Below are 57,671 nucleotides of genomic sequence, written 5' to 3'. Positions count from 1 at the left end.
TGGGGTTCAGCAGGAATCGGGCGCCGTTCGACTCGCACCAGTCCGCCGCGCGGTACACCGCCTCGAGCGGAACCTCTAACTGGGAGAGGACGACGCGTGGGCGCTTACGCTCGAGCGAGGCGAAGACTCGATCGGCCGTGAGGTCGGCGTTGGCCATCGGGACGACGACGATGCTGTTCTCCCCGTCGGGCGTGACGGTGATGTACGCCCGCCCCGTGGGAAGGGCGGACACGTCCAGCGCGTCGAGCATGACGCCCGCCTGTTCCAGCGCGGTCCGCGCCGCTTGGGCTGCCGCGTCGTTGCCCACGGCGGCGATGAGAGCGCACCGCGCGGCGGAGGCTGCGGCGATGGCCTGGTTAGCGCCCTTGCCGCCGATGACTTCGTCGACCGTTCGCCCCGCGACGGTCTCCCCTGGCCCGGGTCGCCGATCACAACTGATCACGATGTCGAGGTTCACCGACCCCACCACCGCCACTTCCACGGGGGAGTCGCCTCGCCCCGCGTTCACTCCTTGCTCCCGGTGCTCGCGACCGACGTGACGAAGTAGCGCTGCAGTGCCAGCAGGATCACTGCGGGGATCACCGCCAGAATCGCGGTCTCGGCGAAGACGCGCCCGTAGTCGGTGGAGAAAGCCCCGAAGGATTTGGCGATCGCCACCGGCGCCAGATCCATTGCCTGCGTGGAGGTGATCAGGATCGGCCAGAGGTAGGCCTGCCACTGGAACAGGAACAGGATGAGTCCCGCCCCGATCAGCGCCGGTCGCGTCAGCGGGAGATAGATGGACCGGTAGATCCGGAACCATCCCGCTCCGTCGAGGTGTGCAGCCTCCGACAGGGAGCGGGGGATGCCCAAGAAGAACTGTCGCAGCGTGAAGACGGCCAGACCGTTGCCCAACCCCGGCAGGATCAGGGCGATGAGAGTGTTGGCCAGACCCCAGTCCGAGACCGTGCGCGACAGAGGGATCGCGATCGCCTCGAAGGGGATGAGGAAGCTGAGCACGACCACGGTGAAAACGGCACCACGACCACGGAACGGGATCACCGCCAGCGCGAATGCGGCCGCTGAGCTCACGAGAAGTCCGAGAGCGACCGTGGCCGCCGCCACGACCAGACTGTTGCCGAGTGCGGTGAGGAACCCGCTGTCGACGGCCGAGCGGAGATTGTCCAGAGTCCACTCCTGTGGCCAGAGCACGTGCCAGCTCAAGGGGGAACTCGAGGCGAAGGTCTCTGTCGCCGAGCGGAACGTGCTCGCGAGGAGCCAGAGCACGGGCGCGAGGAAAGCGAGGGAGATCATCACCGCCAGGGCTGTGAGGATTGCCCGGGACAGCGGGCGGGCATGTGCGTTCATTCTTCGGTCGCTCCGTTCCCCAGCAACCGGAACTGGACCGCGACGATGGCGATCATGAGCAGGAGGAGCACGACGAGCTGGGCCGACGCCTGATAGGGGTCGCTCAGCTCGAAGCTGCGATGGAAGATGTCGTACATCAAGAAGTTGCTCCGACCCTCGGGCCCTCCCCCGGTGAGGATCTGTACGGGCGCGAACAGCACGAAATTCGACACGGTGTCGGCCACCAGGACGAATAGCAACGGGCGCTTCAGCATCGGCAGCGTGACCGAGAAGAAGGTGCGCAGCGGGCCGGCCCCGTCGATGCGCGCCGCCTCGTAGTAGACGGGCGGGATGTCGTTGAGTCCCGCGATGAGGAACATCATCCAGTACCCGATGCCGATCCAACTGGCGAGCACGATGATGGACAGCAGCACCTGATCGGGGCTGGTGAACCACGGCTGCGCCGGCAGGCCGAACAGCTCCAGCAGTCCGTTGACCGGACCGTCCGGGCGCAGCGCGATGCCCCACACGATCGTGCTGCCGGCGAGCGGAACCGCGGCGGGAAGGAAGATCAGCGTGCGCCAGAGCCCAGAACCGGGCAGGTTCTGCGTCAAGAGCACCGCCAGGAGCAGCGCGAGGAGGATCTGCAGCGGATTGACGATGACGTTGAAGATCAATGTCTGGACGACACTGTTCCAGAAGGCGGGGCTGGAGAACATCTGGGCGAACAGGTCGAGGCCGACGAACTCCGGTTCGGCGAGACTGCCGGGAAGACCGCTGCGCGTCGCGTTGACCAGGGCCACGATCGTCGGCCAGATGCGCAGGACCAGGATGAGGACCACGGTCGGCAGGAGGAAGCACACCGCCGCGAGCAGGTCGCGACGCACGGTCCGGTGACGTCCGCGCCGAACGGGTGGGGGGTCGGCCGTGGGGGCGGCGACTCGATCGGCGTGATCGAGCTGATGTGTAGCCAAGGTCATCGTGTGTCTCCAGACGGCCGGCACCGGGGGCGAGCCCCGGTACCGGCGGGGCGGACTACTGGCGGTACTTCGCCCAGGCGTCGTCGAGTTGGGTAGTCGCCGAAGCGAGAGCCGTCTTGGCATCCGTGCCGTTGATGATGTCGTCGAACGTCTTCGTCATGATGTCCTCGAACTCGACGTACCCGACGGTCTGCAGGCGCAACGTGGCTGTGGTGGCCAGCTCGCTCTCCATGAGATCGACCACCCCCGTGAACCGCGGGTCCGTGAACACCTCGGCGTCGTAGAACTTCGCCGAGCCCTCGAGGTTCGACGGGGGGACCGCCAGCGCGGAGAGGTACTGCGCGTAGCCTCCGTCGTCGATGCCCATGAACTTCAGGAAGATCGCGCTGGCGTTGGCTTTGTCCGCGGTCGCCTGGGGGTTCATCCCGAGGGACCAGCCCCCCGTGGGCGTCGCCGCCTCACCACCCGCGAACGCGGGGAAGGGCGCGATGCCGAAGTCGAGCCCAGCCTCGCCGACGAACTGCGTTCCCCACCACGGTCCACCCACGTAGTACGCGACCTTGCCCGCGGCGAACAGGTTGGGCGTGTCCGCGACGGCAACCCCGCGCGGCGAGAGCCCGTCGGCGAAGATCGAGCCGTACCAGCTGAACGCCTTCTCCCAGCCGTCGTTGGTCACGTCCGGCGTCAGGTTTCCCTCTCCGGTCCCACCGGGGCCGCCGCCGGCGCTCTCCGCCAATGGCTGCAGCTGGTAATAGCGGTCGATCTGATCGAACAGCAGACCGTACTGCGCACCGGCGTCCTGCGCCTTCTTGGCGTTCTCGGTGATCTGCTCCCACGTCTCGCGGTCGTCGGGGGTGGCGCCGGGCGCGCTGATCCCCGCGGCGGCAAGGAGCGCCTTGTTGTAGTACATGATGTTGGTCGAGGTCTGGTACGGCATCGTCACGACCTTGCCGTCCACGGTCGCCGCCTCCAGGCTCCCCGGGTCGACGGCGGAGGCGAGGTCGGGGAATGTGTCCGTCAGGTCGGTCAGCCAGCCCCGGGCCGCGTACGCGGCGGTTCGCGGCATGTCGACGTCGAAGACGTCGATGGCGTCCTGCGACGACGTCAAGCGTGCCGCCAGCACGCTGTTGAAGTCATCGAACGGCACGGCCTCGTAGTTGACGGTGATGTTGGGGTGCGCCGCCTGGAACGCGTCCAGCACCGGCTGAATCTGCTTGGCGTCGTAGGCGGCGCCCGCGTACGTGATCGTGATCGGCTCCGTCGGCTCGGTCAGACTCGACGGCGCCACGCCGTCGATCGTTCCCGGGCCCCCTGATCCGCTGCACGCCGTCAGCGCCGCGAGCGCGAGGGCGGCTCCGGCACCGGCGGCAAGCCAGCGGGTCACGTCGTTGTGAGTTCGCATGTCGGGTTACTCCTTGCTGTTTCTTTCAGATGCCCGGATCGGGCGCCGATGTGAGGGCGATACGGTCGAGGAACAGTCGGCGGAAGGCGTCGACGTCGGTGTCCACGGCGACCGTTGCGTTCGACGGTGCGGGGACGGTGAGCGAGAGGCCGCGGTCTGCGACGACCAGGCCGCGAGCCAAGTCGCTGATCAGTTCGACCTCCACGTGCGCGGTGTCCCACTGGCAGATACCGGGGTCGAGGTGCGCGGCGATGACGAGGGGGTCGTGCAGGAAGCAGCCGAACTCGTGTTCCGCACGCTTCGGGAAGGCACGTGCGAGGTAGTCGATCCACGCGTGAGTGCACTCCCCGACCCATTTCGAGAAGGGATCCACGGACGCCAGCATCTGATCCGCGTCGTCGCGCGTGAGCAGGACCCGCGACGTCTGGTCGAGGCCGACCATGGTGATGCGGCCCCCGCTACGCAGGACGACGTCGAGCGCCTCGGGGTCGACGTACGCGTTGAAGTCGCCGACGACGGTGATGTTCTGGGCGTAGGTGGTGGCGCTTCCCGCCATGAGGACGAACTCCCGCACGTTCGCCGCGAATGCGGGCGAGCGACGGATCGCCACGGCGAGGTTGGTCATGGGACCGATGGCCAACACGGTGATCTCGCCCGGGTAGCGCTCTGCCTGCTCGATCATCCAGTCGGCGGCATCCGACTCGACTGTCGGACCGCGCAACTCTCCCGGGTCGCGCGGCCCGCCGTGCCCGGGGACGGCGTCGAACAGAGCCCGAACGGAGGCCATGTCACGGGTCAAGGGCGCGTCGGCTCCCGCGAGGACGGGAAGGTCGGTCACTCCCAGGCGATCGACGAGGTTGCGGGCCACATGCACCCCGGTGGAGAGGGTCACGTTGCCGTTCACGATGGTCAGGCCGAGCACCTCGAGCTCCGGCGCGCGGATGGCGAGGGCGATGGCGAGACCGTCATCGATATCGCTGCCGGGCTCGCCGAGTCCCGGGTCGGTATCGATGATGACTTTCCGCCGGCTCATCACAGAACCGCCTTGCATGCGGTCGGCAGCGCCACGTGCGCCACGGCGAGAGTTCGCGCGGCGAGCTCGTCGATCGTGACCCGGTCGAAGTCGCGTATGCTGCTGCGCACGTGGTGGTGGGTCGTGCCGACGAGCTCCGCCGGGATCGCCTCGTCGCCGTGCAGCGCTCCGTACACGCTCCCCGTCGTCGCGGCGGACGAATCCGTGTCGCGTCCCGCCGCGATGGTGAGGGCGACGGAATCGGTGAAGCCCTTCCCCCAGAGGAGGCCCGCAGCGATTGCGGCGGCGTTGTGGAGGGTGTGCACCCAGTTGTAATGGCCCAGCTCGCGGTCGATCCAGTCGAGCGCATCGACCTCGTTCGCGCCGCTCCGGTGGAGCTCCCGGATGCCGTCGAGGGTAGCCGCGAGGCGGGAGCCGTCGGGCACGAACCGACGCGCGACGGCGAGCGCTTCCTCCGCACTGTCGGTGGAGAACGCCGTCGCCACCAGCGCGGCGGCCCACATCTCTCCGTAGATGCCATTCTTGACGTGCGTGAGGCGGGCGTCGATGAGGGCGAGCCGAACGGCCGCAGCGGGATCGCCCGGCTGAACGTACCCGAAGATGTCGGCCCGGATGAGCGCGCCGATCCATTCGCGATACGGATTGTCCACGACCGCCGTCTGGGGCGCGTGCAAGCCGTGGATGAGATTGCGGTAGGCGGCCCGCTCGGCTGTGAACGTCTGGGTGAACGGGATCCTGTCGAGCCACTCCGTGGCGATGTCGTCGGTCGTGAGGTCACGGCCGTACCGCTCGATGAGGTGCAGACCGAGGATGGTCCAGTCGATGTCGTCGTCCCGGGGCACGTCCGTGAACAGTCCGGCCGAGGCGACCGGCGCGGATTCGTGCAGGTGCGAGACCCCGTTCGGGAGCGGCTCCAGCAGCGCGACGTATCCGGTTTGCGGCCACTGTCCCGCGGCGCGCAGGTAGGCTTCCACTTCGCCGCGCGACAACCCCTCGATCGGCTTCCCGAGCGTGTTTCCGACGGTCCGCCCGAGCCAGGCGCCGCGAAGGCGCCCGGGCAGCTCGTCGGGGTCGACCGCCCGGGCGGCGACGTCCGAACCCAGCAGCCCCAGCGTCACCGGGTCGCTCGGCTCGTCGAAGGACCAGTCCGCTCGCATCGGAGCGCCAGCGAGCTCTTCTCGGATGCGCGCGAGTGCATCCAGATCCGATGCGGCCGCCGCGGCACGCGCTCGCGTCGTCAGATCGCCGGTGACGTACCCGGAATGGGCGAGCTGTTCCGCTTCGTCGGGGACGAGGTCGCGGGGGTCGAGCGCTGAGTGCACGGGGACTTCCTTCTCCCGGGAGGGCGTGGTCGTGACGGCCGGGGGCGCGTCAGGATGTTTCGCGGGTCATGAGCACGTGCTGAACCAACACGTGACGGTGGGTGGTGGTCATCCCCTCGGCGATGCGGTGGAGCAGGAGCTCTCCGGCCGCGCGGCCAATCTCCTCGGCCGGGATGCGCACCGTCGTCAGGGCCGGGCGGACGAGGGAGGCGGCGTCGATGTCGTCGACGCCGATGAGGGCCACATCCTCCGGGACGGCCAGGCCGCTGCGTCGCGCGGCATCCAGCGCCCCGATGGCCATCATGTCGTTGGCGCAGAAGACCGCGCTCGGCCGGTCGTGCCGGGCGGCGAGCCTGGCCATGGCGTCGAATCCGCTCTCACGCGTCCATTCGCCGTGCTCGATCATCTCCGGCTCGACCGGGAGGTCGAGGTCCTGCATGGCGCGCAGATACCCCAGGTATCGCGGCTTCCCGGGTGTGTGGTTGAGGGGCCCCGTGATGGTCGCGATCCGGCGGTGTCCGAGCAGGTGGAGGTGCATCACGGCGTCCGCCGCGATCCGCTCGTCGTCGGCGGTGACCCAATCGATCGGGAGCTTCGACGCGCCCGACCCCACCGCGACGACCGGGATGCCGGCTTCGCGGAGGCGCGCGATGTCGTCATCGACATCGCTGACGGCGATCACCACGCCATCGGCGCGCCTTTGAATCGCGTCGGCCACGAAGGCGTGCGTGAGCGCCCCTTCACCCGCGCCCGCGTCGAAGAGCATGACGACCTGATCCTGGTTCGAGACCGCGGCCTGCAGACCCCTCGCCAGAGCCGGGTAGAACGGGTTGGTGATGTCCTGTGCGATCAGGGCGATCGTGTTGCTCCGGTTGCGGTTCAGTGCCTGCGCGAAGAAGTTCGGGCTGAAGCCGAGGTCGTCCATGACCTTCTCGACGCGCCGGCGGGTCTCAGCAGAGACCGGCCGATTGCCCGAGAGCACGTGCGACACCGTGGTCTTGCTCACACCCGCAGCCGCGGCGACCGCCTGGATGGTGACCGGGGCGGCGGCGGGCCGCGCATCTCCCGTCGCGTCCAAACCGGTTTTACGCGCGCTCATTCATAACCTCCGCATGACGACTTCACAAGATCGTGGAATCAGTGCAAACTGTTTGCAAACTAGTTTGCGTAATGCGAGAGTATACGTGCGGGGATGGAGCGTCAAGATCCCGTGCAGAATCAACCGGCCGGCGTAGCCCCGGGTACGCAGGACGGCGCCCCCGGGATCTTTCCGGGGGCGCCGTCCGCGCTCCTCAGCCCCCGAAGTCGAAGACCGGAGCCCCGGCTACCCCGACGGGCACCGCCACCACGCGACCGGCGAGGGGCTCCTCCCCCGCGGCGACGCCCTGACGCGAGGTCGTGACGTAGAGGACCGGGTCGTCACCGCCGAACGCGCATGAGGTGGGATTCGTGACCGGCAGCGGAATGACGTGGTCGAGCCGCCCCTCGGCGTCGTAGCGGTGCACCGCGGCACCACCCCACATCGCGACCCACACACCACCTTCGGCGTCGAGGGCCATGCCGTCGGGTGACCCCGCGTCGTCGGCGCTCGCGCGCGCGAACACCCGCGAGGCGCCGAACTCGCCGCGATCGGGGCCGTAGTCGTAGGCGCGGATCTCGCGGGTCAGGGTGTCGGCGTGCAGCGCCGTGGTGCCGGCATCCGTCCACACGAGTCCATTCGGGATCGACACCCCCTCGAGCGCGACGTGGACGGAGAGATCGGGGTCGAGACGGTACAGGCGCCCGCCGCCCGGTCGCACGTCGTAGGCCATCGAGCCGCAGAAGAAACGTCCCGCCGCGTCGCACGCGCCCTCGTTCATGCGCACCGCGGGGTCATCGAACACCGGGATCCGCCCCACGACGGCGAGGTCGTCGTCGAGCAGTGCGAACCCGCGCTCGACCGCGGCGACGAAGCCCCCACCGCGGCGACGCCGGATCACGCTCAGCACGTCCGCGACGTGAGCTCGGTCGACGGATGCCGGCTCCCCGGCGACGGTGATGAGGTCGCCGGCGAGCATGTCGACGTGGCGCAGGGTCCGGGTCACGGGGTCCCAGAAGGCTCCCTCGCCGTGGTCGACCGCGGGATCGCCGATCCAGCGGGCCGCAGACGTCGTCGGGGGCTCAGAGCCAGCCACCGTCGACCACCCACTTCTGCGCGGTGCACATCGCCGAGTCATCGGCGGCCAGCCACAGCACCATCCGCGCGACATCCGCCGGGTACACCTTGTCGGCCAGGCTCTGACTCCGGCGAATGTGCTCCTCCGCTTCGGGCGTCACCCAGTCGCGCATCTGGCGCGCCGTCATCACCCACCCGGGGATGACGCAGTTGACGCGAATCCGGTCGGGACCGAGCTCGCGGGCGAGCGTGCGCGTGAGACCCTCGATCCCCGCCTTGGCCGTGATGTAGCCGACGAGATCCTGCAGATCGATGTGCGCGCTGATCGAGCCCATGTTGATGATCGAGCCCCCGCCCGCGGCCCGCATCATCGGGGCGACAGCGCGCGCGGCGAAGAAGTGGTGGCGGAGGTTCACCGCCTGGCGATCGTCCCAGTACGCCACGTCGAGCTCGTCGATCGTGTGGCGCAGGTCGTGCGCGGCGTTGTTGACGAGGATCCGCACGGGACCCAGCTCGGCACCGAAACGCGCGATGGCGTCCTCGAGCGCGGGAATGTCGCGCACATCGCACGGAAGGAAGCGCGCGGCCTCGCCGAGCTCGGCGGCGAGCGCCTCCGCTGCGGGGACGTCGATGTCGACGAACCCCACGCGAGCGCCCTGCGCGACGAGGTGGCGGACGATCTCTTCACCGAGGCCGGTCGCGCCGCCGCTCACGACGGCGACGCGTCCCGCCAGGCTCGGATAGTTCGCGTACGTCATGCCGGCACACCTCCCGGGACGATCACCGCGCGCCCGACGGCGCCGGCGGCGAGAGCGGCGAACGCCTCGTTGACGCCGTCGAGCCGGTAGCGGGTGCCGATGAGCTCGTCGAGCGGCAGGAGTCCGGCCCGGTAGAGCTCGAAGATCGCGGGGAGGTCGAGCGCCGGGACCGAGGACCCGTACAGCGACCCGACGATCTTCTTCTGCCGCTGCACCAGCTCGTTGATGGGGACGTCGAACGTCTGCCCGACGGCACCGAGACCGACCGCGACCGCGGTGCCCAGGGGCCGCAGCATCCGGACCGCGGTGGTGAGGGTCTGCGGGCGCCCGACGGCTTCGACGACCCATGCCGCGCCGCCCGGCGCCAGCGCGAGCACGTCGTCGACCGGGTCGCCGTCCCCGGCGAGCACGGTGTGCGTCGCTCCGAGACGGCGGGCGAGGGCGAGCTTGTCCTCGTCGACATCGACCGCGATGAGCGGGTGGGCCCCGGAGAGCTTCGCCCCCATGACCGCCGCAAGGCCCACACCGCCCGCGCCGATCACGACGACGGGCTCGCCGAGGCAGCGGCCGATGACGTTGCGCGCGACGCCGACCCCGGTGATCACGGCGCAGCCGGCGATCGCGGCGATCTCGGCGGGAATGTCGTCGGGCACGGGCACAACGCTGCGCTCGTGGACCACGACCCGCTCGGCGAAGCTCGACGCTCCGAGCAGGTGGTGCACGGGCCCGTCGGTGTCGCGCATGCGCGTCGTTCCGTCCAACAGCCCACCGGACTGGGCCTGGACGGCGCCCATCTCACACAGGATCGGGGCCCCGACCATGCACTGGCGGCATCGCCCGCAGTTGGGGCGCCACAACAGGGCCACCCGGTCGCCGACGCGGATCGCACCGCTCGTGCGTTCGCCGACCGCTCGCACGCGGCCGGCACCTTCATGACCCGGAACGACGGGGAGGGGGCACCGCAACTCTCCCCGGAGGTAGTGCAGGTCGGAGTGGCAGACCCCCGCCGCCTCGATCTCGACGAGGATCTCCTCGGGGCCGGGGTCGGCGAGTTCGATCTGCTCGATCCGCGGGGGCTCACCGGTCTGCCGCAGCACGGCGGCGTGGATCAGGGACGGCATGGAAGCTCCTTCACGGTCAATGCGACTCCCGCATCACGGCCGGTCCCGTCGCCCCGACCAGGAAGTCGAGGTCGGCGCCGGTGTCGGCCTGTTGGACGTGCTGGACGTAGAGCTGCTCCCACCCGCGCCGCGGCGAGGCGTACGCAGCGGTGGCGGCCGGCGCCGGCTTCCGGGCGCGCAGCTCCTCGTCGGGGACGAGCATGGTCAGGCTCCGGCTGGCCACGTCGAGCTCGATCAGGTCGCCGTCGCGCACGAGGGCGAGCGGTCCGCCCGCGGCAGCCTCGGGCGCGACGTGCAGCACGACGGTGCCGTACGCGGTTCCGCTCATGCGTCCGTCGCAGATGCGGACCATGTCGCGCACCCCCCGCTCGAGGAGCTTCCGCGGAAGAGGCATGTTCGCCACCTCGGGCATGCCGGGATAACCCCGCGGCCCGCACCCGCGCAGCACGAGCACGGAGTTCTCGTCGACGTCGAGGTCGGGGTCGTCGATGCGTGCCCGCAGGTCCTCGACGGAGTCGAAGACGACAGCCGGTCCGCGGTGCCGCAGCAGCGCGGGCGTCGCCGCGGCGGGTTTGATGATCGCTCCCGACGGAGCGAGGTTTCCCCGCAGCACGACGATTCCGGCATCCGGGAGCAGCGGTTCGTCCGCCGTGCGGATCACCGCACGATCCCAGACCTCGTGCGCGTCGAGCTCGTCGACCAGCGGCCGTCCCGCGACGGTGATCGCCGTGGGATCGAGCCGCTCGCGCACTTCGCGCAGCACCGCGAGGTAGCCTCCAGCGCGGAACAGGTCTTCCATGAGGAACGCGCCCGCGGGCTGGAGATTGACCAGCAGCGGCACGCCGTCCCCGATCGCGTCGAAGTCGTCGAGCGTGAGGTCGACGCCCACGCGTCCCGCGATCGCGAGCAGGTGCACGACGGCGTTGGTCGAGCCGCCGATCGCGGCGAGCGCGACGATCGCGTTGTGGAACGACGCCTTCGTCAGGACATCCGCGGGAGTCAGTCCCTCGCGGGCGAGCTCGACGATGCGCCGGCCGGTCGCGTGCGAGTACTCCAGCAACCGGCTGTCGGGCGCCGGGATGCCGGCGATCCCGGGCAGCGTCATGCCGAGGGCCTCGGCCATGAAGGCCATCGTCGAGGCGGTGCCCATCGTGTTGCAGTGCCCCCGGCTGCGGATCATCGACGACTCGGTCGAGCGGAAGACGTCGCTCGCGAGGCCTCCCGCGCGCACCTCCTCGCTGAGCTTCCAGACGTCGGTTCCGCAGCCGAGGGGCTGTCCACGGAAGGTGCCGTTGAGCATCGGCCCGCCGGGAACGACGATCGCCGGGATGCCGACGGAGGCGGCGGCCATGAGGAGGGCGGGGATGGTCTTGTCGCATCCGCCGAGCAGCACCACGGCATCCACCGGGTTGGCGCGGAGGAGTTCCTCCGCCGCCATCGCGGCCATGTTCCGCCACAGCATCGCGGTCGTGCGGACGGTCGTCTCGCCGATGGAGACCATCGGCAGATTGTGAGGGATGCCGCCGGCCTCGTAGACCCCGTTCTTCACGCTCTGCGCCACCTCGTCGAGATGGGAGTTGCACGGGGTGAGCTCGGACGCGGTGTTGGCGATTGCGATGTGGGGCCGTCCGTCGAACGCGTGATCGGGCATGCCCCGGCGCATCCACGCGCGGTGAAGATAGGCGTTGCGGTCCTCGCCGCCGTAGAACTGGGCGCTGCGTGCGCCGCCCTCCGGGCCGGTCATGACGTTCCTTCCGTCTTCGACGGGAGCACGAGCTCGCCGTCGCGGCGATGCGGGATGCCGGCGAGAGCCTCGTCGCGCAGGTCGGCGGGGAGCGCCGCGGCGGGTGCCTGCTGGTAGGCGACGGGGCGTAGGAAGCGGCGGATCGAGGTCGCGCCCACCGAGGTGAACGCGCTCGTGGTCGCGGGCCACGGTCCGCCGTGGTGTTGGCTCCACGTCACGGCGACGCCGGTGGGCCACCCGTCGAACACGACGCGTCCGACGCGCTCCTCGAGAGCCGCCACGATGTCGTCGATCGCTTCGTCCGGCTGCGCGTGCAGTGTTCCGGTGAGCGATCCGGCGACGCGGGACAGCGCCGCGGGCACCTCGGCGACGCTGTCGTACTCCACGAGCACCGTGACGGGCCCGAAGCACTCCTCCAGGAGCACGTCGGAGCGTCCGAGGAACGTGCCGATGTCGGTGGCGACGACCATCGCGCGGACGGGACCGGATGCCTCGGAGGCGTGCCCCGCGACGACCCGTGCCGCTCCGTCGTCGCGCAAACGCGCGACCCCGGGCGCGAACGCCTCGGTGATGCGATCGGTGAGCAGAGTGAACGCGGGGCGCTCGGCCACGCGCTCGTGCAGGCGTCGGTCGTCCGCGACCCCGCGCGGCACGAAGACCAGTCCCGGCTTGGTGCAGAACTGTCCCCCGCCGAGGGTGAAGGAGGCGACGAGCCCGTCGAGGATCGCGTCGCCCCGGGCGGCGATCGCGCCGGGGGTGACGACGACCGGGTTCGTGCTCCCGAGCTCGCCGAAGAACGGGATCGGGTCGGGACGCCGGGCGATCTCGTCCATCAGGCCCTGCGCCCCGGCGAGCGACCCGGTGAAGGCCGCGGCGCGGACGACCGGTGCCCGCACGAGATCCAGACCCGCCTGGCGACCCTCGACGAGACCGAAGGCGCCGGTCGGCGCGCCGGCGGCGGCGAGCGCGTCGGTCACGATCCGCGCGGTCGCCCGCGACAGCTCGGGGTGACCGGAGTGCCCCTTCACCACGACGGGGCATCCCGCCGCCAGGGCCGCGGCGGTGTCGCCGCCGGCGACCGAGAACGCGAAGGGGAAGTTCGACGCCGAGAAGACGGCGACCGTGCCGAGGGGGCGGAGCAGGCGGCGCAGCTCGGGCCGCGGCGGAACGGCGGCGGGGTCGGCGGCGTCGACGATGGCCTCGAGGTACGAGCCCTCCTCGAGGACTCCGGCGAACAGCCGCAGCTGCCCGGTGGTGCGGGCGACCTCACCGCGCAGGCGCTCGGCGCCCAGGTGCGTCTCACGGTCGGCGATCTCGACGAGCGCGTCCGCCGCGGCATCCACCGCCTTTGCGATCGCGCGCAGCCACCCGGCCCGGACCTCGCGGCTCGCCGCACGCACGGCCGCGGCCGCGTCGGCGGCGAGGGCGACGACGTCGCTCACCCTGCCGCCGACGCGTGCGAGTTCGGCCGCCTCACCGCGCATCGGGGTCCACCACGATCTCGACCGGGGTGGCATCCGTCAGCTCGACGACCGCGGATGCCGCGCCGCTGTCGACGCGATACCGGCCCGCGAACCCGTCGATCGCGACGATGCCGTCGGCGTCGGCGGTCAGGTCGGTCGGACCCACCCACCACTCGCCGCGGATGAGCGAATGCAGCGCGTCGTACGCGGGCTTGCGCGAGCCGTCCGCGCGGAGAAGACCGGCGGGCGCTCCGAGCCACGCGCCGTGGTCGGTGATGCCCCAGTAGGTGAGCGACTCGACCGCGGGGTGGGCGAGGACCGTGCGGTAGTGGCGCACGATCTCGTCGGCCTGCCGCGCCTCCCCCTCGGAGGTGCTCGGCCATTCGTCGACGATGTAGTCGTTGAGGTCGACGATCTCCGGGGGCATGATCTCGCCCGAGAGCAGCGTGGTCTCGGTCATCTGCAGCGGCAGGCCGAAGGCCGCGAAGCGCTCGAGGATGTGTGCGATCTGCTCCTCGCCGCGGAAGCCCTGGTGCATGTGGGTCTGCACCCCGAGCGCGTCGATCTGGATGCCGGCATCCAGGCAGTCCGCGATGAGACGCTCGTAGTCCGCCGACAGATCGAAGTCGTTGAGCACGAGGCGGGCCTCGGGGTTCGCCTCGCGGGCGGACTCGAACGCGAGCCTGACCATCTCGACGCGTCCCTTGGACTGCGCCAGCCGCGTGACGGCGTTCTCCTCGGCGGTGAACACGGGCAGGATCACCGCTTCGTTGATGGCATCCCACAGGTCGATCACCCCGGCGAAGTTCGCCACCGTGGTGCGCACGCGATCGCGCAGGACGTCCTCGACCTCGGTGTCGCTGAGGTCGAGCAGCCACGACGGCGTGAGGGTGTGCCAGACCAGCGGGTGGCCCTTGATCTGGACGTCGCGCGCGGCGAACCACTCGGCGGTCCGCTTCAGGCGCGCCTCGTCGGTCTGACCGCGGCGGGGCTCGTAGCCTCGCCAGTAGAACGGCAGCGTGACCGCGTTGAAGAGCTCGAGGTAATCGGCGGCGAGCCGTTCGGGATCCAGGGCCAGGGCCCCGCCGAAGTGCTCGAGTTCGCGCGCACCCTCGATGTCGGGCGCACCGGCGATCCACTCGATGAAGTCGAACCCGATGTTGCCGAACCCGAACGCGTGCGCCGTCTGCTCGACCCGCGCCCGGGCCCCCGCGAGGGGGCGCCCGGTCGGGTCGACGAGGCGCACACGTCCGCCGACACGGCGCTGCGACAGATCAGACATCGTCGGTGGACTCCCCTCGTGCCCCCGGGTACCAGTCCTGAATGGTGTTCTCGGTCACCGCGAGGAAGACGTCGTCGGGGCGCACGCCCTCGGCCTCGAGGCGCCGCGCGACGGCACGGAAAGCGCGCGCCTTGGTCTCGTCGTCGTACATGCGCACCATCAGGATGCGGACGTACAGCACGTCGCGACGCTCACCACCCAGGTAGTGCGGGTCGGCGATGATGTGGTCGGCTGGGAGCGGGTGAATGACCTGAAAACGGTCCTCGATGTCCATGCCCAGGCCCTCGGCGAGACCCTGGTGCACCGCCTCGGCATAGGCCAAGCGCTGCGCGACGGGGACGGTCTCGGAGACTTCAATCGTGATGAGGGGCATCAGGCCCACACCTCCTTGGTGACGCGCACGTCGGCGCGGTTGCGGGCGGACTCCTCGATGGCGAGTCCGAGCAGATGGTCCTGGCAGGCGTCGGCCAGAGAGTAGGGGCCGTCGGCCTCACCGCGCGCCCAGCGACCGGTGAGCTCCAGGAATGAGGCGACGGCGATGTCGTCCTCCGACAGGCGTGTGCCCACCCAGGGGTTCCGGTAGACGATGCGCCCCTCGAAAGCGGCCGAGACGACCTCGTTCCCCTCGAGGTTCATGTCGATGCCCGTGCGCCGGTAGGTGATGGGCGAGGTCAGCACGCCCTCGCCCGACAGGCGCGTGACGGCGTCGTCGACGATCTCGCCGAGCGAGCCGCGGACGACGAGACGCCGAGCCAGCAGCGGATTCCACCACTGGTTGTCGACGAAGTCGTACAGGCCCATGCGGCCGTCGCCGAAGTCGATCGTGCCGATCGTGGTGGTGCGCGGCTGCGGCTGCGGATTCTCGACCCAGCCGTCGAAGGTCAGGGGGTCCACGAGCGGCGCCGTGAACGTGCGCGCCGAGACCACGGCATCCGCCATTCCCGCGCCGAGATACGACCGCATGATCGACGTCGCGTGGTATAGGTGCGTCGAGGCCACCTCGACCGCCGTCGGCTGGCCGATGGCCCCCGACCGCACGACCTCGAGCCGCGCCGCGTGACCCGGCATGAGCATGTACTGCTCGGCGACCTGGACGCGTCCCGACGCTCCCACCGCCGCCCACAGCTCGCGCAGGCCGTCGGCCGTCGGGGCCGGCGGGGTCTCGGCCAGCACCATCACCCCGTGCTCGACGAGCTCGGTCACGACACCGGGCATCGAGGGCCACGACACCGAGGCGATCACGAAGTCGGGCTTGAGCGCCACGATCTCCTCGATCGTGCGGACGACGGGGATCCCCCATCGCTGGGCCATGCGCTCGGCGGCCTCGTCGCTGCGGGCGAGGACGCCGACGGCCTCCAGCCGATCGGGCGCGGCCGCGGCCATGCGGATGTGGAAGTCGGATCGCCAGCCGGTACCGACGACGGCGAAGGTCAGAGGAGTGCTCAAGAGGGAGTCTTTCTTCTCGGGGGATGGGAAAAGGGGCGGGTGCGGTCAGACCTGGCTCATGCCGCCGTCGACGACGAGATCGACGCCCGCGATGAAGCTGGACTCGGCGCTGGCGAGGAACGCCACGGCGGCGGCGACCTCCTCCGGTCGGCCGATCCGCCGCAGGGGGACCATCTCGGCCACCGCGGCAGCAACGGTCTCGGAGCCGCCGGTGAACTGATCGAATCCGGCCGTCGCGGTCGGACCGGGGCTCACCGAGTTGGCACGGATGCCGCGTCCGCCCAGCTCCGCCGTGAGAGTGCGGGCGAGCGAGCGGACCGCGGCCTTGGTGGCGTTGTAGACCGCGTGGCCCGGACCGCCGTTCGAGCCGGCGATCGACGAGACCAGGACGATCCGGCCGTGGTCGTTGAGCAGGGGCACCAGACGCTGCACCGTGAAGAACGTGCCGCGGAAATTGAGATCGCTGACGTGGTCGAAGGCCGTGGCATCCGTCTCCGCGACCGGGGTCGAGTCGACGTCGCGCCCGGCGTTCGCGACCAGGACGTCCACCCCAAGACCCGTCGCCCGCACCGCGGCGGCGAGCTCGTCGAGACCGTCGAGTCGGGAGGCATCCGCCCGCAGCACGTGGACGCGATCGCCCCACGTGTTCCGCGCCTCGTCGATTCGGGCCGCGGTCATGCCCGTCGTGAGCACCTCCGCCCCCTCGGCGAGGAAGCGTTCGACCACGGCGCGACCGATGCCGGAGGTGCCCGCCGTCACCACGGCGAACTGGCCCGCGAGCAGTCCGCCGGTCACTTCAGCGCTCCCGCGGCGAGGCCGCGCTCGAAGGAGCGCTGCAAGAGCAGATAGGCCGCGATCACCGGCACGGCCGTGATGACCGCCGCCGCCAGCACACCGGTCTGGTCATTGGTGTACTGACTCATGAAGAACGTGGGAAGCAGCGTCACCACCTGCTTGCTCGGGTCGTTGAGCATGAGCAGCGGCAGCAGGTACGCGTTCCAGCTGTTGATGAGGGTCAGCACGACGATGGCCCCCGCGATCGGACGGGTGAGCGGGAGCACGATGTGCCAGAACACGCGCACGACGCTCGCGCCGTCGATGCGTCCCGCCTCCATGAGCTCGTTCGGGATGCCGTTGAAGAAGCTGCGCGCCAGGAGCACGGTGAACGGCACCTGCAGCGCCGCGAGCGGCAGGATCACGGCGATGAGCTCGTTGTACATGTCGAAGGTCGACGCCGTGACGAACAGCGGTGTGAGCAGCACCGCCTCGGGCATCGTCAACGCCACGAGCAGGAGCCAGAACCAGATCTCCTTGCCCGCGATGCGGAGCTTGGCGAAGCCGAACGCCGCGAGCATCGTGCACACGTAGACGAGGGCGATCGTGGACGCCGCGATGATGATGCTGTTCAGGAAGTAGGTGTGGACGATGCCGGTGGCGAAGACCTTGGCGTAGTTGCCGAGACCCTGACCGGCGAGAGAACCCTGCACCATGGCGACCAGCGGGAACAGGTAGGGCACGACGATGAGCGTCGCGAGGAGCTGCAGGCCCCACCGCGAGGCGCGGGATCGGACGTCGAACATGGTCAGCTCCTCTCGGACTGTCGGTTGATCCGGTTCATCAGCAGCCCCGCACCGATCGCGAGCACGAGAAGCGCGACCGAGATCGCGGCGGCGTAGCCGAAGTGCTTCTCCTGGACCATGGTCTGGAAGATGTAGGTGCCGAGGAACTCGGTCGCGTGGTTGGGTCCCGCCCGCGTCACGAGGTACGGGACATCGAATGTCTTCAGCGCGCCGATGACGCCGAGCACCGCGAGGGCGACGGCGGTGCCGCGGCACATAGGCCACACGATCGACCAGAGCGTGCGGATGTTGCCCGAACCGTCGACGCGGGCCGCCTCGAGGATCTCGGGCTCGATCTGGCTCATCGCGGCGTAGAAGAGGATGAACGTCAGCCCCGTCCACTGCCAGATGGTCACGAGCATGACGACGACCATCGCCGTGACGTTGCCCGCCAGCCACGGTTGGGTGAGCGACCCCAGTCCGATCGCCGACAGGATGCCGTTGAACGAGCCGTTCGCATCGAAGATCAGGCGGAAGACCGGAGCCATCGTGGCGGGCGCGAGGACCGTCGGGACGAAGATGATGACCTTGTACACCGGGGCCAGGTGGATCCGTGAGTGCATGATCGCCGCGAAGACGAACCCGATCACCGTCTGTGCCGTGAACGTCACCACGAAGAAGATCGCGGTGTGCCCGATGGCGCGCCAGAAGATCGGGTCGGCGAACATCGCGGCGTAGTTGTCGCCGCCGACCGGCTCCGACGGGCTGAGGATGAACCCGTTCCAGTCGAGGGTCGAGACGTAGCCGGTGTAGCCGATGGAGAAGTAGATCATCCCGACGACCAGTGCGAGCGCCGGAAGGATCCACGCGAGGCCGCCCGGGTACGGGGACCTCTGTCCGGCACGGCGTGGACCGCGGCCCGGGGTGCGTCGCGACCGCCCCGCGGTCACAACGGCTTCGGTAAGGGTGCTCATGTGCTCTTCCTTGAGTGGGGCGGGATCCTCCGTGGGCGGGAGTGGACCCGCCCACGGAGGGATTCGGCGCGGGGCTACTGCGCGTCCACGACGGACTGCAGGCCCGCGAGGGCGTCGTCGATGGTGACGTCACCGGTGGCGACGCCGATGAGGGCGTCACGGAAGGCGCTGTTGAGGTCGGCGGAGACCGTCGCGAACCGCGGCTGCGTCGACGACGCCGCGACGTCGGTGTACTCCTTCAGGGCGTCGAGCTGGACCTCGGGGTTGACCAGGTCGATGTCGTCCCACTGGGGCTGGATGCCCAGGAGCGACGGGATGTCGTTGAGGGTGTTGGCAACGGTCTGCTGCCCGGCCTCGGTCGTGGTCAGCCACGTGACGAACGTCTTGGCGGCGGCCTGCTGGTCGGACTGCGCGCTGATCGCCAGGCCGTAGTCGGCGTCACCGAACATGTTGCCCGTCTCGCCGGTGCCGGCGACATCCGGGAACTGGATCGGGATCATGGTGAACGGCTCGGGGTTGGAGACGCCCGCGGCCTCCATCGCTCCGATCATCGTGTCGCGGACGGTGTACTGCGTGTACCAGGTGCCCATCATGACCATCGCGTACTGGCCCGACATGAAGGCGTTGCTGGCGTCGGGGTACTGCTGGAGCCCCACGGCGCCGTCCTGCATGATGCCGTCGTCGAACAGCGACTTCCAGATCTCCATCCCCTCGACGAACGCGGGGTCGGTGTAGGGACGTTCGCCGAGCGAAGCCTCGATGTAGGCCCCGGGCTCGACGTTCTCCATGATCGCCTCGAAGGTGTCCATGTCGAACGCCCACTGTCCCGCGCCCTGCACGAAGCAACCCTGACCGGCGGCCTGGAACGCGGCGCAGACCTGCTTCCACTCCTCCAGGGTCGTCGGGGGCGTGAGGCCCTGGGTGTCGAACATGTCCTTGTTGATCCACAGGCTCCCCGAGTAGACCGACCCGGCCGACAGCCCGACGACCTTGTCGTCGACGACCAGTCCCTCGACCCCGGATGCCGACAGCTTGTCGCGCCAGTCGGAGCCCAGGGCCTCTTCGACGACGGGGGCGAGGTCGATCGCGCCCGCCTGGAAGGTCTCGACGCCGCCGTTCGCCGAGCCCGGGGCGACGTTGAAGATGTCGGGCCCGTCGGCGGACGTGATGGCGGGACCCATGACCGAGTCGTAGTTGTCGATCGGCTTCGAGACGAACTCGACGGCGATGTCGGGGTACTCCTCGTTGAACGCGGCGATCAGCTGGTCGGCGACGGGCTTGTCGGGGGTCCAGCCCCACCACACGAGATTCCCCTCGGTGGCGGACCCGGAGTCGTCGCCTCCCGATCCGCCTCCCGAGCAGGCCACGAGTGACAGCAGGGTGAGACCGGCGACCGCCGTCGCGCCGGCACGGCGCCAGGACGATGTCTTCTTCGACATGGATTTCTCCTCTTGTGCTGCAGGTGAGGCGAGCTCGCAGCATCGCGAGCCGCATGATCTTGCATCGCAAGTTTTAACAAAGTGAGGAACAACTTGTTACGCAACTTGCGTGGTTGCTATAGTAGATCCGTCGCCGCCCGCGGTCAAGAGTGCGGGCTCCGGGGGGAAGGAAACCCATGTCGCAGCGCACCGCCACGCTGGCGGAGATCGCCCGCGTCGCCGGGGTCTCCGTGCCGACGGTGTCTCGTGTGCTCAACGGGCGCCCGGGCATCTCCGCCCCGAAACGCGAAGAAATCGAGAAGCTCCTCGAGGAGCGGGGGTACGAGCGACGCAAGGCGCGACGCGAAACATCCCTTCTCGATTTCGTGATCGTGAGCCTCGAAACCCAGTGGGCCACCGAGCTCCTGCGCGGAGCGCAGGCCGAAGCCGCCCGGGCGGGAGCGGATCTCGTCGTCACCGCGACCGAGGGCTCGCCGGCCGGTACCCCCGAATGGCTGCAGCGCGTCGCCGGGCGGGGCACCGACGGAATCGTCATCGTCGTCTCCGAGATCGATCCGGTCGGTCGTGAAGAGCTCGCGCGCTTGAACGTGCCGGTGGTTCTCGTCGACCCCGTCGGCACCGACACTGAGTCGTTCGTCACGGTGTCCGCCGCCGACTGGTCCGGAGCCCGGGATGCCACCGACCATCTGCTCGATCTCGGGCACACGCGCATCGGATTCGTCACCGGTCCGCTCAACCTCGAGTGCCACCAGGACCGCCTCGACGGCTACATGTCCGCGCTCGGGCGTCGCGGCATCACCCCCGACCCCGGGCTCGTCCAGGTGGGCGACTCGCTCATCTCCGGCGGCATCACCTACGGCGGGAAGCTCCTCGACGCCCCCGAGCGGCCCACCGCGATCATCAGCGGCTCCGACGAGCAGGCGTACGGCATCTACCTCGCCGCGCGGGAACGAGGACTCCGGGTTCCCGAAGACCTCTCGGTCGTCGGCTTCGACGACGTCGACCTGTGCCGCTGGGTCAACCCGCAGCTGACGACCGTGCACCAGCCGCTCGCGGGCATGGCCTCCGAGGCCGCGCGTCTGGCGCTGGCCATGTCGCGCGGCGAGACGATCGCCCACCGACGGGTTCAGCTGTCGGCCGAGCTCGTCGTGCGCGAGTCGACGGCGCCGCCGCCGGCCCGGTAGCCGCGACAGACGCACCACGAACGACGAAAGCCCCGGCGAACCGGGGCTTTTCGTGGCGGAGACGGAGGGATTTGAAATCGCGCCGACGGCAACCGAGCTTATCGGATCCGCGCGAAACCGGGCGTCCTGACGTTCTCGATACCCGGTTCGATCATGTGGGGTCGATACAATTCGTGGCAGAAACGTGGCAACCCCGGAGCGCGTGCACATTGGGCACGCCACCCACCGCATGAGCAGCTCAAGGGAGTTCGCAGAAGGCCTGGTAGCTGCTCCCCTTCCATGGGAACACCGCATGGAAGTCACGATCGAAGGTGCCGTGAGCGTGGGTCCAACCCGAGTCGACGATTAGCATGCCCTGACTCGTCGTGTAGAGGCGAGCCTCGAGCGGATAGGTCGCTGGCCACATGCCGACATCCACCACGAGTTGCCCCTCCCCCAGCAGGCCGTCAGGACGCGCGCCGCCTTGCCAGATGCACTCATAGCGTCCCGCGGGGAACGATAGAACGTTCAGGAGGATGATGACGCCACCTATCGCCCCAACCCATACCCACCAACGTTGCCACCATGGTCGCGACGGCGAATGGGATGTGGCGTTGCTCAAGACAGGTTCCAATCGACGAGCCGAGGTCCTAGGAAGTCGTTCAGTTGGACAAACGGTTGCTGCGCTCCGGTGCCGTCTGGCCATGGTGGTCGGCTTGGATGACCCGTACGAATCACCTGGGATGGCGGCAGCCCCTTGAGCACCGGTTTGGCAACACCCCAGGCGCGATCACCCAGGACAAGGAAGGCCGGCGGCTCGGTAAGCGCAATGCAACTCGCGAGCACAGCCCGAGTGAAGTCCCGGGAGACCCCACGCAGACCCGCTGGCAGCCCGTCGCTGGCGTAGACCAGCCACGCATTCAGGAGTAGTACCCCACGCCTTGCCCACGCTCCCAGGTCAGCACCGCAAGGTGCATTGGTCTGCAGACCTGAGCGTCGCAACTCCCACAGCAGTGGTACCAGGGAACTCTGCGGCCAGAGCCCGGCAGAGGAGAACGCCAGTCCGTCTGCAACGCCGTCCCGTGCCGGCGAGGGATCCGGGTGGGCCTGTGGGTACGGGTCCTGCCCAAGGATGACTACGCGGACCTCCTCGAGTGGAGTGAGGTGAAACGCACGAAAGACAAGATCACGGTTCGGCGTCACGAGACGGTTCGCGGAAGCAGGCTGCGGCCCTCGGAACGTGCTGTCGAGCTCGCTGACGAGTCTTTCCAGGTCGCGATGGTCAAACGAATGGGACTGGATTGCGGCCGCCCAGTCGGCAGGTAACTCGTCGAACACTCTCTACGGCGTCCAATTCGCTCACGAGCGCGCGGGTTGCGCCAGCGCACCCATTAGTCCTCGAAGTACCACGTCTGTCCGCAGCCGTCCGCAACAGCCTTCACTCCCGTGCGGAAGGCCAGCCACCGAGCAGTCGACACTTCGCCCGTGACGGCATATTCGTCCGCGAAAGCGGCCGTATCTGAGGCGAGGCTCGCAAGCAGGAGATCAAGGCCGACGTCGCCCGTATCCCCCGCGTCGAGGGCTTGATCGCCGAGCGAGAATGCGAACTCCTTTAGCCCGGCGCCGTAGGTCTCGACCGTCGGGTCCGCGCGGGACATGTCCACGAACGCTGACATCGAGTCACCGAACTTCGAGCAGGCCTTCCTCAGATTTTTCCTCGCGGCCTCGGCGGCCACGTCTGCTGCAGACTGAGTCTCAGTCGGAACCGCGGCATCGGCTTCATCGACCACGATCTCCGGCGGTGCAGCGCATCCAGCGGTCGAGATCGCAAGCAACAAGATGGGGACCAGGAGAGTGGCCCGTCCAGGTTTCGGCACGTGCGCCCTTCGGTGTCCGTCAGGCCTCGAGCGCATCGCCGGACTGCTCCATCATGATCTTGCCGCCGACGAACACAATCCCCAAAGCAAGTGCGGACACGGCGACGACGCCGACACCCTTCATGATCTGCTTCAGGAAGTCCTTGTTCTCCGTATCCTTCGCGAACTCCTTGTTCCCCGTTTCAAGGATGAGCTCGAGAATCTGCTTGCGCTGCTCCCAAGGCAGGTCCTCCTGAGCCAACTCTCCCTTGAGGATCTCGCGAATCTCCTGGAAAGCCTGGTGCACCTGAGCCTGGCTCTCCTTGTTGTTCTGGAGCGCGGACTCCTGGGCGCGCTCCATGACGCCGACGGTCTCCATCGCGAAATCCTTGAACGCCGGGAACTGCTCGACGATCTTCAAGGCGACCTCACGATCCATGTCGGGCATCATCGCCGCGAAACGGATCATCTTGTCCTTGGAGAGGTTCCTCCACGACTCGATGTCGAGCGCTTTCTTGATCTCGGCTTCACTGCTGTACTTCACGCTCTGCTCCCCAGTCGGTTTCCCCGGCGGGCAAGCGCATTGGACGATCGGGATCCGCCAGATCTCTTCGGCGCGTGCCACTCCAAAGGAATCGTAGCGATCGCGGCGGACGTTGAATTCGCAGGTGGACGAGCGCGCAGGACCTTGGCCGCGAATCCGCGGGGAGAACGGCATCGACCCAGACCAAGGCGACGTCCCCCGGATTGATCTCGACCGGCTCTGCATCGAGGAAGGCGCTGGCCAAGTATGAGCGGCCGCCACAATTCACCGTCACGCGCTCACCAAGCGTCGGAGGCATCCGGGGCCGCCGCGATGTGTTGGTCATCGAGATCGCCGCACGCCAGACGTGCTCTATCACGCGGTCCTCGACGACGCGTGCCGGATGCATCTCGACGCGCACATGGTCGATCACGTACACGCGGCGAGCGCGGCGCCTCAGCCATACACCTACGACGAGCACCGCGGCGACGCCTGTGAGCACGCACCAGATCCACACATCCACCGCGACCACCTCCTCGGGCTACACCCCAGGCATACCCCCGACCGCGGACACGCGAACCGTCAGAACTCCCCGATCGCCATTCCGAGACGCAGGTAGAGGTCGGTGACGGCCTCGTTGTTCACGCTGTATTTGACCCAGACACCCTTTCTGGATTCCCCCGGCACCGACGGCGGGTCGGCGATCACGAGGCCTGCGGCCTCGAGTTCGTTGAGCCGTGGCTGGACTGTCGTGGGGCCGAGATCCAGGGCGTCGCAGATTGGACCGACCGTGACGTCGGGGTTCGAGCGGAGGTAGCGGAGAATCGCCGCCTTGACGAGGTTGCCGAGCAGCGCGATCGGGTCCTGGGCGTCTTCTGAGCCCGCTGGTTGCGCGAGACGAGGCATGCGGCAATTGTGTCGCAGAGGTAGTTGCGAAGTCCAGCAAAGCATCCGATTTAGTTGTTTACTTCCTACGCACACTGATATACGGTGTGGGCATGTCAGTCGGCCACCCCCACATCACGCCCCTCGCAGATTTTGCGGGGCTGGCGTTGTCCCCTTTTTGGGGGACAGACAACGGCCTGGTCCGAGGTCTAAAATCCCGGCCGCTGATCGTCTTCTCCTCCACAGAAGTCAGCCACGTCGACGTTATCCACAACCTCGAAACAAATCCTTTTCCGCGTTGCCCTGACGTGCCTAGGATGCCGTCACGGCGACCGATGCACCAGCCGTACCGTTCGTGCAAGGTTGCCGTCCTGGAAGATCAGGAGGGCTGACCGGTGATGATGAGCCAGAGTTCGGGGCGACGGGGGATCGCGTGGGCGATCGTCGGCGGCCTGGTCTTGATCGCGGGCATCGTCGCCATCATCGTCAGCGCGATGCTGGCTCAGCCGACTCCGACGCCGTCTGACACGCCGACCGCCTCGAACACCCCCGAGCCCACGCCATCCGAGCAGCCGGACGGCAGCTTCGTCGATCCGATGACGACCGACCAGGGCTGGACGCCGGAGCCGATCACGACAGACACCGACAGCTACATCCGCGCGGCGCTGGCTGCGGCATCCACGTTCGACACGACGAAGAGCGCGCGCGAGGAGTGGCTCGACTACCTCGACACGTGGTTCACGCCCGACACGCGGTTCACCTCCGAGGCGGACCAGCTCGCGGCGATGTCCGACTCACAGACCGAGCTGCGACAGGGCGTCGTGCTCCCGCAGGAGGAGTGGGACTCGCTCGCGGGCGAGAACGGCCGCGTCGTCGCGGTCGTCACCAGCGACATCGCCGACGTGCCCGTCACCGACGATCCCTCGGGCGACATGTCCATCGGCACGGCCGACGTGACACTGACCTTCACTCGCTCGGACGGTTCCGGCGGCGAGACGTCCTACGACGAGCAGGCGCGCGTGAGCGTGCAGGTGCTCTGCGGCGCAGCATCTGTGCCGACCGCCGACACCGACCAGCAGGCCGGCGACTGCAAGGTCGTCCGCTACTTCACGGAGCCGTTGGAGCCCTGACATGGGAGCCCCGGTGATCGCCGCCGCAGCCCTCAACACGAGGACTGGTCGGAAGATCCTGGCGGGGGTGCTCATCGGCATCCTGCTCGTCGCGGGGTTCATCGTCACGCCACTCGTCGCGATCCCGTTCGCGGTCGCCGGCGCCGCCGCGAGCACCACCGAGACCACCAACACCTCAGCAGATCCCGCGCCCGCCGTCAGCGGCGACTGGGGCTACCCGCTCGCGGGCAGCTACTTCAAGGGGCGCGGGTTCGGCTACAACCCGGTGGTCGGATGCGGCTACTGCTCGACGAACCACCAGGGCTACGACATGGCCCAGGGATGCGGCGCGACCGTCTACGCCGCGGGTCCCGGTGTCGTCATCACCGCCGGGTCGTATCAGGGCTACGGCAACGCCGTTCTGATCGACCACGGCGGCGGCATCGTCACGCTCTACGGGCACATGCAGTGGGGATCGCTGCGCGTATCGGTGGGCGACACGGTCACCGCAGGCACTCCCATCGGCGCCGAGGGCAATACCGGCAAGTCGTTCGGCTGCCACCTCCACTTCGAAGTCCGTCAGTCAGGTAACCCGATACCTCCCGAGCCCTTCATGGCCGCACGCGGCCTTCCCCTGAAGTAGTCATCGCGAAGGAGAACGATCATGTCTACCTACACCGCACCAACCGAAGTCGACATTCCGGACATCCAGCCGGACTTCACCGCCCCGTTCTTCCAGGGCTTCCAGGTCATCGCGTCGTACATCCTCGCCGGAGCGATGCTTGTCGTGTTGATCATGCTGATCATCGCCGGCGCGGCCCTCGCGTTCCGGGGACTCGCGTCCGACCGGGTGCGCACGTGGGCCGGCGAGAACATCCTCTGGATCTTCATCGCGGCCGCGGTGCTCGGCGCAGCATCCGGTCTCTTCGCCTGGTTCGTGAACTTCGACTTCGGCTTCTGATGAACGTCGCGCGCGCTCTCCGCGTGGGCATCGCGGTCGGCATCCTTCTCATGCTCGGGTCGGGTTCGCCCGCACATGCGACGACGACGGATGCAGTGGCCGCCGTGCCGATGGCGGCGTTGAGCGGTGAACCGTGGTCGGCGCCGGCATTCGACGTCGACTGCCAGAGCGCGGCCGATCAGGTGACGTGCACGCCGAACGACCCCAACAAGGTCACCGCGCAGCAGTGCTTCGTCGGCGTCTCGGTGAACGGCTCGCGCTCGACCGTCTGCACGACGTACGAGGGTCACGTCCAGGCAATCCAAGCCGATGGCGGCCGGGCGCTCCTGGTGAAGTACGGGTGCAGCCTCGGCGACGCCGTCTGCGTCACGTTCGAGAACGCCGGCCGCGGCATGGCGCTCGCGGCCACCGGCATGATGTTCCTCGTCGCCGACAACATGCGCTTCGACACCTCCACGCTGCTGTGGACGGCAGCGCTCGACCAGTGGTCGTTCTGGCAGTGGGCAATCCTCATCATCACCTTCGGCGCGATGGTGTGGGCAATCGCCGCCGCCGTCGTCTCGGGCGATCGGGAAGAGCTCGTCGGCGCTCTCGTGCGGTCCTTCATCGCCGTCCCCGCCGTGCCCATCACGCTGTGGTTCACCGGGCACGTGCTCAACGCGGTGGACGACATGACGTGGTACATCCTCGCGCAGGACGGCCGCGACGGCCTGTACTCGACGCTCCAGTCGGTGATGTGGGCAGGCGGTCAGGCGAACTACTTCTTCGCCTTCCTCATCCACTTCCTGCTGATGCTCGGGATGCTGCTCCTCATGCTCGTGTTCACCTTCCGCAACATCGTGCTCGCGGCGCTGATCATGGTCGGCCCGGTCGCGTGGATGCTGTTCCCGGTGCGCGGGATCGGACCACAATGGGTGGTCCGCTACGTCTCGGCGGTCTTCGTGCTCCTGCTCACGGGCCCGCTCACCATCGGCTTCGTCACACTGATCATCAACGGCCTGGCGTCCGTCAAGACCATCTGGAACCCGCAGTCGTGGCCGCTCATCGTCGGCCTGGTGCTGGTGGCGTTCGCACCGTTCGCGATCTTCGGCCTGTTCAGCTTCGCGGGCGCGGTCGCGGCCGACGGCATCGGCTCTCGGCTCGGCTCGCACGGCGGGCGGATGGCCGCGGGAGCTGCGCGCTCCGCCTTCCGGATCCCGACGAGACTCGGTGCGCTCCCCTCGGGTGTGCGACCTGCGGGCTCGCGTCCGGGGTCACCGTCGCCGTCCTCCTCCCCGAAGCCCGCGACAACCCGCACCGCGACAGGCTCCGCCCCGCGCGGTGCGTCCACGCCGGCCCAGTCGCGCGCCGCCACGGCCACAACGACCCGCTCAGCTCAGACGCCCGCTCCCTCCCCCGCCGCGTCGCCGCGCCCCAGCCAGACACCCGCTCCCCCGGCATCCGCATCTCCGCCGTCGTCGGCACAGCCTCCCCAAACCCCCAAGCCTGATCGGAGCTCGTCATGACTGCTACCCCCGACTACGCACGTCCCGTGCGGTTGCCGCGCCGGTCGCGACAGGGCGTCGTCATGGGTATGGACCCGTGGCAGCTCGCCTTCGTCTCGGCCGCCGCCCTGGTGCTGCTCATCTTCGTGAACCGCTTCGGCCCCCTCGGGCTGCTGTACGGCGCACCGCTGTATCTGGCGCTCGGCATCACGGCGCTCACCAGCATCCACGGAGTGTCGACACCGCGAATGGCGGGACTGTGGCTCATGAAGCAACTGCGGCACGCGAATGGCGCGACGACCGAGAAGTTCCGGCCCGAACGTCCGCGCCTGACGGGAACGCTGAACCTCCCGGGCACGCGCGCGTCGATCCAGCTCTGGGACGTCAACAACGTCGCGGCCACCTACAACCCGCACGACCGGTCGGTGTCGGTGATCGCCGAACTCGAGGTGCAGGGCTTCCTCATGCACGACCTGCCCGAGCGGTTCGACCTCGCCGAGCAGTTCGACCGCGTCCTCGGCCCGTTCACCCAGCGCCCCGGCGTCAAGCGCGTCACGCTGCAGGAGCGCACCCTGCCGACGACGATCCGCGCGGCGCGCGAGCACTACGACACCGTTCGGCGCGTGAGGAAGCTCAACCCCGACTCCCCCGTCGCGCACAACTACCAGGACGTGATGGATCGCTCCGAGCGGTTCGAGGTCGCGCACCGCAACTACATCGTCCTGACTCTCGACCTCGTGTCGCTCGGCGGGCAGCTCAAGGCACTCGGCGGCGGCAAGGAGGCGATTGTGACGCTCGCGCAGATCGAGGCGGGCAACCTCGCCGACGCACTCACGGCCGCGAAGATCACGGTGCGTCGCTGGCTCTCGCCGCGCGACGTCGCCGCGCTCGGCCGTCTCGCGTTCGATCCCGAGTTCGCGCCGATCGTCCAGAACCGGCCGGATGCCGTCGCCGGCGTCGATCCGGCCGCGATCGGTCCGATGTACATCGAGGAGCCGAAGGGTCGGAACGGGATCGTCGTCACGGACTCCGGGGTCCACACCACGATGTGGGTGCACGAGTGGCCGCGCTCCGACTCCCCGATCGGCTTCCTCTCGCCGGTCGTCTTCGCCCGGCACCCCAACACCGGCGAGGCCATCACGCACATCTTCTCGATCGTGCTCACGCCGGTGCCGGTGTCAAAGGCGCTCAAGCGCATCCGCGACGAGAAGAAGGTGTGGCGCGGCAACGAGTCGCTCCGCGCGAAGCGCGGCGCCGACGGGTCGGCAGCGGATGCCGCGGACTGGCGCGCCCTCGAGCAGCGCGAGCAGGAGATCGCGCGGGGCCACGGCGAGTTCCAGTACGGCGCGTACCTCACGGTCACCGCGCCGGATGAGGAGCGACTCGACCAGGCGATCGCCGGGATGCGCAACGCGCTGTCGCGCGCGGGGATGGAGGCGCAGGTCCTCTACTGCCAACAGGCCGAGGCGCTCATGGTCAACGCTCTGCCGATCGGAATGGGGATGAAGTGATGGTGAAGCACGCGGCATCCTTCACTCCCGTCGAGCTCAGCCGACGCGAGAAGCGCGATCTCCAGCGCGAGATCAACCGCGCTCGGCAAGAGCAGGAACCGGCGCGCACTTCGCGTCGCGATCGTGGGCTTCCGGAGGCGGCCGTTCCGGGGCCGTTCGGTCCCGGGCTCGTCAACCGTGGGTACTGGAACCTCGCGAAGGCGTCGATCCCCGCGCATCAGGCCACCTCGCAGCACATCGCCGGGATCTACCCGTTCGTCGCCGACTCCGGCCTCGGCCACCGCGGCCCCATCCTCGGCGTCGACCTCAACGCCGACGCGCTCTGGCACTTCTCGCCGTGGGAGGCGTACGTCGACTCGTCCGAGCGCGGCACGTTCTCGACGAACATCCTCGTGCTCGGCGCGTACCGGGGCGGCAAGTCCGCGACCGTGAAGACGCTTGTCACCCGGTCGATCGCGTTCGGCCATCAGGTCGTCGTCCCGTCCGATCCGAAGGGCGAGTGGGTAAGCGTCGCCGAGGCGATCCCCGGCGGTCGCGTGATCCGCCTCGGCGGCGGCGCCGGCACGCGCCTCAACCCGCTCGACCGGGGTCCGCGCCGCACCGACAGCACCGACGAGCAGCACGAGCAGATGGTCAAGCAGCGGCGCATCGGCACCCTCATCGCGCTCATCGAGATGACGCTCGGTGCACGACTCTCGGCGATCGAGCACGCCGCGCTTCTCGATGCGCTCGACCGGTGCATCGCCCGCACCGGCGATCGCCCGACCCTGCGGGGTGTCTTCGAGGACCTCGGCGCCATCGCAGCTGAGACGGATGCCGCGTTCCACGCCGCCGACGGCGCGATCCAGCCGCGCTTCGTCCTGCGCCGCTTCGTCGAGGGCGACCTCTCGGGTCTCTTCGAGGACGAGTCGACCGTCGAGTTCGATCAGGATGCCCCGATCGTCGTCACCGACACCTCCGAACTCTTCGCCCGCGGTGACCTCGCGGCGCAGCTGACACAGGTGTGCTCGACTGCGTGGATTCAGGCCGTCATCTCCGACCGCGCCGCCAAGCGCACCCGCTACGTCGTCCGCGAGGAGGGATGGCGTGACATGACGTCGCTCACGTCGCTGCAGATGTTCCAGCAGTGGCTCAAGCTCTCGCGCCACTACGGCATCAGCAACATCGTCATCCTTCACAAGATGGGCGATCTGGATGCCGTCGGTGACGAGGGCTCGCTCGAGCGGTCGCTCGCGTACTCGATCGTCGGCGACATCGAGAACAAGTTCATCTTCCGCGTGAACAGCCAGGAGCAGGCCGCGCTGCGCGCCCGGCTCAATCTGCCGGCGCCGCACGTCGAGATGGCCCGGCACCTGCGCAAGGGCGAGTTCCTCGCGTACGTCGGCCAGTACTCCTACCTCGTCGATTGCTTCGCCACGTCGACCGACTGGGAGTACGAGCTCTTCGCCACCGACGATGCGCTGGCACCGGCAGATCGTGACGACGCAGAACTCCGCGCGATCGACGCCGCGACGCTCGACGCGCTCTGGCCGGAGGCGCGAGACATCGACACCGGAATCGAGGGCTGGCTCGCCGCCGACCCCCGCGAGAACACCGAGGAGCAGTGAACCATGAGCACGATCATCAGCCACCCTCGCGCATATGCGACCGTGACCGGCACGCACGTCACCTTCGTCACACTCGACGGCCGCGCCGAGCCGATCCACGCGGTCGCCGATGAGGACGTGCGGCACGCGATCGTCCGCCGCGCGACCGACGAAGCGCGACGCTCAGGCGCGACGCTCGAACTCGTCACGTCGGGCGACCGCGGCGACCACCGCCTGCTGGTCACGCCCGACGGGGCCCTCACCCACCTCGAGAGCCCGGCGCCGGCATCGGGCTCACCGGGTGACCAGCCCCGGCGAACCGAGTCGTATAGAGAGGAGGTGAGCGAACAGGCTCCGCAGCCGACCGCGACAGACACCGCTGAAGCGCCGGCTGCGGAGTCGCCCGCCCGCCCCTCCTTCCTCAGCCCCGCACCCGAGCCGCTCCCTCGGCCGACCGGCTGGCGAGGGTTTGCCCGACGACTCGGGATCATCGTCAAGCCCTCCGCAGCCGAGCGGCGGCGCGCCGAATGGACCGCAGTCGTGTCGAGGCAGTGGGCCGGCTGCCGCACCATCGCGATCGCGAACGGCAAGGGCGGCGTCGGCAAGACGATGACCACCGCGATGCTCTCGGCGGTGTACGCACGCGAAGGCGGCGGCAACGTGCTCGCATGGGACAACAACGACACCCGCGGAACGCTGGGCTGGCGCACCGAGCAGGGCATGTACGACACCACGCTCCGCGACCTTGTTCCCGAGGCATCCCGCCTGCTTGAGATCGGCGCGGGCGTCTCCGACATCACGCGGTTCGTGCACCACCAGGCCACGGACCGCTACGACGTCCTCCGCTCCAACCCTGAGCTGCTCGCCACCGACCAGAGGATCGCGTCCGCCGAGTTCGACCTGCTGATGCAGGTCGCCGCACGGTTCTACCGCCTCGTGGTCTTCGACTCGGGCAACGACGAGTCGGCCGAGCGCTGGCTGCGCATGGTCGACAACTCCTACCAGCTCGTCATCCCGACGCTGGCGACTCCCGAGTCGGCGGAGTCGGCAGCGTTGCTGCTCGATGCGCTGCGCGGGCGGGACGAGCGTTCGAGCATCCTCGCCGCCCGCGCCGTGGTCATCGTCACGCAGTCAGAGCCCGCTCCCTCGGTGGCGAGGCAGATCGCCGACGGCTTCCGCGATCACGTGCGCGCGGTGCACATCATCCCCTTCGATCCCGCGCTCAAGGCGGGACCACTCCGGTTCGACGAGCTACGCTCTCGCACGCGCGACGCCTGGTTCGCCGCGGCCGCCGCTACCGCGGAAGGACTGTAGGAGGCGCGCATCATGAACCAGAGCATGCTCGGAAAGGCGATCGCCGTCCTCATCGCTGCGGCCGTCATCCTGTCACTCGCGTTCGGATTCCTCGCCGAGTCCGTCACGCAGATCGTGTGCGGCGCCCGGCCGGCACCGGAACACCTCTTCGCGGGCCTCGCCCTGGCGATCACCGGCGATCCATCCGCCTACGTACCGCCGGCCGGGTGCGCGATGCCCGTCGTCGCGATCCGGATCGTGGACATCGCAGCGGTCGTCGTCATCGTCGCGCTCACCGTGTGGGTGCTGATCGCGGTGCGCCGTTACCGCGAATCCGACCGCGCATTCATCTCCGATCTGCGCACGCGGCCCGGATTCGCGACCTCAGGTGAGATCCGCGACCACCTGTCTGCGAAGGCGGTCCTGCGTCGCGCCGCGCAGCTGCGGCCGGACCTGTCCAAGCCCATGCCGACCGATGTCGGCTGGCGGGTCGGAAAGTCGCGCGGTCAGGACGTCTACGTCTCGATCGAAGACTCGGTCGCGCTCGAGGGCCCGCCACGCTCGGGCAAGGGCTACCGCGTGCTGATCTCGGCGATCGTCGACTGGTCGGGTCCGCTCATCACGACGTCAACGACGAACGACAACCTCACGGCGACGATGCGGATGCGGCAGGCCCGCGGTGACGTCCACGTGTTCGACCCGCAGGGACTCTCGGGCGTGCGGCATCCGCTGCGCATCTCGCCGATCGTCGGCTGCGAGGATCCGCTCGTCGCGATGCAGCGCGGCAACGCAATCATCACCGGCACGGCACTCGGCTCGTCGAACACCAACGGCGAGTGGGCTCAGGCATCCGGAGTCGTCCTCGGTCGCCTCCTTCACGCAGCCGCCGTCGGCGGCATGACGATCGCGGAACTCTACGACTGGGGTACGAGCCCCGCGCAGACGCGCGACGCGGTCGAGATCCTCAAGGCCGACGGCGCCCCCGGCTGGGGAGACAGCCTCGACGCCACGATCGCCGGCGACGAGAAGCTCGTCTCCTCCATCTGGTTCGGCGTCAGCGGCGCCGTCGCACCGCTCGCGGTGCCACAGATCCGTGAGGCGCTGTCGCCTCGACCCGGCGATCCCGTGTTCGATCCCTCGCAGTTCCTCGACGCCGCCAACACGCTGTACCTGATCGGCTCGTCATCCGGCGCATCGGCGATGGGTGGATGGCTCGGCGCAGTGCTCGACGACATCGTCGAGGTGGCCCGCAACCGAGCACTGGCATCGCCGGGCTCGCGGCTCGCCCATCCGCTCGGCCTCATCCTCGACGAGATCGCGAACATGTTCCGGTGGGGCAGCCTGCCGCGGATCATGGCCGACGGCGGTGGCCGCGGCATCTGCACGTTCATCGTGCTGCAGGCGCTCTCTCAGGCCGAGACTTCCTGGTCGCGCGCGGAGGCAGATACGATCTGGGCGGCCGCGACCGCAAAGGTTCTGCTCGGCGGAGCCAGTCACGTTGACCACCTGCGAGACATCGAGTCGCTCCTCGGCACCCGCGACACCCGCCGCGAACAGCGCTCCTGGTCGACCCGCGACGTCGGGCATTCAACGAGCGAACACCACGAACGGCGGCCCCTGATGTCCGTCGACGAGATCCGCCGCCTGCCGCCGACCGCCGGACTGCTCGCCTATCGCAACCGGCGCAGCGTGCTGCTCGACCTCGCCGGATGGGACGCGCGGCGCGACGCCCGCGCGATCCAGACCGGAAAGCGCGAGACCGAGCAGGAGCAGCGTGTCACCTTCGAGGATGCGCGGAGCGCGCCGGCTACTCCCCCGCCTGCCGCCGAGCCTGTCGAGGTGGTGAACGAGGAATGAGTAATCGACGCAAGCCGCTTCATGCGAAGGCCTATCGCTCGTTCTTCCTCCGCTCTCGAGCGTGGTTCGCCCGCCGCGACGCATGGTTCGACACCCAGGCGATGTGCGCCCGTCCCCTCGTCTGCGCCGGATGCGGCCGGCGCGCCACCAAGAAGGAGCTCGAGCTGCACCACCTCGACTACTCCGGAGTCAGCCAGACGGACGACGGCCGGTGGGTGGCGCAGGAGGCAGACCGCGACCTTGTGCCGCTGCATCCGTATTGCCACGAGCTCCTTCATCGGCTGCTCGACCGGGATGCCGTTCTCTCTCGGCATCGTGCGCGTCGCGCGGCATCCGAGTTCGCGCTCGAAGCGCTCCGCCTCAAGCTCAATGCGCTCGAAGGAACCGCGCCATGACAGACTACGACGACCCCCCAGACCTTGATGACGTGCTCGCCCAGCAGCTGAGCGACTTCCATCCCGGTGAGCGAGCCGGGTCTTCTGCTCCGATCGGCGCGCACGTCGTCGACTGGCGGACGCTCAAGGATGCCGATGCCCGCGCCGCCTGGGACTCGCTGCGTGCGTGGGTCGAGTGGTTCACCGTCAGGTACCAGATCTCGGAGTCTCTCGTGCCGGTGTGCTGGTTCAGGCACGGCGACCTCGTCGAGGAGCTGTCCGCGCTCCACACCGCGCACACTGTGGCCTTCGATGCATCGGATGCCGGCTTCGGGCCGATCGGCTGGCACGAACGTCTCAGCCTGACACTGCCCCGCTTGCGCCACGCGTATGCCGGCGGATGCACACGCGGGCACAACTACCGCAAGCCCCGCTCGTGGGCGAACGCCATCGACGAGCAGGAATGGGACGCGTGGGCCAACCGGACCCATGCCCGAGGAGGCGCCGCGGCGTCTCGGAACGGAAGGAAGAACGATGACCACGAGAATCCCGGTCACCATCGAGGGCAACCTCACGGGTGACCCCGAGCACGGCGCCAGCGATGCGGGCAACGAGTACGCCCGCTTCACCGTCGCCGTCAACGACCGCCGTCTCAACGAGACGACGAACCGCTGGGAGGACGTCGGCACGGTGTTCCACCGCGTCGTCGTGTTCAACCAGCAGTCGCGGAACGTCGCGACCTCGCTCCGCAAGGGCGACAGCGTGATCGTCGCCGGCGACCTGCGCTTCGGCACCTACACCGACAAGGACACCGGCAACACCCGCGAGACGCGGGACATCGTCGCCGACAACATCGGTGCATCGCTGAAGTTCGCGACCGTCTCGGTGGACCGCGCCCCAAAAGCTAGCGGCCCCGCTGCGGATCGAACCGCCACGGGGCCGGTAGCCGAGCCGGTCTCGTCCACCGGCGCCGGGGTTGTCCGCTGACCCATCGCAATAGGGGCGGGCAGGAGTCAGAGTAGTCCTGCCCGCCCTGCCGCGTCTGCGACGAATGATGTCGAGCGATCCCCGCGTGCGCTGGGGACTGCGCGCGGTGCGCCCGTGGACTTCGGCTGGCACGTCATTGTCGGTCGCGTAGGACAGAATCGAGCGTGTGACCACGAGCGGTGTGATCGGCGAAGATGCGAGCACGTCGTCAAGGCCCACCGAGCGCCCCAAGCGAGGGCGTCGTCTCCTAACCCTGGGACTGGTCGCTGGTTCGATAGTTGTCGCGCTCGTTGTCGGTGGCGTCGTCTACACGACGCGCGCGGATTCCGACCAGGACGGGTTGGCGGACCTCGTCGAGTTGTCCGGGTGGACGACGGTGGACGGCAGAACGTACTCCACCAACCCCTACGCGGCGGATACGGACGGCGACGGTCTCACCGATGCGGAAGAAGCCGGGGAAGTCGTCTCGGAGCCCGGCGCAGAGACTATCTACGCTGGCGTCTCCGACCCGACCAAGGCTGACTCAGACGACGATGGCCTCGCGGACATGCTCGAGGTCTCTGGCTGGCTGACCGGACAAGGAGCCGTCCATCGGACTGACCCGTTGAGCCCCGACACGGATGGCGACGGGCTCACGGACGCGCAGGAGGCGGGCCCGGCCGACGAGGCTTCTGACGGAAGCATCGAGTTCGCGGCGATCTCCGATCCCGAAGTCGTCGACACCGACGGTGATGGACTCTCAGACGCGGCCGAGGTCGATCTGAGCATCGATGCGTTCAGCACGGACACAGACAAAGACCAACTTGACGACTATCGCGAAGTCGAGATCCTGGGAACCGATCCCGCGAACGACGATAGCGATGGCGACGGCCTGAAGGATGGGTTTGAAGTCGCCAACGCTGAGAGCCGAGGCCTGGATCCGCTGTGGAAGGACGAGCAACTCGACCCCGCCACGATCGCGTGGGAGGTTGCCCAAGGAGCGATCGTTGGTGAGCTAGCGCCGGGCGATACGCTCCCTTGGCTCGTCGGCAACGTTGCCTCGAGCGGAGCGAGCCTCGTTCCCGTTGTCGGCACCGCAATCGGCACCGTCGCCGATGTGCGCGACACGATCGGATCGGCGATCCATGCCGACTGGGTCGGCGCCGGGTTGAGCGCATCCAGCCTGGTCCCCTACGTGGGCGACACCGGGGCTGTGGCCGGCAAGGTCGCGAAGTTCGTGGATCGAGTCCCGACGCTTGCAGTCGCCGCGGGCGCGGCTGTGGTCGCGCTCAAGTGGGTCCCTGACGATGTCAAGGCAACGGTCGTCAGACTGGTCAACAAGAAGTCTGATGATCTCACCACTGCGGGCGTGAGCGACGAGACAATGGTCACCCTCCAGATGGGCAAGACCAGTCTCGATGATCTCGCCGCTGCGATGGAGCGCCCGGGACATGTGAAGCTCGCGGGCCCGAAGCCCGGGTTCATGGCTACCGGTTTGGACGGCGAGGACTACGTCGCGCACCTATATGACGCGTCAACGCCGGGCGTGGATCTTCAAGTCGTGCTGCCGACTGCCAGCTGCATCGAGGTCTGCAACGCGGTCGCCCGCAGAATTGACGTGCTCGTCGACGGCGTCGCACATGAGTCGAAGGTGGGTCGGGTCTCACTGACAGCGGCGCTCCGCAAGCAGATCGAGTCCGACATCCATCTCATCGAGAACGGCACCATCCGCGAGGCCCACTGGCACTTCTTCGCTAGCGATGTGACCAAGAAGATGGGGCCGACGAAGCCGCTTCTCGACTTCCTCGATGAAAAGGGCATCAAGTACACGATCCACCTTCCCACCGAAGGGTAGCGAGAATGCGTGGCTATACCGACTTCGTCGCCATGAGCAGGCCAGAGGCCGCCAAGTTCCTCGAGGTGCTCCTGGCAGACCAGCAACGCGCTCTCGATCACTTCTCGGCAACCATCGGCGTGGATCTGACGTACTCCGCCGACTCCCTCATTTCCCTATGGGAGTCGATGGCACCACGACTCGCCTGGCGTGCCGGCTACGCCCCGCCGAGCCCGGGGCAGCCTGGCCCGCGAATCAGCGTGGATCAACTGGAGCCCCCATCCGAGTTGCCGACGTGGTTCCATCACCCAAGCGGGGTCGGGTACGCGCGATTCTCAGCCGAGACGCTCTGGCTGATCGATGGCGCCGGCCGCTACCTCGGGGAAACCGTCGTTCGAACGGGCCACGGCAAGTGGGCGACGGGGCGCTCTCGGGCGAAGGGGTACATCTTCCAGAATCAGCCGGTGATCATTCTGGCCGACGCTCCGCCCGTGAGCCCCTTCCAGACTGTTGCGGTCCTCGCGTCGCGGGCCCTGGGCACGGGAGCAGATGCTGGGCCGCGAACACTCACCGATGTGTATCGGGTGTGGCGTCCAGAAGAGCGACACCAGCGTTGATTGCGATGGTGGAGTGATCCTCAGGACGCGACGTGCTGCATGAGGATCGACTCGCGGCACGTAGTGCGTAGCCTCGCGGTGGAACCGAGTCAGGTCGGTTGTTTCAGCTCGCGCTCAGCCGACTCTGCGCGTGCCTCCACAAGGATCGCTACAACCTGCTCGACAACGCTTTCGACCAGCGCTTCGTCGGCCTGATGCGGATCGAGATCGATGGGGACCCAAAGGTGGCCACCGTCATTTCGAAGGAAGGGCGCGTAACGTGGCGCGTCCCCAAGGAACCCGCGAATCCGCTTCACCGCGAGTCGTTCGCCCGTAACCTTGTGGAATCTGAGCCACATGGGTGTCAGTCCTTCGGGTCTGCCGCACGGATAGGTGACGGGTTGTAGTTACGCCGCGAGGGCGACGTCGGTGTTCATGATTGCTTCGTACTCGACCGGGGTCAAACCGTGCAGCCGCTTCTGTCGACGTCGCCGGTGGTAGGTGCGTTCGATCCAGGTGACGATCGCGATGCGGAGCTGCTCCCGGGTGTCCCAGGATCGCCGATTGAGGACGTTTTTCTGCAGCAGGCTGAAGAACGATTCCATCGCCGCGTTATCGCCCGCCGCGCCGACTCGGCCCATCGATCCGACCATCCCGTGATGGTGAAGGGCGCGGACCATCTTCCTCGCGCGGAACTGCGATCCTCTGTCGGTGTGAACCACGCAACCGGCGACGTTCCCGCGCCTGGCGACGGCGCTGTTCACGGCATCGACGGCGAGACGCGCCTTCATTCGGTCGCTGATCGAGTACCCGACGATCCGGTTGCTGAAGACGTCCTTGATGGCGCAGAGGTAGAGCTTGCCTTCACCGGTTTTGTGTTCCGTGATGTCGCTGAGCCAGAGCCGGTTCGGTGCGTCGGCGGTGAACTCCCGACGCACGAGATCGTCGTGAACGGGTGGGCCGGGGCGTCGTCCCTTCCCTCGGCGGCGTTTCCCGAACGCGGACCACCAGCCGTTGTCGCGGCAGATCCGCCACGCCGTCCGCTCTGCCATGCCCTCGCCCGCGTCGCGGGCCTCGTCGAGGAGGAACCGGTAGCCGAACTCCGGGTCGTCGCGGTGCGCGTCGAACAACGCGTTCGCGCGATACGCGGCGACGAGTTCCGCATCGGTGATGGGGTTCGCCAGCCACCGGTAGTAGGGCTGGCGGGAGAGCTTGAGCACCCGGCACGTCACCGCGACGGGAACACCGTCAGCGGCGAGCTCGGTCACGAGCGGGTAGAGCCTTTTCCCGGCAGGTTCGCCTGCGACAGATACGCCGCCGCCCGCCGCAGCACCTCGACCTCCTGCTCGAGCAGCCGGATCCGCTTCCGCGCCTCGCGCAGCTCTGCGCCTTCGGAGCGGGTCACGCCCGGCTTCGCGCTCTCTTCGACGGCGGCGCGCCGCAGCCATTTCGTGAGGGTCATCGGGTGGACACCGAAGTCGGTCGCGATCTGCTCGATGGTCACGCCGGGCTCACGGCCCCTGGCGACGCGCACGACGTCGTCCCGGAACTCGCGCGGATAAGGCTTAGGCACAATGACATCCTTCCAGGGCGCCCTGCCAGGCAACCCAACTCAGATGTCACCTACTGGTGCGACAGACCCCACCGCCGTGCACGAGCTGGTTTCGGAGCGTGTAGAGCCGGTGGAACACGATCTGAAGGACAACGTTCGTGTCGCCTGCGCCGAGCGCGCGCTCGACGGCCCTGCGAGCGCCATCGAACTGCCGGTGATACTCGGCCTCGCTGATCCGCCCGTTCTGCCAGTCCCAAAAGGGCTGGAAGACGTATCGGTTCTCGAGCAGCACCCGCACGCTGCCCGAGAACTCATGCCAGAGGAGGGCCTCGTACCGCTTCTCATCGACTCGACACAGCTGGCCCAGGAACGCGTGGAGCCTCTCGCGCTCGGACTGCGAGCTCTCCACGCCGAGGTCCTGAGCGTAGGCGGCGTTGAACGCGACCCAGAGCAGGATGAACTGAACGTCCTTGTCGTCCGCGGACTGCTCCGCGCGTCCCAGCCAGCTCAGCGCGCGGTGCACGCGGAGCGAAAGCGCCGGCCGGTGGCTGTCGCGCTCCTGCCTGTGGCGGCTCTTGAGCGCGGCGTAGTCCATCGGCCGATCCGTCTCGTTCAGCATCGAACCTCCCCAGACCCATCACCCCGGATGAATCGGAGCGACACGACCATCCTGACCCAACATCGGCCCGGCTTCGCGCGCGACCCACTGAGCCCGCCGAGGCGCGCGAGCTACTCGCCCGAGTCGAGGTGCGCCGAAAGCTCTGACATGACGCGCTCCACGTTCTCGCGCCTGTCGAACGGCCCCGGCATCCGGAACACTCGCGCTCCCCACGACGTCCGCTTCGCCTGCATCCCCGGCACGCCCTCGGTCCCGAGCAGGACCTTCACGGGATGCCGGAACACGCACACGATCAACTGCACTCCGCGGGACTGGAGGTTGTCCGCGAGCTGCGCACTTCCGAAACAGATCTCGTCTGCGACAACATCGCCTTCCCCGCGGCTCGGCCGCTTGACGATGTCGGTGAAGCCGACCCCTGCGGCGAGCGCAGCATCCTCGAAGTACCGGCCGGCGGGCGTACGGAACAACCCCGCGGCGGCAAGCTTGCGCAACTGCCCCTGACCCACCTGGCCCTGGTAGTAGTGGCCCGCCTCGACGCTCGACGGCGCGGGGTTGAGCCCCACGATCATCGCGCGCGGCTCGTCGGGCCACACGTCTGCAAGTGTGAGGACCTCGTGCCCCATCCATTCCTCGCGGGCCTGGTAGCCAATCAGTTCGGTCATGAGGAGATCTCTATCAGGTACGTCACCCATCGATCGACTGTTCGACCACCGTTGGTCCAGATCAGCGGCCCAGCAACGAGCGGGTCCGCACCTCGTGCGCGGCAATCGGAGCCGCTACGTCCTCAGCGCGGCCCCGAGCAACTGCGCCGCGCTCAGTATCGAGGTACTGCCGCAGGAGATCCTTGTGTCGTCGAGCGGCAGCCTCGTACCGATCGAGCAGCGCACCGCGGCTCTCGACCAGATCAGTGCCAGAATCATCGCCACCTGCTCGACCATGAGCCCCCGCATCCTGCGCGGCGACCTGGCTGTCGAGGTCGAGCAATGTCCGGCGTGCGGTACGCATCCACTCGTTCAGTTGCCGCAACTCGTCGCCGCCGGCGTGCTCTGACGGACGAGCGGCCCGCCCGAGCTCGCTCCGCGCCGCGCGCACCGAGTCGTCGATGCTGACCTCGGGGATGCCGCGCATCATGCTTTCGGCGATCTGATCCGTTGCGGCGGCATCCGTTCGCGCGATCGCGATCGCCTCGTTGTGCGCACGTCCGCGCGTCATGCCGACGTACAGGCCTGAGGCGTCCACGCCCGGGCCGACGATCGAGGCATCCGTCGTCTCGCCCTGGATGCCGTGCACGGTGGACGCGTAGGCGAGGTGCACGTGGTCGGCGGCGTACTCATGGCTGACGACGCGGGTGTCGACGGCTTCGCTCACACTCGCCAACTCGAGCCCGGCCAGCGTGATGCGACGCACAACCCAGACCGCGCGGTTCTCGACGCCCGTCGCGCGATCGTTGCGGCGGGTCTGCACGACGTCGCCCTCGAGCAACCGCTGCTCGCCCTGACCCACAGCGATGCGAGCGAGCGGCAACTCCCCGCGCTCGAGCCGCCGCTGCTGGATAGCCTCGTTGATCGCGTCCGCCTCTTCGTTGGTGCTCGTCACCAGGGCAACTCGGCGCTGACCGGCGGCCCAGCGGAAGTACGACTCCACCATCACGTCGCGCGCCTGAACGTGATCGGACACGCGGTGCACCAGCCCGCGGTCGGCAAGCTCCGTCGCGACGGCGCGCGCAGCATCCTTGGATGCCGGTTCCCGCATGCGAAGCGTGAGGGCCGCGTACTCGGTATCTGTGAAGCGGTGCACCGCCGTCAACTCGACCACAGCCGTCGCACGTCGGGTCATTGTGGCCATTGCACCCGAGTGTCCGACGGGACGCGCTTGGAGGTGGTCACCGACCATCGCGATGCCCGCGCCAGACTCGGCGGCGATCGCGGCGAGCGCATTGGCTGCGTGGAGGTCGACCATTCCGGCCTCGTCGACGACGATGCGGTCGCCTGCGACGAGCAGATACCGCTTCGGGCCCCCGTACGCGATCCCGGTCACCGGGTCGATCTCACCAACCTGCAGCCGTGTCCAGGTCTCCGCGCCCGCGGCGTCTCGTCCCCACCGGAACCCGTGGTCGCCGAGCAGCGCGTGCAGGCTCGATGCCGACGCGCCGATCTCGCGCCCGGCTACGGATGCCGCCTTCTTGGTGGGAGCGACCACGACCATGCGGCGTCCGCGGTGCGCGAGGGCCGCCCTCGCCACCCGCAGCATCGTCGTCTTTCCCGCCCCGGCCGGACCGGTGACCGATACGAGCCGATCCGTTCCGGCGATCGCCGCCGCAGCCTCGACCTGTCGCGCCTCAAGCTCGATGCCGTCGCTCAGGACTGTGGCCGCGGCATCCGCGATCTCGTCATCAGCAACCCGGACGCCAGCGTGCGCGAGCGCTTCGAATCGTGCGGCGAGTTTCACCTTCGCCGCCGCCGTGGCCGACGCCATGTACCCCTTGATGTGCGCGGGACGCCCAGGCTCACCATCGAGCAGGTCGACCGTCTGCTCGAGCGCGCGATCGACGACGTCGTCGATGACGCCTTGGAGGTCGCCGCGCGGCGCGACGACGCCGGATGCCGCAACCGCACGAGTTGCGCCGGCCCGGACGTCGAACAGGCTGAAGCGTCCGCCACAGCTCGCCGATCGCGCGTCTGCCTCGACCACCGCGCGAGCAGCCAGCAGTCCCAGATCCAGTTCGTCGAGCGCCGCGGAAGGCAGCGGGACCTCGCGACGCTCCCGCAGGATCGTGGAATCGATCGCAATGAGTTCGTCGGCGATGAGCTGCTCCCACGCGGCTTCGTCGACTTCGCCGGGCTTGTTCGGGCGCGCCTTCGCCCACGCCAGCCGGTCGATGCGGTGTAGTTCGTCGGGGCTCGGTTCCAGCCCGGGGTGCTCGCCGCGCCAAGCGGCCAGGAGCACCGCCCGATTGGACTCAATCTGAGTCGACCGACGCGAGAGCGGACGCACGGCATGCGCGAGTTCCGCGATCTCGCCGTTGGCGTCGATCGTGAACCCGTGCCACGCGAGCGCGCTAACCCATTGCGGGTCCGTCCGCGCCGCGAGCTCCCCCTCTGCGTTGATGACCGTCTGCATCTTCATCGCGACTCGGGAGTCGACGTTCGACCACTTGCCGTCTTCGCCGAGAACCTTGACGTTCAGCCACAGGTGGCGGTGGACGTGCGGGTCGAGCGCGCGCGAGCGACGGTGCTGCAGCTCGACAACCTCGATGCGGTGGAGTGATTCCCGGATGCGGCCGCCGGCGCCGCGGCGGGCGTTCAGTTCGCTCTGCCAGGTCATGATGATGCGGTCGCGCAGCCTGTCCTGCAGTGCTTCGAACTCGCGCGCGAGGTCGGGGTTGATCATCGCCGCGATGCTGTACGACTTCGGGGCGTTGATCGTGCCGTCGAGGATCAGGTCGGCATCGGGAGAGGTGAGGTCGCGGCCTCGGCGTTCATCCGTGTCTGGATCGCGGCCGTCGACCCAGCGGCGGAGTTGCTGCTCGTCGAGGGTGTCGGTACGGATGCTCCCACCCTCGACGACGTACCGCGTGACGCCCGCGCGGTCGGCATCGCCGTATGCGGCGAGCGCCTCGACGCCGACGGCCGCTCGAAGAAGCGAGTCACACGACCCCTGGAAGGCGTACGCGAGAGCCTGTCGGACCCCGTGCGATCCGACACCCCTCTTCCAGCGCTCCAGGCCTCCGCGCATGGGTCCAGAGTACGCGTATTTTGCGATGTTCGGAACGAGTTACACAGAAAGTGCCTGCGTGCATTGTTCATTCGGTCTGTGTGGAGTCTTCGGCGTCGTGGCGTGCCCGGCGTCCGTCGCCACGTTCGGCGTCGGCGGTGTCGTGGACGTCGACCGTGTCGCGTCTTCGACCTTGGCGTCGAGGCGGAGACAGGTCAATGGGCGCGACCTCCGCCGGATCGACTCCGCGCGACTGGAGCAGCTCCACGAGGTCGGCCTGCGCCGGCTGGCCGAGCGCGAGCCTGTACAGCGCGAGCGACTTCCGCAACCGCATGTAGCGGTCCGAGTCGAAGCTGAGTGGATACTCGAGCACTTCACGCCGTACCTTTGCCGGCCCGGGGTACACCCACCACGGCGAGAACTCACCGAACTCGTTGTCATCCTCGGCCGCGAGCTCGAACGCGGCGGCCCACGGGTCGTCAGGTTGCTGGTCCAGAACGCGGGCCCGGTGCGCTGCGGCGACGTTCTTCCTCACTGCATGTCCCGCATATCTGTCCACGCGGCCCTCGCGCTGTTCGAAGTCGACGGGGTTCGGCGGCAGGTTCCAATGCACGACGATGTGGCTCCACCAGTGGAAGTCGATACCCTCCTGACCGACACTGGTCGATGCCAGCACGAACGGCTGGAACGGACTGTTGAATGCCCGGCGCACACCCTCGTCGCGGGCACCGCTCTTGACCTCGTCACCCGCTGCACCGTACCTGAGCGCGAAGCGCGTCGAGAAGTGAATGGACTGATCGTCGTCGTGGATCGCGGCGGGGTTTGCGGCTCGGTAGGTCGCCTGCTGCACGGTCAGGGCACTCACCGCGTCACCGGCGATCTTCCGCAACAGGTCGTCGGTCAGCTCCTGACCCGCGCGCTCTGATCGCAGGCAGTAGAAGTACTCGTCGAGCACCGCCTGCAGGTTGCCGTCGGCGATGTAGCGCAAGATCGACTGCCAGTAGGGTTGCTCGGTTCCGTAGACGGCCGCGAGCAGGACGTGCGTGTCCACACGGTTGAACAGGCTGCGCAGACCCTCAGCGACGCTGATCGCGGCGCCCCAGTGCCCAGCCTCTGTGGTTCCGTCACCGGGCCGCCTAAGGCGCCCGAGTGCTCGCCATGCGACATTGGCGGGGCCGTGCAACGCGAGATCGGGCAGGAGCTCGTGCGTGCGGCCATCCTGCGGCGTGCGCTGCACGACATCCAGATGTGCGCGAAGACCCGCGGATGCTGGAACACTCCCACCATCCGACTCATCATCATCGTCCGCTTGCGCCGCGAACAGTGCGTGAGGGTCGGCCCCCGCCGGCGCGCGGCCGGGGCGCGAGAAGTACGCCTCCCACGCCTCCGGGGTGGGCGCGCCTTCGAAGGACAGTGCCTCGCGCGCGTCGGACGCGACGCCGTGAAGCCGTAGCGGGTCCGCTTCTTGGGCGAGCGCCGGATGCGGCCAGAACAACGCCATCGTCGACATCCGCTCAGCGCGCGCTTCGCGGCCCCAGTTCAGCCGTCGCGATATCGACTTGCGCGCTTCCGCCGAGTACTCGGCGATGCGGCCGCCCGTTGTGGCTGCGAGCCGGTCGGCGCGGTAGCTCAACAGTGACGCGATCGACGTCGGCGTTGCAGTCCACGAGGAGAAGACGACCCGCTTCGAGATCGCAGTTCCGTCGAGATCGGCGTACGGCCCGTCCGGTACGAAATAGGGCAGGGACGCCGGCATCCAGAGCAGCTTCCACATGTCGGCGTCGACGGTTTGCTGAGCGAGCGCGCGCAGTCGCCCGTTCGCCGGATCGATCACGGCGAAGTCCCGAATCGCGTCCGGATCGAGGGTTCGGGCGCGCGCGGCCGCATCGATCAACCGCTCATCAGGCGCGCTGGTGAGGCGCCTGCCCACCGCATACGAACGCAGAAAATGCGCGAAGTGCGGGATCGATTTCCACTGCTCGACGGTGATCGGCTGACGGGCTTCCGCACCGAGGCGTCTCAGGTGCGTGAAGTCGACAAGATCGCGAGCAGCGGATTCCGCCCTCAGAACACCCCCCGCGAGATCGGCATCGGAGTGATCGACTTCAGGGCGCGGCCGCTCCGTGCGGCTCATCACATCGAGCAGTAGCCGCCGTATCTGCTGCGCGGCGCCCCTGCCCCTATCTGATGCGATGAGCGCCGCGCCGTAGTCGGCGAACGCCTCCCGCACCTGGGTCATCGCTTCAGCGTTCCGGTCGAAGAGGAAGTCGAGCGTAGCCATGAAATCGCGGTAGTGGTCATCGTCGGCATCCGCATTGCCGATCGTGTACGGCTTGTAGGGGGTCGCCGAAAGCAGCAGCACCCGCGCCGCGGGATCGTCGAACAAGGCGTGGGCGAGCTCAGCCGCAGGCCCACCCGCGGGGTCGAGCAGGTGCCGGAACCGCTGAAACTCATCGAGAATGATGAGGTCCGGGGTGAGCGATCTGACCGAGGCCTTGGCCAGCGCCTGCCGTAGTTCGGACACGAGCGCCAGCACCACACCACCGTTAGATCCCCATGCGTCCTGCGTCGCGCGCTGCACCTCCAACAGCCCCATCAGACGTTCGAGAAGGCCTCCGCGCAGAGACGCTGCGAACCGATCCAGCACGTCCTGGTCGACACCATCCCGCAGCATCCACTTGGTCCACTGCGCCGTCGACTCGAAGCGGCCAGTGCTCGCTCGACACCGCAGCACCTGGACGAGATCGTCACGGTCGAAGTCGGGAACGAGCCGACGCAGCAGCACGAACAAGAGCGCGCGCTCGTCGACGTGGCCGTCTCTCGATCGATCGAGATCGAGCGAGGTTCCCGGGGTGAAGGCAACGAGATTCAGCTGCTTGGTGCCGACGACCGGGACGCGACGGAACCGCGCCGACTCGCGCGCAAGGAGCGACAGGCGAGTGGATGAGGCATACCCCGCATGCCCGGTGATGTCGAGTCGCCGCAGATTCTGGTTCGCCAGTTCGGTGCTCGAGCAGATGTAGACGACATCGATGCGCTCGACCGAGTCGTCGTCCTGCAGCAGTTCGACAGCCTTCGCGACGACGCCGCGAGCGACGAGGCTCTTACCCAGCCCGGTCTCGTCAGCGACGAGGAAGCGCCCGGTCGCACCCGGGGCATACAGTCGGTCCGTCGCGTGGAGAACGGCAGCTCGCTGGAATGGCCGAAGTGCGTCGATGACGGAGGCCGCGTCGTACCGGCTCACGAGGTCGCCGCCCGCGCCTCTAGGACGTCGGCCCAGAGAGCCGCGAACCCCTCGGGGATCACAGAGTCGGCGTCATCGCGCACCTTGATCCCCTCGATTAGCGAGGCGAGGTCGTCGAGCGCGTGAGGCGCGTCGGTTAGCGCTCGCGCCAGCCGCTCGAAGATGCCAGTGGAGAACTCTGCCCAGGCTGCCGGACCCTCGGCATGCCCACCGGATGAACCCGCCGTGAAGAACATGTCGGCAGAGCCGAACGAAAGCAGCAGTGCCAGCAGCTGCATGAACTTCTCGGGGCTGTTGACCTGACGGGCCAGGATCGCCTGCCGTCGCTCCGGCCGGTCGCCACGTAGCTCGGCCATGACCACCGCGGACCGCACCATGCTTCGGTGATCCATCACGTCGACCACGAGGAACGGGCTGAGATCCTCCAGGGCGACGCTTCCGAGGGAGGCGAATTCACCCGTGCTGGGCAACGGGATTGCTCTACCGGGCTGGGTGATCAGGCGCACCGTCACCGAGAAACCCGCGCTGGCGACATCCGCTCTCTCGGAGGCAATCGTGGTCGCGAAGGCCGTGCCGTCCCATACTCCCTCCACGACGAACGACCCCGCAGCGACCAGGCGCACTGCGCGGTCGAGCGCGTTGTCGTCTTTCTGCCCCTGGTCGTCCTCGACGCCGCCGTCGGTTTCGTACGGCAGCAGCAGGTTCACTAGCGGATGCCGGGGGTCGATGAGGCGACTGGCTTCGTCACCCTTTGTCTCGAGTTCGACCATGAACTCGACGTTGCCTCCGAAGCCTGCGCCCGTAGCGTTCGCGGAGCCGACGAACCAGCTGGTGCCCCGTTTGCGGTCGACGACGACCGCCTTCGCGTGCAATCCCACAAGTTGGTTGGCTTCCTCGTCTTCGTTCGTGCCGGCATCTAGCACGTACAGCTTTGTCAAACGCGCGAGTGTGGCGGGCTTCAACCGATCGAGAGACTCAGGCCGCGACACGACGACCGCCGTTCCTGCTCGGCGCGCCACGACATGGTCGATCCCCTCGTCGGAGAGGAACGGCGAGATCACGACGGTGCGATAGGCGTCGAACAGAGCGGGATCGGGTTGTCGACCGAGCCCGAACGGGTGGAAACCGACTCGACGCACGCCTTCGGGCAGCTCCCAGCGCACGTCGCCCAGCGCCTCAACGAGTGCGGCGATCGCTTGTCGGCGCTCTGGGTTCACAGGCACCACAGCCAGGTCGGGCAGGCGCCCAACGAACTCCTGAAGGGGTGCGTTGTCGGCCTGTGCTCCGGTGGACGAGCTGTCGAGCCGAAGGATGGTGTCCCAGGTGCGATCGCTCGTCAGGTTGCGGCTCGAGCACAGCAGACGGTAGGCGCGTTCGTCGTCGCGCCCGAACTCGAGCACCCAGACCTTGGGGTGGAAGAGGCGACCGCGCGTGAGTGCCACCGGGTGAATCATCGGCTCGAGCAGCGCGACCAGGTCGGATGCCGGCGGTACGAATACCTCGCCCGCCTGCGCGAAGATGTCGACCCGGTCGGCGAACCGCCGAACACCGTCGAGGATCGCGATGGGGTCCCGTGACTCACTCATCGCCGCCGGTCCGAACGCGAGCGGCACTCCGAGCGCGGTCGTGAGGTCGAGCGTGAAGCTGGTGCCGATCGCGCGCATGAGTTCGTAGCCGCTCGGCGGTCGCAGCTGGTCGGTGAACAGGCTGCGGTCAGTCGGTGCGAGCATCGGTCCTCGCTAGCCCGTGGTGGATGTCGGCGAGGACGCGGCGCACCTGCGACCAGCGGAAGACGATCTCGCCGTCACCGGACGCGCCGCCCCATACCTCGAGTAGCTTCGGGTTCCGGAACCGCGACTGCCCCTGCTTGTGCTGGCGCTCGTGCAGGCGGACGCGATCGGCCGCCCGCTGCTGGTCACCCTGGAGCGTCAGCCCGACCCAATCGCGCAGGAACATTCGGCTGCGCGTGCTGATCCGCGGGTTCTCACGGAGCACGAGGGCGAAGAAGTCCTCAATGTCCCAGGCATCCAGTCCCGACTTCGGCACATCTGCAAGCCAACGCTCGTATCGTGCCTCGTAGGTATCCACCGATACGTCGATGCGGGTGTATCCCGCCTCGGTGTACGCCTTGGCTAGTTCAAGGTTGTAGAGCAGCGCCGCGCCGTGCACGGCGAACGAGAAGAGTCGCGCCTGTTCGAGCCCTGCCTGGACGGATTCGGGTGCCCGGTGCGATGCGGGGTCGAGCCACGGCGCTCGGTTGTCGCCCGGGCGATCGTCGACGAGATGCGCGAGCAGGCTGCCTTCGGCACCCAGCCGGATACGGTGCGCGAGTAACTCCGCCTCAGGCAGAGTCAGCTCGAATCCGCCCGCCGACGTCTTCGGGAAGTCGCGGGGCACCGGTGGCAGGCTGGGCAGCCAGCCCCCGAGCTCGGTGTCGGACTCCGGATCCCGATGGCGTCGCTCGATGTCGGCCGTGACCGCAGCGTTCAGCGTGGTGCTACCGGGAGCGAGGATGCCGTACCGTCGCATGGTCCCCCAGTACAGCGTCGATGGCAGCATCCGCAGCGCCGATCCGACGCGCTGGCCGAGTAGCCCATCCGTCTCGTGCTCGCCGATGAGCGTCGAAATGAGGTCGCGCTCGGCGCGTTCCCCGACGCGTCGTCCACCTTCGGCATCCGTCGCATGCATCGCACCGAACTGATAGCACCACGGGATGAAGAAGAGGTAGCGCGCCCTGGTGAGCAGGGTGGACGTGCCGGGAAAGAGCATGTCGCTCAAGGCATCGCGCATCGTCCCGATGCCGAGCTCTTCGCGGCTGTCTTTCTGTGTGAACAGGTTTACGATGTCGCGCATCCGTCGCTGCTCTTCGTGCGAGGCGTCCAGCCAGGTCAAGGTTGATGGCATTGCCCACTCCCGCGCACTCGGCTTTCCCCGCTCACCACAGACTCCTATCACCCGTCAGCCGACGGGCACCGGCACGACCCGCCCCGCATCCCCACCGCTGTCGAGGAACACCAGTTCGGCTCGGGCTCGCTCCCCCGTGGCCGCTTCGAGCATCCGCGCATACGCCTGAAGTTGCGGCGCGTAGTGGCCGGCTCGGGATGCGAGGGATGCAGCATCCGTCACTTTGTCAGTCTTGTAGTCGACGATGACGAGTGCGCCGTCGGCGTCGCGGAAGAGCAGGTCGATGAACCCTTCGTTGACCATCCCGTCATCGTCGGTCGCACCAACGTACAGCTCGCTCCAGTGCTCCGAGGCGAATGCGCGCTGCACCACATCGGTCGCGAGGGCCGACCGAACGTACGAGCCGACGTGAGATGCCAGAAGAGGGATGCCTTCGGCGAGCGCCTGCGCCAAGGCGACGGTATCCACCAGCGACGGGTCACCGCCCACCGCCTGCAGTGTGCCGTGCACGGCGCGACCGATGAGGTTGCCGTACCGGCCCTTCAGCCACGGTGCGAGTTCGACGTCACGCCCGCCCTTCGCCCCACCCGCGACCAGCTCGGCGGCCACCGGGTCTTCGGCGACCTCGGCGATCGCCCACGAAACGTCGGGTTCGGTGCCTTCGAGTCCCGAGGCTGTGACCGCCGACGGCGCACGGGATGCGGCGCGCGCAGCCTCGGTTCCAGCGGACCAATCGTCCCACGATGGGCCGGGCCCCGGTGGCTCCCGCCGGGCGCCCTCAGGCGCAGAACTCGGCCCGGGTCGGAACACCGTCACACCTGGCACGTCGATCGCCCCGGCGTCCGTGAGGATCTCGGCCGCCGTCGACACCGCGTCGCGCTCGGCCCTGTGCAGCGACACGACGAGGTGATCGCGCGCCCGGGTTGCGCCAACGTAGAGCAGGCGTCTGCGCTCCTCGTCGTCCATCTGCTCGTCGAGGGGTGCGGCATCCGCGAACTCGGTCGTCTGCAGCGAACTGGTCAGGCTCACCGAGTAGGTGTTGTCGTCGCCCCACAGCAGCCGCACCCCGCTCTGCCGATTCGGGTGGCTCGACAGGCCCGAGAGCACGACCATCCCGAACTCGAGTCCCTTGGCGGCGTGCACGGTCATAATCCGCACGACGTCGAGGTCGGTCTCGGGCAGCAGCGACTCCGCGACTCGGGCTCCGTCCTGCGACTGGTGCGCGGCCCACGCCAGGTATTCGCGCAGCCCGCCGTGCTCGATATCGGCCCAGGCGCGGGCCTGGTCGATGACGAACCGCACGCGCCCCCACTGATCGCGCGCGCGAGACGACGGCTCGGTCACCGATGCGGCCTCGAGCACGCGTCGGTCCACTGCGAGAGCGGTGAGCAGCTCGGCCGGGGTCATCCATCGGCTTCGTCGGAACAGACCGTTCAAGTAGCTCATCGCTCGCCCTGTCGGGGTGTCGGCGAGCGCTTCAGGCACCGGCGCCGACACCGTGAAGGCCCCGCCGTCGCGCTTGTAGACGAAGAGGTCATCGTCGCCGCAGCCGAACAGCGCCGAACGCAGCGCGGTCACCGCCGAGAGCTGGTCGCTCGGGTCGGCGATCGCCCTGGCCGCCGCGAGCAGCGACCGGATCTCGTTCGACTGGTAGACGAGCGAGCTCGACTCGGTGCGGTACGGAATGGCCGCGGCATCCAGCGCATCCTCGAGGAACGGTAGCGATGTGCGCGCGGGGATAAGGATCGCGATGTCCCGCGCTGCCAGCGGGCGGAACCTCGTCTTCTTGGCGATCGAGCCGTCGAGCTCAAGTTCTTCGTAGTCCTCGCCGACGGTCCAGCCCTCGGCGAGCGCGGAGCGAATGACGGACGCCACGTCCACGGCCTCCGCCTCGCGCTGCGGGCCCACCGGCGTCCTCGCCGGATGCGGTTCAGCGCCGAGCAGCGTGACGGTCGGGCCGTCCAGCGCCGACCCGTCGTCACCCGTCACCGTCCGGGCCGCACCGAGCGCCTCGTACCGCGGCTGTGCCTGAGGCTTTTCGGTGATGATGTTCTCGAAGACGGCATTCACCCAGTCCAGCACCGGCGGCACCGTGCGGAAGTTCGTCGTGAGCGACAGACGACGCCCGAGCCGCGCCCCCGCGTCGAGATACGTCGAGATGCTGGCACGCCGGAACCGGTAGATCGACTGCTTTGGGTCGCCGACGACGAAAAGCGATCCCGGAGGCAGCACCACGTCCCGCCAGTCGGCGGCATCTGCATCCCGCCCGCCCGCGATGCGAACAGCGAGCTCGATCTGAATCGGATCGGTGTCTTGGAACTCGTCGAGCAACAGTCGTGGATACGTCTGCTGCAACGCGGCACGCGCGTCGCCGCTCGTACGCAGCAGATCACGCGACGCGACCAGCAGGTCGTGGAACTCAAGACCTCCGGATGCCACTCGCAGGCGTGCATCGTCGAGCACGGCCGCCGCGATCCACCTCGCGAGCGGCCGGAGCGCAGAGTCACCGTAGAGCCCCGCGACCTCCCGCGCATCCGCGGTCAGCGCTTTGACCTCGTCTTTGAGGCCGGCGAGGTCGGGCCAGTTTCCTGACCTTCCGCCGCGGCCGAGTTTGAGGTTGCTGAGCTCGCGCACCAGCGCGAACCGCTCCCGGTCATCGGTCGCCGCACTGAAGCGGTCCACCCACCCCGCCACCGTGCGGATGACACCGAGGAAGAGGTCGGAGTCGTCGCAGCATCCGCTCGCCGCTTCGGCCACCAGCGTCGCGCGCCGTGCCAGCGAACCAGTGTCGGGTAGCACCATGCCCCGATCGGCGGCATTGAGCACGTGCGACTCGATTAGGTCCCAGTCGTTGCCGAATCTGCGGGCGAGGAAGCGCAGCTGCTCATCCTTGACCCCGACGGCGAGAGCGAGGTGCAGCGGCTCGGCGAGGGCATCGTCGTCGAGCATCCGTCGCCACATCACAGCCCAGCGGTCGTCGAAGGCGACCGACGACCCGACTTCGTCGAGCACTTCGACCAGCGGCGGCATTCCGGCCTGGATCGGGAACGCGGCGAGGATGCGTTGCGCGAACGAATGCAGTGTGCCGATCGCTGCGGCGTCGAGGTCGTCGAGCGCCTCCTGGGCCAGCCGGATAGTGTGCCGGTCGTGGGCGTCGATGCGCACCTTCTCGAACGCGGCGCGCAGCCGGTCGCGCAGCTCGGCACCGGCCTTCTCGGTGAAGGTCACGACGGCGGTCTTCGCGAGCGGCACAGGGTGCTCCCCCATGACCGAGGCGACCACGCGTCCGACGAGCGCGGAGGTCTTGCCCGAGCCGGCGCCGGCGTCGACGAAGAGGTTCTCGTCGAGCCGCGCACGGATCTCGGCCCGGGCGTCGTCGTCTTCGAGGCTCATTCGGCGCCCTCCGGGCTCTCGGTGGTGTCGACCGCGACCACGGTCGGGTCGAGCAGCCCATAGAGCCTCGCGAGCGAGGCATCCGTTCGCTTCTTCTCGTTGGTACCGCGCACGTGTCCGTATCCGACACCGTCAGGATTGCAGTAGGCGCACTGCACCCAGAGGAAGTCGTCCTTCTCGGGTGGGCGGGCGATGAAGAGCCCGGTGCGGATGCCTTCGGTCAAGGTGTCGAGCGCGTCGCGGTATACCTGCTCGAGGTGCGCATCGAGGGTGACGTCGACGCGCTTGCCGCGGTCGCGCCGACCGATGAACCAGTAGCCCGCGTCGACAGGTCCGTCGTGGTCGAACGCGGCCCGCGCGGCGTGCGCACAGAGCGGCAGTTGCAGCTTGCGGCCTGCCGCGACGGGGTCGCTGTCGATGTCTTTGAATCCGCCCGCGCTCCCGGTCTTGAAGTCGGTGACGACGAGCCGGCCGTCGCGGGTCTCATCGACGCGATCGGCGCTGCCACGCATGCCGACCGCCCCGCCGTCGATCTCGACGTGCACGGCAGGCTTGCCCTTCATGCCGAAGGCGAGCTCGCTGCCGACGATGCGGGAGTCGCGCGCGGCATGGGCCTGATCGTCGAGATCGAGGAACAGGTCGAGGTCGTGCAGCAGGGCTTCACGATCACGCTCCCACATGCGCGGATGGCCGGTGAGACCACGGCGCTCGTACTCGCCCATGACCTCGGCGGCGATGGTGCGCATCCGCTCGCGGTGCTCCGGCGTCCATGGCTCGCCGTAGCCCGGCAGCTCAGGCGACTCGGTCGTGAGCCGATCGATGACCTCGTGCACGATCGAGCCGAGATCCCACGGTCGGATGCTGATGATCTCGTCGGGCGATTCGAGGGGCCGAGCGCCCAGCATCCTGTCGACGAAGAAGGCGTGCGGGCAGCCGGCGAACGTCTCGAGAGCTGTGGGCGCGATAAGCGAGTGGCCGTCGGCATAGTCGGGTAGACCCGCGACTCCGGCGAGATTGCCGTCGAATCGCGTGAAGCCAGGGTCGCGGCGCGCGTGAATCAGCTCCAGCGCGGCGTCGAGGGCGGCGTCGTCTGCCAACGGCTCGTCGCCGGCGAGGTGCCGGAGGCGCCACTCCTGCGCGTTCGCCGGCTGCTCGGCTCGTGCGACGCCCTCCCAGTGCGATGCGACAGAGCGGAGTCCGGATGCTTCGGCCCAGCGCGTCGCCTCCAGCTTCGGCAGCTCGGCGAGAGCCCGGATTGTCGGCATGAGCCACCGACTCGGAAGGCGCTCCGCACCTCGGCGCAGATCGCCCCGCGGGAAGCTCGCCGTCACCCGCGGAGCTGCCGCGAACGCGGCGAGCACAGCGCGGTGCTGCAGTCGGATGCGATCACGCGCGGTGGGCAGCGCGGTCCCTTCGCGTGCGGCATCCGGAAGCAGCGGGTCGACGGCGTGGCGGCCCGGGTACAGGTCTTCCGACAGGCCGAGCACGAAGACGTGGTCGACGTCGAGCGACGGCGCGCTGCCGATCGGCCCCACGAACACGCCGTCGCCGAACCGTCCGACGCGCGGCTTGCGGGAGTCGAGGTCGACGTCGAGGATCTCGATCAAGTCGGAGATGCTCGGCATGATGATTCCGTCGAGCTCAGCGAGCGACCCCAGGGTGCTCTCAATCGCGGTAGCGGCACGCTGCTCGTCCTCGGGCAGGCGATTGCGGGCGTCGGTCTTGCCGAGGTACCGGTGCAGGAGCGCAAGCGCCCACTCGCCGACACTCGTCCACGTAGTCGCGTGGCGACCCTCGAGGAGGCGGCCGCGCAGCTCGTCGATGAAGGTCGCCAGCTGCTGCGCCTCGGCGATGGACCTTTCGCGGTGAGCCAGGCTGCCCGCGCTCGCGTCGGGGTTGTCGCGGTCGGCATCGAGTCGGGCCTGCTCCCGCGCCTCATGGTCGGCGAGGCGCTCCGACCAGTCGCCGCCCGTGATGCCGGCCTTGCGGCTGAGCTTCTCCCAGCGCGTGCGGGGGGCCGGGTCGGACCCGTCCCCGGCGACACGAATGGGGGCGCGTCCGAGCCAGTCGAACACCGCCACGCGCGGCAAGTCGTCGGGGTCGAGCGCGAGCAGAGTGAGGAACGCATCCGCGATCGCACGGTCGCGGAGCGGGCGCACCCCCGCCCCATTCGTGGTGATACCGGCCGCTGCCAAGTGATCGTGCAGGAGGCGTGCATACGGGACTGGGACCGGATGGAGCACCGCAACGCGGTGGGCCTTCGCGCCATGGGCGAGAAGCGCGCGGACTTCGCGCACGATCGCGCGCACCTCATCGTCGGAGTCGGAGGCGTGGAGCGCGGATGTTGCGCCCACCGGCTCGCCATCGGCCGTCGAGCCCTTGGTTCCGAAAATCTCAGCCAAGGGCCCGTCAACATCAGCATCCCCGGTGATTCCGACCACGGCGGTGAGGCCGGATGCCTCGTCCAGCGCCGCGACGAAGTCCCGTTCCGCAGGCGAGTGCTCCTCCGGGAGGTAGAGGATGACCGGCCCGAACGGGTCGAGTTGAGCGCCTCGCCGGACGTGCGATGCGGCGTCCCTCAGCACCGCGACTTCGTCGCGCCGTCCATCCAGCGCGGTCGCCGTGACTTGCCTGTGCAGCCGCGCGAGGTCTGCCCCGAGCTCGCCCTTGGCGGCGATCGTGTCGACGGCGGCGGCATCCGTTTCGCGCAGCTCGCGGTGAGCGCGAACGAGGGCTCTCACCGTGGCGGCATGGCGCGCCACCGGCGCGAAGCACCCGGCATCGATGGCGAGAGCGCCGCGCCATAGGCCCGTGAGCAGCGCCGAGGTGACCTGGGGTTTAGTGTCCCCGGCTGCCGCGAGCAGCTGCTCAGCGAGTCGGCGCAGTGTCGTGACGTTAATCGCCGCTACACCTCGGTGCTTGCCGATACCGCGGGCGAGCGCCCGCCGAACACCGATCGCCGCGATGTTGTCGCGCACGACAATCGTCACCGGCGCGAGCGGGTCACCCCCCTTGGCCTCGGCGACAAACTCCCCCAGCTTCGCGACGGCGCCGGCGCCGTACGCGGTCGTGTGCGCAAGCATCAGACCTCCCCCGACGTGACGCTATCGGAACGTGACTTGATCGGCGAAGCGCCCACCTACCGATGCGTCATCGGCACGAGCGTCGGCCCGCCGTGCCCGACCGCGCCATGGACTGACGAGGATGGGGCAGGCGTCGAGTTCACGGCGAAGGCTGGCCGTCTCTTGGGGCCGGCGGTTCTCTGAGTTCTCACCTCATCGCCGCCACTCAAAGGTTCCACCGCCCGGGGACCGCGCGTTCATAGTCGTCGATCCCGATGGCCTTGAAGTGCTCCCTCGCTGACTTGATCTTCGCAAGTTCCGTCGGGCGGAGCTTCGAGTCGTCGAGCGTGCTCTTCGTCTCGCGAATCATGTAGATCCGGTCCTCCCCGTCCTCGTGCTTGATGATCGCCCAGTCTGGGTTATATGGGCCGACAGGCGTGGACTGACCCCGTCTTGTAGGTCCAGTCGTTGTGTGAGTCGTCCTGTCGCCCGAGGGTTCGGGCAGGGAGACTGGTCAGATCATGACGAACAGCAGGAAGCGTCACACCCCGGAGCAGGTCGTCCGAAAGCTCGGGCAGGCCGACAGGATGCTCGCCGACGGCGCGGACGTCGCCGCGGTGTGTCGGGAGCTCGGCGTGTCCGAGCAGACGTACTACCGGTGGCGGAACCAGTACGGCGGCCTGAAGGCCGACGACGCGAAGCGTCTCAAGGAGCTCGAGAAGCAGAACGCCACTCTGAAGCGGCTGCTGGCCGAAGCGGAGCTGGAGAAGGCCGCGCTGAAGGAGTTGGCTGAGGGAAACTTCTAGGCCCGGGCAGGCGCCGCGCCGCCGTCGCTCACCTGATCAGGACACTGCAGGTGAGCGAGCGGATGGCGTGCCGTCTGGCCGGGCTGAGCAGGTCCGCGTACCGTCGCCCGCTCAAGGGCGACACGACCGCCGACCCGGACAGGGCGTTGCGGGACTGGCTGCGCGCGTACGCGAAGAAGCATCCGCGGTGGGGATACCGCAGGGCCTACCACGACGCTCGCGGCGAGGGGTGGGTCGTGAACCACAAGAAGATCCAGCGGCTCTGGCGCGAGGAAGGCCTCCGTGTCCCCCAGCGGCGGCGGCGCAAACGCGTCGGATCCTCGACCGTCGACGCCCCGGCAGCGGTCGCACCGAATCTCGTGTGGGCGGTGGACT

At 68.4% G+C, this 57,671-nt stretch carries 47 protein-coding genes and 2 pseudogenes (1 of these 49 running past the window's edge); 15 read left to right on the top strand and 34 right to left on the bottom strand.

Annotated features, from left to right (window positions below; translation table 11 throughout):
• The 19 genes from MHY30_RS08435 to MHY30_RS08345 all read right to left on the bottom strand — a co-directional run.
• Positions 1-508, bottom strand: partial view of a ribokinase gene (locus MHY30_RS08435; RefSeq protein ID WP_239276433.1) — the 5' portion only. The gene continues 368 nt to the left of window position 1, outside the view; the window shows 508 of its 876 coding nt (coding positions 1-508); it begins with the start codon at positions 506-508; the stop codon falls past the left edge of the window.
• Positions 505-1,293 (bottom strand): carbohydrate ABC transporter permease, encoded by a 789-nt coding sequence (locus tag MHY30_RS08430; RefSeq protein WP_239276432.1) that lies wholly within the window; start codon positions 1,291-1,293, stop codon positions 505-507. Before MHY30_RS08430 ends, MHY30_RS08435 begins: the two co-directional genes overlap by 4 nt.
• A 50-nt stretch (positions 1,294-1,343) precedes the next feature.
• A complete protein-coding gene (locus MHY30_RS08425) occupies positions 1,344-2,213 on the bottom strand; it encodes a carbohydrate ABC transporter permease (RefSeq protein ID WP_239276431.1) in 870 nt (289 codons plus the stop codon).
• A 148-nt stretch (positions 2,214-2,361) separates the two neighbouring features.
• Entirely contained in the window at positions 2,362-3,708 is a 1,347-nt protein-coding gene (locus tag MHY30_RS08420) for an ABC transporter substrate-binding protein (protein WP_239276430.1), read from the bottom strand.
• A 25-nt stretch (positions 3,709-3,733) separates the two neighbouring features.
• Positions 3,734-4,741, bottom strand: coding sequence for a nucleoside hydrolase (locus MHY30_RS08415; protein WP_239276429.1), 1,008 nt, complete (start codon positions 4,739-4,741; stop codon positions 3,734-3,736).
• Positions 4,741-6,063, bottom strand: a complete 1,323-nt coding sequence (locus tag MHY30_RS08410; RefSeq protein WP_239276428.1) for an ADP-ribosylglycohydrolase family protein — start codon at positions 6,061-6,063, stop codon at positions 4,741-4,743. Before MHY30_RS08410 ends, MHY30_RS08415 begins: the two co-directional genes overlap by 1 nt.
• A 49-nt stretch (positions 6,064-6,112) precedes the next feature.
• Entirely contained in the window at positions 6,113-7,162 is a 1,050-nt protein-coding gene (locus tag MHY30_RS08405) for a LacI family DNA-binding transcriptional regulator (protein ID WP_239276427.1), read from the bottom strand.
• 193 nt (positions 7,163-7,355) lie between these two features.
• Positions 7,356-8,237 (bottom strand): SMP-30/gluconolactonase/LRE family protein, encoded by an 882-nt coding sequence (locus tag MHY30_RS08400; protein ID WP_239276426.1) that lies wholly within the window; start codon positions 8,235-8,237, stop codon positions 7,356-7,358.
• Complete coding sequence (locus tag MHY30_RS08395) at positions 8,224-8,976, bottom strand: SDR family NAD(P)-dependent oxidoreductase (RefSeq protein ID WP_239276425.1); 753 nt, start codon at positions 8,974-8,976, stop codon at positions 8,224-8,226. Before MHY30_RS08395 ends, MHY30_RS08400 begins: the two co-directional genes overlap by 14 nt.
• Positions 8,973-10,097, bottom strand: a complete 1,125-nt coding sequence (locus tag MHY30_RS08390; RefSeq protein WP_239276424.1) for a zinc-binding dehydrogenase — start codon at positions 10,095-10,097, stop codon at positions 8,973-8,975. Before MHY30_RS08390 ends, MHY30_RS08395 begins: the two co-directional genes overlap by 4 nt.
• A 16-nt stretch (positions 10,098-10,113) precedes the next feature.
• Positions 10,114-11,841 (bottom strand): IlvD/Edd family dehydratase, encoded by a 1,728-nt coding sequence (locus tag MHY30_RS08385; RefSeq protein ID WP_239276423.1) that lies wholly within the window; start codon positions 11,839-11,841, stop codon positions 10,114-10,116.
• The gene (locus MHY30_RS08380; protein WP_374204595.1) at positions 11,838-13,325 is read right to left on the bottom strand and encodes an aldehyde dehydrogenase (NADP(+)); all 1,488 of its coding nucleotides are present in this window, start codon (positions 13,323-13,325) and stop codon (positions 11,838-11,840) included. Before MHY30_RS08380 ends, MHY30_RS08385 begins: the two co-directional genes overlap by 4 nt.
• Positions 13,315-14,586 (bottom strand): endo-1,4-beta-xylanase, encoded by a 1,272-nt coding sequence (locus MHY30_RS08375; RefSeq protein WP_239276421.1) that lies wholly within the window; start codon positions 14,584-14,586, stop codon positions 13,315-13,317. The genes MHY30_RS08380 and MHY30_RS08375 overlap by 11 nt, the downstream gene beginning before the upstream one ends.
• Positions 14,579-14,959, bottom strand: coding sequence for a tautomerase family protein (locus tag MHY30_RS08370; RefSeq protein ID WP_239276420.1), 381 nt, complete (start codon positions 14,957-14,959; stop codon positions 14,579-14,581). The genes MHY30_RS08375 and MHY30_RS08370 overlap by 8 nt, the downstream gene beginning before the upstream one ends.
• Complete coding sequence (locus tag MHY30_RS08365; RefSeq protein WP_239276419.1) at positions 14,959-16,032, bottom strand: Gfo/Idh/MocA family protein; 1,074 nt, start codon at positions 16,030-16,032, stop codon at positions 14,959-14,961. Before MHY30_RS08365 ends, MHY30_RS08370 begins: the two co-directional genes overlap by 1 nt.
• 45 nt (positions 16,033-16,077) lie before the next feature.
• On the bottom strand, positions 16,078-16,827 hold the full coding sequence (locus MHY30_RS08360; RefSeq protein ID WP_239276418.1) for an SDR family oxidoreductase: 750 nt from the start codon (positions 16,825-16,827) through the stop codon (positions 16,078-16,080).
• Complete coding sequence (locus MHY30_RS08355) at positions 16,824-17,612, bottom strand: carbohydrate ABC transporter permease (protein ID WP_239276416.1); 789 nt, start codon at positions 17,610-17,612, stop codon at positions 16,824-16,826. Before MHY30_RS08355 ends, MHY30_RS08360 begins: the two co-directional genes overlap by 4 nt.
• 2 nt (positions 17,613-17,614) lie before the next feature.
• The gene (locus MHY30_RS08350; RefSeq protein ID WP_239276415.1) at positions 17,615-18,565 is read right to left on the bottom strand and encodes a carbohydrate ABC transporter permease; all 951 of its coding nucleotides are present in this window, start codon (positions 18,563-18,565) and stop codon (positions 17,615-17,617) included.
• Positions 18,566-18,639: 74 nt separating this feature from the next.
• Positions 18,640-20,004, bottom strand: a complete 1,365-nt coding sequence (locus tag MHY30_RS08345; protein WP_239276414.1) for an extracellular solute-binding protein — start codon at positions 20,002-20,004, stop codon at positions 18,640-18,642.
• A 176-nt stretch (positions 20,005-20,180) separates the two neighbouring features.
• Between MHY30_RS08345 and MHY30_RS08340 the strand changes: the two genes are divergently transcribed.
• Complete coding sequence (locus tag MHY30_RS08340; RefSeq protein ID WP_239276413.1) at positions 20,181-21,188, top strand: LacI family DNA-binding transcriptional regulator; 1,008 nt, start codon at positions 20,181-20,183, stop codon at positions 21,186-21,188.
• A gap of 1,370 nt (positions 21,189-22,558) precedes the next feature.
• Here MHY30_RS08340 and MHY30_RS08335 read toward each other — a convergent pair.
• The 3 genes from MHY30_RS08335 to MHY30_RS08325 all read right to left on the bottom strand — a co-directional run bounded on the left by MHY30_RS08335 (position 22,559) and on the right by MHY30_RS08325 (position 24,452).
• Positions 22,559-22,957, bottom strand: coding sequence for a hypothetical protein (locus tag MHY30_RS08335; RefSeq protein ID WP_239276412.1), 399 nt, complete (start codon positions 22,955-22,957; stop codon positions 22,559-22,561).
• Positions 22,958-23,063: 106 nt separating this feature from the next.
• Complete coding sequence (locus MHY30_RS08330) at positions 23,064-23,648, bottom strand: hypothetical protein (protein WP_239276411.1); 585 nt, start codon at positions 23,646-23,648, stop codon at positions 23,064-23,066.
• A gap of 480 nt (positions 23,649-24,128) precedes the next feature.
• A complete protein-coding gene (locus MHY30_RS08325) occupies positions 24,129-24,452 on the bottom strand; it encodes a helix-turn-helix transcriptional regulator (RefSeq protein WP_239276410.1) in 324 nt (107 codons plus the stop codon).
• Positions 24,453-24,832: 380 nt separating this feature from the next.
• Here MHY30_RS08325 and MHY30_RS08320 point away from each other — a divergent pair, with 380 nt between their 5' ends.
• The 13 genes from MHY30_RS08320 (at position 24,833) to MHY30_RS08260 (ending at position 38,023) form a co-directional block, all read left to right on the top strand.
• Positions 24,833-25,561 carry a hypothetical protein gene (locus MHY30_RS08320; RefSeq protein ID WP_239276409.1) on the top strand — a complete coding sequence of 243 codons (729 nt, stop codon included), beginning with the start codon at positions 24,833-24,835 and terminating at the stop codon, positions 25,559-25,561.
• 1 nt (position 25,562) lies between these two features.
• Positions 25,563-26,183, top strand: a complete 621-nt coding sequence (locus tag MHY30_RS08315; protein WP_239276408.1) for a M23 family metallopeptidase — start codon at positions 25,563-25,565, stop codon at positions 26,181-26,183.
• 21 nt (positions 26,184-26,204) lie between these two features.
• On the top strand, positions 26,205-26,501 hold the full coding sequence (locus MHY30_RS08310) for a hypothetical protein (protein ID WP_239276407.1): 297 nt from the start codon (positions 26,205-26,207) through the stop codon (positions 26,499-26,501).
• Positions 26,501-28,006 (top strand): hypothetical protein, encoded by a 1,506-nt coding sequence (locus MHY30_RS08305; protein WP_239276405.1) that lies wholly within the window; start codon positions 26,501-26,503, stop codon positions 28,004-28,006. The genes MHY30_RS08310 and MHY30_RS08305 overlap by 1 nt, the downstream gene beginning before the upstream one ends.
• Entirely contained in the window at positions 28,003-29,496 is a 1,494-nt protein-coding gene (locus MHY30_RS08300; RefSeq protein WP_239276404.1) for an SCO6880 family protein, read from the top strand. Before MHY30_RS08305 ends, MHY30_RS08300 begins: the two co-directional genes overlap by 4 nt.
• Positions 29,496-31,103 carry a hypothetical protein gene (locus MHY30_RS08295; RefSeq protein WP_239276403.1) on the top strand — a complete coding sequence of 536 codons (1,608 nt, stop codon included), beginning with the start codon at positions 29,496-29,498 and terminating at the stop codon, positions 31,101-31,103. The genes MHY30_RS08300 and MHY30_RS08295 overlap by 1 nt, the downstream gene beginning before the upstream one ends.
• 3 nt (positions 31,104-31,106) lie before the next feature.
• A complete protein-coding gene (locus tag MHY30_RS08290) occupies positions 31,107-32,396 on the top strand; it encodes a ParA family protein (RefSeq protein WP_239276402.1) in 1,290 nt (429 codons plus the stop codon).
• 12 nt (positions 32,397-32,408) lie between these two features.
• A complete protein-coding gene (locus tag MHY30_RS08285; RefSeq protein ID WP_239276401.1) occupies positions 32,409-34,232 on the top strand; it encodes a type IV secretory system conjugative DNA transfer family protein in 1,824 nt (607 codons plus the stop codon).
• On the top strand, positions 34,229-34,627 hold the full coding sequence (locus MHY30_RS08280; protein ID WP_239276400.1) for a hypothetical protein: 399 nt from the start codon (positions 34,229-34,231) through the stop codon (positions 34,625-34,627). Before MHY30_RS08285 ends, MHY30_RS08280 begins: the two co-directional genes overlap by 4 nt.
• Positions 34,624-35,187, top strand: a complete 564-nt coding sequence (locus MHY30_RS08275; RefSeq protein ID WP_239276399.1) for a hypothetical protein — start codon at positions 34,624-34,626, stop codon at positions 35,185-35,187. The genes MHY30_RS08280 and MHY30_RS08275 overlap by 4 nt, the downstream gene beginning before the upstream one ends.
• On the top strand, positions 35,141-35,593 hold the full coding sequence (locus MHY30_RS08270) for a single-stranded DNA-binding protein (RefSeq protein ID WP_239276398.1): 453 nt from the start codon (positions 35,141-35,143) through the stop codon (positions 35,591-35,593). The genes MHY30_RS08275 and MHY30_RS08270 overlap by 47 nt, the downstream gene beginning before the upstream one ends.
• Before the next feature lie 166 nt (positions 35,594-35,759).
• Complete coding sequence (locus MHY30_RS08265) at positions 35,760-37,427, top strand: hypothetical protein (protein WP_239276397.1); 1,668 nt, start codon at positions 35,760-35,762, stop codon at positions 37,425-37,427.
• Between the two features lie 5 nt (positions 37,428-37,432).
• The gene (locus MHY30_RS08260) at positions 37,433-38,023 is read left to right on the top strand and encodes a hypothetical protein (protein WP_239276396.1); all 591 of its coding nucleotides are present in this window, start codon (positions 37,433-37,435) and stop codon (positions 38,021-38,023) included.
• Between the two features lie 89 nt (positions 38,024-38,112).
• On the opposite strand, the gene MHY30_RS08255 is transcribed toward MHY30_RS08260, so the two are convergent.
• The 12 genes and pseudogenes from MHY30_RS08255 to MHY30_RS15155 form a co-directional block, all read right to left on the bottom strand.
• The gene (locus MHY30_RS08255; RefSeq protein ID WP_239276395.1) at positions 38,113-38,361 is read right to left on the bottom strand and encodes a hypothetical protein; all 249 of its coding nucleotides are present in this window, start codon (positions 38,359-38,361) and stop codon (positions 38,113-38,115) included.
• 48 nt (positions 38,362-38,409) lie between these two features.
• On the bottom strand, positions 38,410-39,450 hold the full coding sequence (locus tag MHY30_RS08250) for an IS3 family transposase (protein ID WP_239276394.1): 1,041 nt from the start codon (positions 39,448-39,450) through the stop codon (positions 38,410-38,412).
• Positions 39,399-39,506 (bottom strand): annotated as a pseudogene (locus MHY30_RS15340) (hypothetical protein); the annotation flags it as partial. The gene MHY30_RS08250 and the pseudogene MHY30_RS15340, both read right to left, overlap by 52 nt.
• Before the next feature lie 115 nt (positions 39,507-39,621).
• Entirely contained in the window at positions 39,622-40,149 is a 528-nt protein-coding gene (locus tag MHY30_RS08240; RefSeq protein WP_239276393.1) for a HEPN domain-containing protein, read from the bottom strand.
• A gap of 134 nt (positions 40,150-40,283) precedes the next feature.
• On the bottom strand, positions 40,284-40,835 hold the full coding sequence (locus MHY30_RS08235; RefSeq protein ID WP_239276392.1) for a uracil-DNA glycosylase family protein: 552 nt from the start codon (positions 40,833-40,835) through the stop codon (positions 40,284-40,286).
• A 61-nt stretch (positions 40,836-40,896) separates the two neighbouring features.
• Positions 40,897-43,908 (bottom strand): MobF family relaxase, encoded by a 3,012-nt coding sequence (gene mobF, locus MHY30_RS08230; protein WP_239276391.1) that lies wholly within the window; start codon positions 43,906-43,908, stop codon positions 40,897-40,899.
• A gap of 67 nt (positions 43,909-43,975) precedes the next feature.
• The gene (locus MHY30_RS08225) at positions 43,976-46,534 is read right to left on the bottom strand and encodes a helicase-related protein (RefSeq protein ID WP_239276390.1); all 2,559 of its coding nucleotides are present in this window, start codon (positions 46,532-46,534) and stop codon (positions 43,976-43,978) included.
• A 593-nt stretch (positions 46,535-47,127) separates the two neighbouring features.
• On the bottom strand, positions 47,128-48,861 hold the full coding sequence (locus tag MHY30_RS08220; RefSeq protein WP_239276389.1) for a phospholipase D family protein: 1,734 nt from the start codon (positions 48,859-48,861) through the stop codon (positions 47,128-47,130).
• The gene (locus tag MHY30_RS08215) at positions 48,845-50,035 is read right to left on the bottom strand and encodes a DUF6361 family protein (RefSeq protein WP_275438237.1); all 1,191 of its coding nucleotides are present in this window, start codon (positions 50,033-50,035) and stop codon (positions 48,845-48,847) included. Before MHY30_RS08215 ends, MHY30_RS08220 begins: the two co-directional genes overlap by 17 nt.
• 54 nt (positions 50,036-50,089) lie before the next feature.
• The gene (locus MHY30_RS08210) at positions 50,090-53,428 is read right to left on the bottom strand and encodes an exodeoxyribonuclease V subunit beta (RefSeq protein ID WP_239276387.1); all 3,339 of its coding nucleotides are present in this window, start codon (positions 53,426-53,428) and stop codon (positions 50,090-50,092) included.
• Positions 53,425-56,511, bottom strand: a complete 3,087-nt coding sequence (locus MHY30_RS08205) for a PD-(D/E)XK nuclease family protein (protein ID WP_239276386.1) — start codon at positions 56,509-56,511, stop codon at positions 53,425-53,427. The genes MHY30_RS08210 and MHY30_RS08205 overlap by 4 nt, the downstream gene beginning before the upstream one ends.
• Positions 56,512-56,716: 205 nt before the next feature.
• On the bottom strand, positions 56,717-56,995 hold the full coding sequence (locus MHY30_RS15155) for a hypothetical protein (protein WP_275438239.1): 279 nt from the start codon (positions 56,993-56,995) through the stop codon (positions 56,717-56,719).
• A gap of 16 nt (positions 56,996-57,011) precedes the next feature.
• Here MHY30_RS15155 and MHY30_RS08195 point away from each other — a divergent pair.
• Positions 57,012-57,671 (top strand): annotated as a pseudogene (locus MHY30_RS08195) (transposase); the annotation flags it as partial.

The sequence above is a fragment of the Microbacterium sp. ACRRU genome, assembly GCF_022346945.1.
Lineage (GTDB): Bacteria > Actinomycetota > Actinomycetes > Actinomycetales > Microbacteriaceae > Microbacterium > Microbacterium mcarthurae.
This window is presented reverse-complemented; position numbering and strand designations above follow the sequence as displayed.

Coding starts and splice junctions, on each gene's coding strand:
- MHY30_RS08275 (WP_239276399.1), top strand. CDS start 34,624: ATGACAGACTACGACGACCCCCCAGACCTTGATGACGTGCTCGCCCAG.
- MHY30_RS08405 (WP_239276427.1), bottom strand. CDS start 7,162: ATGAGCGCGCGTAAAACCGGTTTGGACGCGACGGGAGATGCGCGGCCC.
- MHY30_RS08240 (WP_239276393.1), bottom strand. CDS start 40,149: ATGGACTACGCCGCGCTCAAGAGCCGCCACAGGCAGGAGCGCGACAGC.
- MHY30_RS08430 (WP_239276432.1), bottom strand. CDS start 1,293: ATGATCTCCCTCGCTTTCCTCGCGCCCGTGCTCTGGCTCCTCGCGAGC.
- MHY30_RS08395 (WP_239276425.1), bottom strand. CDS start 8,976: ATGACGTACGCGAACTATCCGAGCCTGGCGGGACGCGTCGCCGTCGTG.
- MHY30_RS08220 (WP_239276389.1), bottom strand. CDS start 48,861: ATGCTCGCACCGACTGACCGCAGCCTGTTCACCGACCAGCTGCGACCG.
- MHY30_RS08205 (WP_239276386.1), bottom strand. CDS start 56,511: ATGCTTGCGCACACGACCGCGTACGGCGCCGGCGCCGTCGCGAAGCTG.
- MHY30_RS08345 (WP_239276414.1), bottom strand. CDS start 20,004: ATGTCGAAGAAGACATCGTCCTGGCGCCGTGCCGGCGCGACGGCGGTC.
- MHY30_RS08235 (WP_239276392.1), bottom strand. CDS start 40,835: ATGACCGAACTGATTGGCTACCAGGCCCGCGAGGAATGGATGGGGCAC.
- MHY30_RS08375 (WP_239276421.1), bottom strand. CDS start 14,586: ATGTCTGATCTGTCGCAGCGCCGTGTCGGCGGACGTGTGCGCCTCGTC.
- MHY30_RS08325 (WP_239276410.1), bottom strand. CDS start 24,452: ATGCCTCGTCTCGCGCAACCAGCGGGCTCAGAAGACGCCCAGGACCCG.
- MHY30_RS08285 (WP_239276401.1), top strand. CDS start 32,409: ATGAACCAGAGCATGCTCGGAAAGGCGATCGCCGTCCTCATCGCTGCG.
- MHY30_RS08250 (WP_239276394.1), bottom strand. CDS start 39,450: ATGGCTGCGGCGCGCCGCCGTCGAAGAGAGCGCGAAGCCGGGCGTGAC.
- MHY30_RS08280 (WP_239276400.1), top strand. CDS start 34,229: ATGAGTAATCGACGCAAGCCGCTTCATGCGAAGGCCTATCGCTCGTTC.
- MHY30_RS08415 (WP_239276429.1), bottom strand. CDS start 4,741: ATGAGCCGGCGGAAAGTCATCATCGATACCGACCCGGGACTCGGCGAG.
- MHY30_RS08295 (WP_239276403.1), top strand. CDS start 29,496: ATGGTGAAGCACGCGGCATCCTTCACTCCCGTCGAGCTCAGCCGACGC.
- MHY30_RS08380 (WP_374204595.1), bottom strand. CDS start 13,325: ATGCGCGGTGAGGCGGCCGAACTCGCACGCGTCGGCGGCAGGGTGAGC.
- MHY30_RS08350 (WP_239276415.1), bottom strand. CDS start 18,565: ATGAGCACCCTTACCGAAGCCGTTGTGACCGCGGGGCGGTCGCGACGC.
- MHY30_RS08255 (WP_239276395.1), bottom strand. CDS start 38,361: ATGTGGCTCAGATTCCACAAGGTTACGGGCGAACGACTCGCGGTGAAG.
- MHY30_RS08355 (WP_239276416.1), bottom strand. CDS start 17,612: ATGTTCGACGTCCGATCCCGCGCCTCGCGGTGGGGCCTGCAGCTCCTC.
- MHY30_RS08340 (WP_239276413.1), top strand. CDS start 20,181: ATGTCGCAGCGCACCGCCACGCTGGCGGAGATCGCCCGCGTCGCCGGG.
- MHY30_RS08390 (WP_239276424.1), bottom strand. CDS start 10,097: ATGCCGTCCCTGATCCACGCCGCCGTGCTGCGGCAGACCGGTGAGCCC.
- MHY30_RS08260 (WP_239276396.1), top strand. CDS start 37,433: ATGCGTGGCTATACCGACTTCGTCGCCATGAGCAGGCCAGAGGCCGCC.
- MHY30_RS08305 (WP_239276405.1), top strand. CDS start 26,501: ATGAACGTCGCGCGCGCTCTCCGCGTGGGCATCGCGGTCGGCATCCTT.
- MHY30_RS08290 (WP_239276402.1), top strand. CDS start 31,107: ATGAGCACGATCATCAGCCACCCTCGCGCATATGCGACCGTGACCGGC.
- MHY30_RS08300 (WP_239276404.1), top strand. CDS start 28,003: ATGACTGCTACCCCCGACTACGCACGTCCCGTGCGGTTGCCGCGCCGG.
- MHY30_RS08270 (WP_239276398.1), top strand. CDS start 35,141: ATGACCACGAGAATCCCGGTCACCATCGAGGGCAACCTCACGGGTGAC.
- mobF (WP_239276391.1), bottom strand. CDS start 43,908: ATGCGCGGAGGCCTGGAGCGCTGGAAGAGGGGTGTCGGATCGCACGGG.
- MHY30_RS08310 (WP_239276407.1), top strand. CDS start 26,205: ATGTCTACCTACACCGCACCAACCGAAGTCGACATTCCGGACATCCAG.
- MHY30_RS08215 (WP_275438237.1), bottom strand. CDS start 50,035: ATGCCATCAACCTTGACCTGGCTGGACGCCTCGCACGAAGAGCAGCGA.
- MHY30_RS08385 (WP_239276423.1), bottom strand. CDS start 11,841: ATGACCGGCCCGGAGGGCGGCGCACGCAGCGCCCAGTTCTACGGCGGC.
- MHY30_RS08370 (WP_239276420.1), bottom strand. CDS start 14,959: ATGCCCCTCATCACGATTGAAGTCTCCGAGACCGTCCCCGTCGCGCAG.
- MHY30_RS08210 (WP_239276387.1), bottom strand. CDS start 53,428: ATGAGCCTCGAAGACGACGACGCCCGGGCCGAGATCCGTGCGCGGCTC.
- MHY30_RS08420 (WP_239276430.1), bottom strand. CDS start 3,708: ATGCGAACTCACAACGACGTGACCCGCTGGCTTGCCGCCGGTGCCGGA.
- MHY30_RS08320 (WP_239276409.1), top strand. CDS start 24,833: ATGAGCCAGAGTTCGGGGCGACGGGGGATCGCGTGGGCGATCGTCGGC.
- MHY30_RS08315 (WP_239276408.1), top strand. CDS start 25,563: ATGGGAGCCCCGGTGATCGCCGCCGCAGCCCTCAACACGAGGACTGGT.